A 56,215-nucleotide genomic window follows, 5' to 3' on the forward strand; every position below is an offset into this window, starting at 1 on the left:
CCGCGCCGCGCTCCGCCCAAGGGCAAGCTCGAGCCAAGGGCCGCGCCGATGCCGAAGGCGCCGCAAGCCGCTCCCGCAGCGCCAAGCCCGCCGCTCGCAAGCCAGCAGGTCGCGCCCTTGCCGCCGCCGATCGAGGTGAGGCCCGCGCCGGGCCCTGCGCCCGCAAAGCCCAAGCCGAAGCCGCCGCTGGTGCTGACGCCGTCGAACCCGTAAGGGCGCGCATTCGAACGGCCTGCGGGCAGTCTCCTCGCGGCGCATCCTTCGAGACGCCCGCTGTTGGCGGGCTCATCAGGATGAGGTCTTGTTTCGCGGTGAAATCCGAGACCTCATGGTGAGGAGCGCCGCCTTACGGCGCGTCTCGAACCATAAGGCGCGTGTGCTGCCGCAACCGCAGGCGTCGTGGCAGCCCTTGCCCGCCGGTAAACACATTCCCCCGCATTTGAATGAATTCTCATCGGCAAAACTGATCTGCCGACTTTACCGGATTCTCGCGTTTGTTCCCTAGTGTCGGTTGCCAGAGGAATTCGCCGTCGCGCCAACACAGGCGGGACGGCTCGACCAAGAACTGGGGTGATCGACATGAACGGGGCGAAATCGCTTCTACAGGATCTGGACGACGCGATCGCGCGCGGCACCGACGAAAGCCGGGCACGCGCGTTGTGGCATGCGACCGACATCCTGATCACCGGCCGCTACAGCGACGACGAGATCAGCATGTTCGGCGAGGTCATCGGCCGGCTCGCCGACGAGATCGAGGTTGCCGCGCGGACGCAGCTCTCCGAATTGATGTCCGCTTGCGATCACGCCCCGCTCAACGTCATCGAACAGCTCGCTCTCGACGACGAGATCGCGGTCGCCGGTCCCGTGCTGCGCGACTCCACCCGCATCGACGAGAAGATGCTGGTCGAGAGCGCCCTGACCAAGAGCCAGTCGCATCTGCTCGCGATTGCTCAGCGCAAGTCGATCGGCGAGGCCGTCACCGACGTGCTGGTCAAGCGCGGCGACCAGGAGGTCGTGACGTCGGTCGCCAAGAACGAGGGCGCGCGCTTCTCCGGCTCGGGCCTGCTGCACATGGTCCGCCGCGCCGAGGGCGACTCGATTCTTGCCGAGCAGCTTGGCCTGCGCAAGGACGTGCCGCGCCACATCTTCCAGCAGCTGATCTCGAAAGCGTCGGAAGACGTCCGCCGCCGGCTCGAGAGCGAGCGCCCCGAGATGATGGCGCAGATCCAGAGCTCGGTGACCGAGGTCACCGGCGATCTGCAATCCAAGTTCGGCCCGTCTTCGCGCAGCTACTTCGTCGCCAAGCGCGTGGTGACGACGCAGTACCGCCAGGGCAACCTCAACCAGGATTCGATCTCCAACTATGCGCGCCAGCACCGCTTCGACGAGGTGCAGATCGGCCTGTCGCTGCTGTCGGCGCTGCCGGTCGACGTGATCGAGCGCGCGCTCATGGACCGCAACCGCGAGATGATCCTGGTGCTGTGCAAGGCGCTGAACTTCTCCTGGGACACGACGATGTCGCTGCTGTTCCTCGGCGCCAAGGATCATCTGATCACCGCGCGCGAGCTCCAGGACAATGAGCGCGAGTTCAGCCGGCTCAAGAGCGAGACCTCGCGCAGCATCCTGAAGTTCTACCAGTCGCGCAAGACCGGCGCGGGTGCCGATGCGGGCCGTCAGCCCGAACTCCAAGTCCACTGAGAAAGTCCACTGAGCAAGTCCATTGAGCAAGTTCACTAAGCAGGTCCACTGAGCAGGCTCACCGAGTATCATCCCGGAATTGGCAGGGGAGTATTTGCAAATGTTGCCTCAATTCGGCACCGCCGTTCGCAAGAAGAACCTCAACAACGCCTTCGCCCCCGATGTCGGCGGCGGAGCTCCGGACAGGGCTTCGGTCGATGCCGCCTGGCTCGTGCTGGAAGCCGCCAACGATCTCGGCGATCACGCCGCGATCGAAGCCTGCCGCCGCGTCATCGACGCCGAGCTGAACGGCACCGTGGCGGGCAGCTCGGATATCGATCTCGTGCTGGGATATTTCAGGTAGGGTTCCGTAGCCCGGATGGAGCGCAGCGCAATCCGGGGCCGCTGTGTCTGCGCAAGAAGACCCGGATTGCGCTGCGCTCCATCCGGGCTACGCGACTATTTCCGAGCAGTCATTGCGAGCGCGACGAAGCAATCCAGACTGTCTCCGGGAAAGAGCCTGGATTGCTTCGCTACGCTCGCAATGACGGAGTGTGGGGCGCCGTCATTGTTTGTTCGGTCGGCACATGACGCGCTAAGAGCGACGTAGCTCGAAAATACTTTACGCGTTCGCACCGCCGTCAACGGTCAAGGTCGAGCCGGTGATGTATTTGGCCTTTGCGCTCGCCAGGAACGCAACCGCATTGGCGATGTCATCCGTCGCGCCGTACCGGCCGAGCGCCATGAACTGCTTCAACGTCTCCGCGGTCGGGCCGCTTGCGGGATTCATGTCGGTGTCGATCGAGCCCGGCTGGATGAGGTTGACGGTGACGTCCCTGGGGCCGACCTCGCGCGCCAGCGCCTTCGTGAACGCGGTCAGGGCCGACTTCGTCGCCGCGTAGACGCCGAGCACCGGCGAAGGCACGCGGTCGGCGAAATAGCTGCCGATGGTGATGATGCGGCCGCCCTTGCCAAGGTGGCGCAGCGCGGCCTTGCTCGCGACGATCGGCGAACGGACGTTGACGTTCAGCAGCGCATCGATGTCCCCAAGCGAAATGTCGTTGAGGCCACCCAAGCGCAGAATTCCGGCGTTGTTGACCAGAATATCGAGCCCGCCCAGCGCCGCGACGGTCTTGTCGACCGAGGCCTGGACGGCGGCAACATCCGCGCTGTCGGCCTGGATCGCCACGGCTTTGCGTCCGCCGGCCTTGATGGCGTCAACCACCTTCGCGGCGCTGTCTGCGGACTTCTCATAAGTGATTGCTACGTCCGCGCCTTCCGCGGCCAGCGCTTTCGCAATGGCCGCACCTATTCCTCTGCTTGCGCCCGTCACCAGGGCCCGTTTTCCTGCCAGCGTCATCTGATCTCTCCAATTCTGTAACGATCGACACAGAATATGTGGAGACTTGATCGACCGCGTCAAGCCAATTATGTGTTGATCATTACAGAAAGAGCTGCGATGGCGGGACGACCACGAGAATTTGACCGCGAAGCGGCACTCGAAGCCGCCATGTTCCTGTTCTGGCGCAAGGGGTTCGAGGCGGCCTCGATGCACGACCTCTGCGAGGCCATGGGGGTCCGCTCGCCGAGCCTCTATGCGGCCTTCGAGAGCAAGGAGGCGCTCTATCTTGCGGCGATCGAGCATTACGTGCTGACCCAGGGACCTCCCGTGTGGGACAAGCTCGCGGAGGGAAAAACCGCGCGTGCCGGCGTCGAGAACCTCTTGATCGGGGCGACCGAGACCCTGCCGAAATCGCGCACGGCGCCGGCCGGCTGCATGGCCGTGCTGGGCGCCGTCAGCGACGAATGGCCGGCGACAATCGCTCGCGCGATCAAAAAGGTCCGCCTCGACATGCTCGCCAATCTGCGCGCTCGGATCGAAGGGGCGGTCGCCAATGGCGAACTGCCCGCTGCGACGGACATCGATGCCCTGAGCCGGTTCTACCTCAGCGTCTTCCAGGGGATGGCCATCCAGGCCAAGGACGGCGCCACGCCTGAGGAATTGAGAGGCGCAGCCAAGGCGGCCATGGCCGCGTGGCCGGGCGACAGGAGTCCTGCGTCAGTCTCGGCGGCTTCTCGCCCATAGAGCGACGACGCAACGGGCCATCGCCCGTCCGATTTGCGCCAATGCCGACATCCGGGTCACGGCGTGTTGGGCCGAGAGTTTGATCTATCTCAAGACCGAATCCAGAACGCTGGCCAAGCTTACCTTCGGAAGGCGGCGATACGTCCAGACCGGCGGGAGGTGAAGCATGTACCGGCATATTCTCATTCCGACAGATGGGTCGGAGCTGGCGGAGCATGGAGTGGCGCATGGGTTGGCGCTGGCGAAATCCCTTGGTGCCAAAGTATCTCTCATCTTCGTTGTGGAGCCGTTTTCAGAAATGACAGGGCGGTTCCGTGAAGCAGTCGCAACATATGCCGAGCTGCGCAAGGAACAGGCCACGAGCGCGTTGGATCGCGCGGCAAATGCGGCCAGGGAGGCCGGCGTTTCCTGCGAACTGATTCAAGTGGAGAACGCGCAACCCCATCAAGCCATCATCGCAGCAGCCGAGAATAAAGGTTGCGATCTCATCGTTATGTCATCCCATGGGCGCAGCGGACTCTCCATGCTTCTCATCGGCAGTGTGACCAACAAGGTGCTGACGCATGCGAAAACCCCCGTACTGATTTGTCAGTGAACGTGCGGACCTGGTGAGAGAGTGCTCGCTCGCCACGGACATGCGCATTGCACGCAGCTGTGATGAGCGGAACCTCGCTCCGAATGTAACGACCGACGCTCCCCTCCGTACGGCCTGTAGCGAACGTTTCGTTCGCCAACAGATGCATGTGCAAGCCGGGGAGAAATCGTCGCATGAAGGGATTCAACGTCGCCGAGAATGGCGGCGGTTCTTATCGTCCACTCGCCATTCTCCGCTGGGTCATGGTGATCATATTCGTGTCGTTCGGAATGCAGAAGTTCACACTGCAATCCGCGCAGGGCATCGCCCAGTTCATCACCAACAGTCCGTTCATCTCCTGGCTGTCGATCTTCGGCCTGAGAGGAGAGGCCTATTTTCTCGGTGTTGCCGAATTCGTGATTGCGGCGTTGCTGGTGGCTGGCGCGTTCAGTCCGGTCTTGTCCGCTATCGGTTCATTCATGGGCATGGTGACCTTCGCGATCACATGGTCGTTCTTCTTCACGACGCCGGGCGTCGTCACATGGAGCCTTTCAACCGATCCCATGGCGTGGAATTTGGCCGGCGAGTTCCTGTTCAAGGACATTGTCCTGCTGTGTGTCTGCGCCGTGTTGTTTCTGGCGTCACTGCCGCGATCGGTCATTCGGCTGCGCATCGGCTGAGCGTTGGGGCGTCGCTCATAGCGCGACACATCGGCATCGAGATGTAGCGTGACGAGGTCGGCGAGATCATCGTCGCGCAGTTTCTCGGCGGTCAGTCTGTTGGTGTGGAAGTGATCCAATGAGGTTAGCCGCGTTCGAAGTGAGCATCGATTGTTGCGCCGACGATACCGTCCTGCCGACGTTTTACTCGACCTCCCGATCGCCGGTGTGACGCGCGGGGTTTGATCTGCATCAAATACGCGGATGACGATCGCGCCACAACCCGACTTCGAGGCTCACAGGTTGACAGGTGCGATGATCCCGACTTGGTACGTCAGCTTTGAAATTCAACAACGTGGCGTTTTGCCGAGGCAGCGCAGTCCGCGCGAGACGCGGACGTTCGCGACCGAGGACGAAGCCAAGTTGTTCGCGCGCGCAAAGCTCGATGAAGGCCTCTCTGTTTTTGCAGGTACGATCAATCCTCACGTTCCGAGGCGGCTCATTCCGGCGTCAGATATCCATGCGTGGCTCGGAGACGATGGGCGCCCTCTGCCGCCAGAAGCGTCGAGCATCGATTAAGCACGCTACGGTGCATAGAGATGGCGCTTGGGTGTTGCCATTTTGATACGGGTTTCGAGACTCCTGCCCGCGTAAAGTTTCTCACATTCGCGAACCTTATGCACCCTAGTCCCAGCATGGGTGCTCATTTTTGGACGAGACGGCGAATTCAAACGAAAGAGCAAAAAAGGGGACGAGACCATGAGGAAGTTTTCGACTGCTGCGATCGGCTTCGTGGCACTGAGTATGGCGGCTCCGGCCATGGCGGCCGACATGGCCGTCAAGGCGCCGCCGCCGGCACCAGTGATGGCGGTCTACAACTGGAGCGGATTCTACATCGGGGCCAACGGTGGCTGGGGGCAAAGCCATGGTTGTGTCGACTTCGTAACGCCCGCTGGGACGGTAGCAGGTGGCTGCGCCGATCGCTCCGGTGGTCTCGCCGGTGGACAGATCGGGTACCGCTGGCAAACCAATCAGTTTGTGCTTGGTCTGGAAGCTCAGGGCGATTGGGCCGAGATCAAGAACACGCGCGTCAGCCTGATCGATCCGTTGATCTCGACCACAGGCAAGACCGACGCCATTGGGCTGTTCACAGCCCAGCTCGGTTGGGCATGGAACGCTTCGCTGTTCTACGTGAAGGGCGGCGCCGCCGTGACCCGCAATCGATTCGATATATTCAACAACGTCACCGGCGTCGGACTGGCTTCGGCAGGTCACACGCGCTGGGGCGGCGCCCTGGGTGTCGGCTGGGAATATGGTTTTGCGCCGAACTGGTCGGCCGGTATCGAGTACGACCATCTCTGGATGGGACGCGACAATTTCGGCTTCGCAGGCGTGGTCACACCCGGCGGGGTCACGCTCACCGGCAGCGGGATCAGCCAGGATGTGGACATGGTTACGCTTCGGTTGAACTACCGCTTCGGTGGTTTCGGTGCTCCGGTCGCTGCTCGCTATTGAGTGTGTGTGTCTTCCCGGTGAACTCAGGCCCCGGCATCGACCGGGGCCTTTTCATGGGAAGCCGAAGAAAACGATGGAGGTCCGGCATCAATTCCTGCGATGTGGCAAGGCCAGGCGCGGGTGAACTGTGCGGACTTGTCGAGGATGCGGGCCGCGATCAATCGTTTGCGGACGCTTCCCGATGTTGCGATCATGCAGGTGTTTTGCCCGACGGGTCAAACGAATTCGGATAATTCGTAAGCCATTGATTTCACGCCCCCCGTCTACTGTGCATGGGGTTGTTTTCGCAGTTTTTAGTTTCGAGGGGGCTATCCCGCTCCCAGCGCCACCGCGACGTTGTAGGTCACGAGGCTCGCGGCATAGGCCAGCACCAGCATGTAGGTGAAGGTCACAGCCATCCATCGCCAGCTTCCGGTCTCGCGCCGGATCACGGCCAGCGTCGAGGCGCATTGCGGGGCGAAGATGTACCACGCCAGCATCGACAGCGCGGTGGCGAGCGACCATTTCGTCGCCAGCACCTGGCCGATCTGCTCGGCCGCTTCCTTGCCGCCCTCGATCGCATAGACGGTGCCGAGCGCTGCGACCGCGACCTCGCGCGCCGCCATGCCCGGGATCAGGGCGACCGCGATCTGCCAGTTGAAGCCGACCGGGGCAAGCAGCGGCTCGAGCGCCTTGCCGATAATCGCCGCCAGGCTGAAGTTGATGGCGGGTTCGGTAGCGCCTTCAGGCGGCTGCGGGAACGAGGCCAGGAACCAGATCAGCACCATCATCGAGAAGATCGTGGTGCCGGCGCGGTGCAAAAACATCTTCGCGCGCGTGTAGACGCCGATCGCGATCGATTTCAGGCGCGGCATCTTGTAGTCCGGCAGCTCCAGCATGAACGGCGCCGGCGCGTAGTCGCGCAGCATGAAGAATTTTATCAGGAACGAGACGAGAAGCGCGCTGGTGATGCCGGCGACGTAGAGGCCGAACATCACGAGGCCCTGGAGGTTGATGAAGCCCCAGACGTCCCTGGCCGGAATGAAGGCGGAGATAATCAGCGTGTAGACCGGAATGCGCGCCGAGCAGGTCATCAGCGGCGCAATCAGGATCGTGGTCAGCCGGTCGCGCTTGTTGTCGATCACGCGCGTCGCCATGATGCCGGGAATGGCGCAGGCAAAGCTCGACAGCAGCGGAATGAAGGCGCGGCCGTGCAGGCCGGCGCCGCCCATGATGCGGTCCATCAGGAAGGCGGCGCGCGCCATGTAGCCGAAATCTTCCAACAGCAGGATGAACAGGAAGATGAGGATGATCTGCGGCAGGAACACGATGACGCTGCCGACGCCGGAGATTACGCCGTTCTGCAGAAAACTCTGCAGCAGGCCGGCGGGCAGGGTGTCGTGTACGAGTTCACCGAGCACGTCGAAGCCTGATTTGAGCAGGTCCATCAGCGGCTGCGCCCAGGCGAACACCGCCTGGAACATCACGAACAGGATCAGCGCCAGCACGATCAGCCCGCCGACGGGATGCAGCACCACGGCGTCGATCCGCGCGGTCCAGGTGTCGGGTCTAGCAGGCAGGCTGACGCAATCGGCGATGATGCGGTCGGCCTCGCGCTGGGTGGAGCGCAATTCGGCCACGCTGAGTGCGCGCCAGTTGTTCTCGGCCGGCTCGGCGGCGAGCCGCGCCGAGATCTCGTCGGTCAGCGTCAACAGATCGGCCGTGCCGCCCTTGCGCACCGCGATCGAGGTGACCACGGGCACGCCGAGCTCCTTGGCGAGCCGCTCGACGTCGACGGTGATGCCGCGGCGCGTGGCGATGTCGAACATGTTGAGCACGAGGATCATCGGCCGGCCGGTGCGCTTGAGCTCCAGCAGCAGGCGGATGGTCAGGCGCAGATTGGTGGAATCGGCCACGCAAAGCACGAGGTCGGGCACCGTCTCGCCGGAGGCCTTGCCGAGCACGAAGTCGCGGGTGATCTCCTCGTCCGGGCTGCGGCCGCGCAGCGAATAGGTGCCGGGCAGGTCGACCACCGAGACCTGGCGTCCCTGGGGCGTGACGAAGAAGCCTTCCTTGCGCTCGACGGTGACGCCCGGATAGTTCGCAACCTTCTGCCGGCTGCCGGTCAGGGCATTGAACAGCGAGGTCTTGCCGCTGTTTGGCGTGCCGACCAGGGCGAGATGCAGCAGAGGTAATTCCATGGGATCACTGGTCCGGGATGCGGCGTCCGGTCGCTATCTAGGCGACGATGATGGCCATGGCTTCGCGCCGGCGGACCGCGATCGTGATGCTGTCGACCCGCACGGCGATGGGGTCGCGCCCGACCAGCCCCTCGTGCAGGACCTCGACCCGCGCCCCCTCGACGAAGCCGAGCTCGATCAGCCGGCTCTCGAGCTCGATGTCCGAGAGCGCCGAACCGGTGTCCCGGGCGGACAGGTGCTGGATGACGCCGGTGTAGCCGCGCAGGGCCAGACCCAGCGGCATGTGAGGGCGCGTATCATTGGTGTCGGTCATGCCCTGTATTTTCAACGCAGGGCATTGAGGTCAAGCGCGCCGGTCGGCGGAAGCTGCACCTTAGAGTGATTTTAAAGTGCGGCCGCCCTGGCGGGTCGAAAAGACGCCTCGCGGCTACTGGGCCGGGACCTTGTCCGGCTGGGCGGCCATGGCGCGGCTCTTGAAGTAGTCCAGCACGAACAGGCGGATCGCCGAGGACAGATTGCCCTGCTGGCGATTGCCGTCGATCTCGCCGACGAGCTCGGACAGCGTCATGTTGCGCAGGCCCGAAATCTCCTTCATGCCGTTCCAGAACGCCTCTTCCAGGCTGACGCTGGTCTTGTGACCGGCGACGACGATCGACCGTTTCACGACGGGCGATTTCATGGCTGCTCCTCGCGATCGATCTGATGCTGATCCAGGTGCTCCTTCGCCCTGTCCGCGCGCGTCTCCTCCGCCGACCGCTCCGCCTTCGTGCGGCCGAACTTCGCCCGATTGGCGTCCCCCTGCTTCGCCGAGGCTTCCCGCTCGGCGCGCTTCCGGAAACGATTCAGGTTGATGACGTTCCCCATGCCGCGTCTCCATCATCCGATCCTCTTCAGGCAGGATGAAACATTCCGAAACGAGGCGCCGCGTCGCGCCCCACAAGACTTGATTGTCATTTGCTCGTCCTCGTCAAATCGGCCCCTTGGGCCATCAAACGATGAATTTCGCCCCGCCAAGGGCAGAATGGCTGCGTAACACGCCGTCCTTCCGAAACATTGACGGTAATCAAATCCTGTCCTTTAAGCCTTACAATTATGAGCTTTTTGGCTCCGTATCATTACGGATGACTATCGGAATTCGGAATTACCCCGGTTTCGTCATCTTCTCCGGCTGCACCAAACGGTCGAACTCGTCCGCTGTGACGAAGCCGAGCCGCAGCGCCTCCTCTTTCAGCGTGGTGCCGTTGGCATGCGCCGTCTTGGCCACCTTGGCGGCGTTGTCGTAGCCGATTTTCGGGGCAAGCGCGGTCACCAGCATGAGCGAGCGCTGCATCAGCTCACTTATGCGTTTTTCGTCGGCGCGGATGCCGCTGACGCAATGTTCGGTGAAGGAGCGTGCGGCGTCGGCCATCAGGCGGATGGAGTGCAGCATGTTGTAGGCCAGCACGGGCTTGTAGACGTTGAGCTCGAAATGACCCTGGCTGCCGGCGACCGTGATCGCGGTGTGATTGCCGAACACCTGGCAGCACACCATGGTCATCGCCTCGCATTGCGTCGGATTGACCTTGCCCGGCATGATCGAGGAGCCCGGCTCGTTCTCCGGCAGGATCAGCTCGCCGAGGCCCGAGCGCGGGCCCGATCCGAGCAGGCGGATGTCGTTGGCGATCTTGAACAGCCCTGTCGCGACCGAATTGATGGCGCCGTGCGCCAGCACATAGGCGTCGTTCGAGGCCAGCGCCTCGAATTTGTTGGCGGCGCTGGTGAAGGGCAGTTTGGTGATCCCGGCGACGTGCCTTGCGAACAGTCTTGCAAAGCGCGGCTTCGAGTTGAGGCCGGTGCCGACGGCGGTGCCGCCCTGTGCCAGCGGATAGAGCTCCTTCACCGCGACCTTGAGCCGGGCGATGCCGCTTTCGACCTGCGCGGCATAGCCGGAAAATTCCTGGCCGAGCGTCAGGGGCGTCGCGTCCTGCGTATGAGTACGGCCGATCTTCACGATCCTGGAAAACTCCTTCTCCTTCTTGCGCAGCGCGCGGAGCAGCTCGCCGAGGGCAGGAACGAGATCGGCGGTGATGCGGCTTGCGGCCGCGATGTGCATTGCGGTGGGGAACGAGTCGTTCGACGACTGGCTCATGTTGACGTGATCGTTGGGATGCACCGGCTTCTTGGCGCCGAGCTCGCCGCCGAGCAGCTCATTGGCGCGGTTGGCGATCACCTCGTTGAGGTTCATGTTGGTCTGCGTGCCCGAGCCGGTCTGCCACACGACGAGCGGAAAATGATCGTCGAGGCTGCCGTCGATCACCTCGCGCGCGGCGCGGGTGATGGCATTGGCCCGGCGCTGGTCGAGCAGGCCGAGTTCGCGATTGGACTGCGCCGCGGCGAGCTTGACGATGCCGAGCGCATGCACGAGCGAGATCGGCATGCGATCCGTGCCGATGCGGAAATTCTGCCGCGAGCGCTCGGTCTGCGCCCCCCAATAGCGATCGGAGGGGACCTCGATGGGACCGAAACTGTCGGTCTCGATGCGGGTCGCAGGGCGGGCGGTCTTCGAGCGGGCAGCTTTGGCCATGAGCACATCCATTCCGCCGCACGAAATGCCGCGCGGCCTCTTCATGTGCTCTTCTATATAGGCAGTCTGGCCGGGCGCGAGGTCTCGCGCGGCAGCCTAGATCATTTCTTGCGGAAACGATCGAGCCGCACGACTTCGGCGCCGCCCTGGCTCGGCGGGGTCGGCTCTTCCGCGGTCTCCGCCTTTTCCAGAGCGGGCGCGGGCACCGACACGGCCGAAGGGGCAGGGGCCGCGGGCAACGTCTCCGGCACGACCTCGGCGACATCGGACGTGTCGAACTGGAGGCCGAATTTCACGGACGGATCGAGGAAGCTCTTGATGGCGCTGAACGGCACCACCAGCCGCTCCGGAATGCCGCCGAACGACAGGCCGACCTCGAAGCGGTCTTCGAGCACGGTCAGATCCCAGAACTGGTGCTGGAGGATGATCGTCATCTCTTCCGGATATTGCGCCAACAGGCGCGACGACAGCTTCACGCCCTCGGCCTTCGACACGAAGGTGATGAAGAAATGATGCTCGCCCGGCAGTCCATGGGACGCGGCGTCGGTCAGCACCTTCCGCAGCACGCCGCGCAGCGCGTCGCGGGCCAGCACATCGTATCGGATATGATCGGTCGCCATGGTGGTCCTGTTGCATTCCAGGAGTTGGGCCCTGCCGGCCCGACTCGCCAAGTCGCAATAGTACCGCGCCTGACGGGTCAGCAGGAGTCCCCGCCGGGGAGGAAATCAAAGGTAAGTGGAGGCTTCTGTTGCCAGGTGCCTCCGAACCCCGCCTAACGGAGCTTAACCCGTTAGGACTTTAAGATGGTCTTTCAAACTGCGTTACGCAGCCTGAGCAACCGGAGCAAAGTTGTCGTTGGCAACTATTGCAGTAGCCCGATAACGGCGGAACAATACCGGGAAAAAGCACGCCCTTTACGCCCTCGTCGATCCTATTTCGCCCCCGCCAAAACCCGCTTCTAGGGCTCGCCCGCTGGTGGGCTTTGGTGGAGGCGCCGGGTACCGCCCCCGGGTCCGAATGGTTTATTACGACGACCGTTTATTTCCATAGCCGGCGAACCAGCACCCCCAATATAGGGGGCAAAGGTTTAGAAAGACAGGGGTTTGGGGCGGGCATGGCGCGGTTCCCTTTGGATAGGTTCCGGACAGGCACAGGTCCGATCTTGGCCTCGCGGCGGCCCGCGTTCTAAGCTCCTGACATGTCCACGGATTCAGCACCGGCCGCCCAAGAGCCGGATCATGCCGCAACCTTCGGCCCTCCGCCCAGCCTGGCCGCGCTGTTCGTGGCCTTCGCCCGGATGTCCCTGGCCGGTTTCGGCGGGGTCCTGGTGTTTGCCCGGCGGGCGATCGTCGAGCAGCACCGCTGGATGACGGCGGACGAGTTCAACGAAACCTTCGCGCTCTGCCATTTCCTGCCCGGCCCCAACATCGTCAATCTGTCGATGGTCTTCGGCGCGCGGCTGCGCGGCATTGCCGGCGGCGTTGCCGCCTTTGCCGGGCTGCTGCTGCCGCCGACGCTGATCATGACCGTGCTTGCGATCGTCTACGCCCGGTTCGGCGATGTGGAGGTGCTGCGCCGCATCCTCGCGGGCATCTCCTGCGCGGCGGTCGGTCTCCTGATCGCGGTGGTCTTCCGCATGATGACGCCGCTGCTCAAGCGGATGGACGCGGTTGCGCTCATCCTGATGCTCGGCGTGTTCCTCGCCATCGGCGTGCTTCGCCTGCCGCTCCAGGCGGTGCTGCTGGTCGCGATCCCCGTGAGTGTCGGCGCCACCTTCCTCCTGCGGCGGAAGGTAGCAGCGTGAACGCCGAGAACCCGATCTGGGCGCTGATCTCCACCTTTGCCCTGATGTCGCTGTTCGCGGTCGGAGGCGCTGCGGCGGCGGTGCCCGAGATGCACCGTATCGCGGTCGATGTGCATCACTGGATGACCGACAAGCAGTTCACTGATGCCTATGCGATCGCGCAGCTCTCGCCAGGTCCGAACGTGCTTATCGTGACGTTAATCGGCTATGCGGTCGCCGGCATCCCCGGCGCGCTGGCAGCGACGCTGGCGATGTGCCTGCCGACCGCGCTGGTTGCCTATTATGTCAGCCGGCTCTTGAACCGGCCCAGCCAATCGCGCTGGCCCGGCCTGATCCAGGCTGCACTGGTTCCGCTCTCGATCGGATTGATGGCGGCGAGTGCCCTGATCCTGGCCCAGGCGACCGATCGCACTATTGCTGCGGTGCTTCTGACCGCGATGGTTGCGCTGCTCGCAGCGGTCTCGCGCATCAATCCACTATGGCTCCTGCTCGCCGGAGGCTTGATGGGTTTTGCTGGCATTGTGTAATGAAAATCGCTAGGCAGTGATCCGGGCGAGGGATCCATTTCCAGCCGATTAGAACAACACTGCGCGTGACTTACGGGTCGCGGAGGAGACATGCATGGCCGATACGATGGGCCACTCAGCGACGGCCACCCGAAACACCTCGGTGGCGCTCGGCTTTTGTCTGCTGGCGATTGCGCCGCAGATATTCGAATTCATCTGGTCGATCGGGACGATTTTTGGCTGGGGCGCGGGACGCGGTCCGGCCACCGTTCTGATCAGCCACGCCACCGCGCTGGTCGCGGGCGCTCCCGCGGCACTGATCGGATCGGTCGGCGGTGAGACCAAGAAGGCGTCATCCGACGTGCTGCTGGCGCTGATCTATTCCTATCCGATCCTTGCGGTGGCGATCCTCACGCTGTTCATGACGATCCGGTCGGCCCAGGATTATGTCGGCGGCGTCATTCTGATGGCGCTCGCGCTGTTCGCGCTGTGGGCCTCGAGCGATCTGCAGGGCATGCGCGGCTTCTCCTTCGGTGCGGGCACCGCGCCGCGCATGTTCGGCGGGTTGCTGGTCGCGCTGTCCGCGGGCATCGCCTTGACCGGCCTTCTGACCGATGGGCCGGCGATGGCCCATTATTCCTGGCGCGGGCCGCTGTTCGTGATGGCCTCGATCGTGTTTTTCGCCCTGGCGATCCGGCCGCTCGGTCTCGTGGTGTCCGCCTTCGTCAGCTTCATGATTGCGGCGATGGGCTCGCACGAGACGCGTTGGCTCGAGGCCGCCATCGTCGGCGCCTGCCTGACGCTCGGCTGCGCGCTGCTCTTCCCCTACGTGCTCGGGCTACCGATGCCGATGTTTCCGCGTTTCCTGATCCAGTGAGAGCGTGATGGATATTTTTGCCAACCTCGCCCACGGCTTCGCCGTCGCGCTTTCTCCGATCAACCTTCTGATGTGTCTGATCGGCGCCCTCGTCGGCACGCTGGTCGGCGTTCTCCCGGGTATCGGCACCATCGCAACCGTGGCGATGCTGCTGCCGATCACCTTCGGACTGCCGCCGGTCGGCGCGCTGATCATGCTCGCCGGCATCTATTACGGCGCGCAATATGGCGGCTCGACCACGTCGATCCTGGTCAATATTCCAGGTGAGGCGACATCGGTCGTCACCGCCATCGACGGTCACCAGATGGCCAAGCAGGGCCGTGCCGGCCCGGCGCTGGCGATCGCCGCGATCGGCTCGTTCTTCGCCGGCTGCGTCGCGACCGTGCTCATCGCCGTGCTCGGCGCACCGCTGACCAAGCTCGCGCTGGCGTTCGGCCCGGCCGAGTATTTCTCGCTGATGGTGCTCGGCCTGATCTTCGCGGTCGTGCTGGCCAAGGGCTCGGTGCTGAAGGCGATCGCGATGATCGTGCTCGGCCTGCTCATGTCGATGGTCGGCTCGGACATCGAAACCGGCGCCTCGCGCATGGCCTTCAACATTCCGGAGCTCGCCGACGGTCTCGGCTTTGCGACGGTGGCGATGGGCGTGTTCGGCTTTGCCGAGATCATCCGCAACCTCGACGCCGGCGCCGAGATGAACCGCGACCTCGTGCAGCAGAAGATCACCGGCCTGATGCCGACCAGGAAGGATCTGCGCGATTCCGCGCCTGCCATCCTGCGCGGTACCGTGCTCGGCTCGATCCTCGGCATCCTGCCGGGCGGCGGCGCCGTGATCGCGTCCTTTGCGGCCTATACGCTCGAGAAGAAGATCGCCAAGAACCCGTCGCGGTTCGGCCGCGGTGCGATCGAGGGCGTGGCGGCGCCGGAGAGCGCCAACAACGCGGCGGCGCAGACCTCCTTCATCCCGCTGCTCACCCTCGGCATTCCGCCGAACGCGGTGATGGCGCTGATGGTAGGCGCGATGACCATCCATGGCATCGTGCCGGGTCCGCAGGTGATGCAGAAGCAGCCGGATCTCGTCTGGGGCATGATCGCCTCGATGTGGATCGGCAACCTGATGCTGATCATCATCAACCTGCCGCTGGTCGGAATCTGGGTCCGCCTGCTGCGCGTGCCTTACCGGCTGATGTTCCCCTCGATCGTGATCTTCTGCGCGATCGGCATCTACTCGGTGAACAACGCACCGGTCGACGTCATCCTCGCCGGCGTGTTCGGTCTCGTCGGCTACTGGCTGATCAAGCACGATTTCGAGCCGGCACCGCTGCTGCTCGGCATGGTGCTCGGACCGCTGATGGAAGAGAACTTGCGCCGCGCACTGCTGATCTCGCGCGGTGACTGGAGCGTGTTCCTGACGCGTCCGCTGTCGGCAGTGTTGCTGGCGATCGCGGCGAGCCTGTTGATCCTCACGGTGCTGCCTGCGCTGCGCGCCAAGCGCGACGAGGTGTTCACCGAATCCGAGAACTGATCGCGTCGCGCCTGCGTCCGCGCGCCGCATTCGGAAGTCGAATCGACTTGTGTGATGACTTCGTGACATGAAAATGCCGGCCCTTGTGGCCGGCATTTTTGTTTGCGTCCCGGGGAAACGACATGACTTCTATTCGCGCGCTCGCTACGGGCGCATGTGCCGTCGCGCTTGCATCGCTGTGCGCGTTTGTCGCACCGTCTCAGGCGCAGACCTATCCGACGCGCGGCATCACCATGATCGTGCCGTTCGCAGCCGGCGGCCCGACCGACGTGATCTCGCGCATCGTCACCGCGCACATGGCGCAGACGCTCGGGCAGAGCATCATCATCGAGAATGTGGTCGGCGCCGGCGGCACCACCGCGACTGCGCGGGCCGCGCGCGCGGCCAATGACGGCTATACGCTGATCACCGGGCATATGGGCACCCATGCCGCATCCGTGCCGCTCTATCCGAAGCTTGCCTATCATCCGGAGAAAGACTTCGAGCCGATCGCGCTGCTCGCGGGCACGCCGATCCTGATCCTCGCGCGCAAGGATTTTCCGCCGAAGGACCTGAAGGAGTTCGTCACCTACGTGAAGGCCAATGCCGAGAAGGTGAACGCGGCGCATGCCGGCGTCGGCTCGGTCTCGCACGTGTCCTGCGAACTCTTGCACTCCATCCTCGACATCAAGCCGGTCGGCGTGCCCTTCAACGGCACCGGCCCCGCGATGAACGCGCTGGTGGCGGGGCAGGTCGACTACATGTGCGACCAGATCGTCAACGCCGTGCCGCAGATCAACGCCGGCACCATCAAGGCCTATGCGATCGCAACGGTCGAGCGCAATCCGTCGCTGCCGAACGTGCCGACGACGACGGAAGCCGGCCTGCCTGCGTTCCAGGCCCAGGCCTGGAACGCGATGTTCGCCCCGAAGGGAACTTCGCCGGCGATCGTGGCGAGCCTGAACGCCGCCGCCGTCAAGGCGCTCGACGACGGGACCGTGCGCAAGCGGCTGCTCGAGCTCGGCAGCGTCATCCCCGGTCCTGCGGACCGGACGCCGGAGGCGCTGGCCACTCTCGTCAAGAACGAGATCGCGAAGTGGACCCCGGTGCTCAAGCCGGCAAGTTAGGCAGCACTTTCAAGCCGATAGAGGAGGGGCGGGACGCGAGTTCCGCCCCTTGCCGTTTGCACCGGAAACGCTCACTTTTTCCGGGTATAATCGGTGCAGGCAGCGAATCGCCGCTGTCGCAGCGCGGGGGTGGCCGCTAAGTTCGCCGCCTCCCCAAAGGCTCTATGGCACATGCACCAGTATCAGGACCTGCTCGAGCGGATTCTTTCAGACGGCGCCGAGAAGACCGACCGGACGGGCACCGGCACGCTCTCGGTGTTCGGCCATCAGATGCGCTTCAATCTGTCGGCCGGCTTCCCGATGCTGACCACCAAGCGGCTGCCGCTGAAGGCGATCGTGCACGAGCTGTTGTGGTTCCTGAAGGGCGACACCAACATCAAATATCTGCGCGACAACGGCGTCACCATCTGGGACGAGTGGGCGGACGCCAATGGCGACCTCGGCCCGGTCTATGGTCATCAGTGGCGCTCGTGGCCGGCGCCGGACGGACGCAGCATCGACCAGATCGCCAATGTCGTCGACATGATCAAGCGCAATCCGGATTCACGCCGCCTGATCGTCTCGGCGTGGAATCCGGCCGAGGTGGACAAGATGGCGCTGCCGCCGTGCCACTGCCTGTTCCAGTTCTATGTCGCCAACGGCAAGCTGTCGTGCCAGCTCTATCAGCGCTCGGCCGACGTGTTCCTCGGCGTGCCCTTCAACATCGCCTCCTATGCGCTGCTGACCATGATGGTGGCGCAGGTCACCGGCCTCAAGCCCGGCGACTTCGTGCATTCGTTCGGCGACACCCATCTCTATTCCAACCATCTGGAGCAGGCGAAGCTCCAGCTCACGCGCGCGCCGCGTGCGCTGCCGGTGATGCGGATCAACCCCGACGTGAAGGACATCTTCTCCTTCCGCTTCGAGGATTTCGAGCTCGTCGGTTACGATCCGCATCCGCACATCAAGGCGGAAGTCGCGGTCTAGCGCAGATGTCGCTCAACATCCGCCGCGTGCGTCCGGGGGAAGCCGGGCTCGTTCTTTCCTTCATCCGCGAGCTCGCCGAATACGAAAAGCTCTCGCACGAGGTCGAGGCGACCGAGGCTGACATCGCGGACGCGCTGTTCGGCGACAGACCGCAGCTCTATTGCGCGATCGCCGAGTGGAACGGCGAGGCGGTCGGCTTTGCGGTCTGGTTCGCCAATTTCTCCACCTTCAGCGGCCGTCACGGCATCTATCTCGAAGATCTGTATGTGCGGCCGTCGCATCGGGGCAAAGGCCTCGGCAAGGCGCTGCTGGTCCATCTCGCAAAGGAGTGCGTCGAGAACGGCTGGTCGCGCCTGCAATGGGCGGTGCTCGACTGGAACGTGCCGTCGATCGCGTTCTACAAGTCGCTCGGCGCCGTCATGATGGACGACTGGACGCTGTGCCGAGTCACCGGTCCTGCGCTGACGCGGCTTGCCGGGAGCGAGACCTGATGGAGATCGTCTTCGTCGTCGCGATTGCGGAGAACGGCGTCATCGGCGCTGGCGGCGCGATTCCGTGGCGGCAGAAATCCGACATGGCGCGCTTCAAGGCGCTCACGATCGGCAAGCCCGTGATCATGGGCCGCAAGACGTTCGAATCCCTGCGCCGGCCGCTTCCGGGCCGCACCAACATCGTGATCACGCGCGATGCGGCCTATCGCGCCGCCGGGGCCGTCGTCACGATATCGGCCGCGGATGCGGAGGCGGTTGCGCGCGGCGATGCACTGCGGCGTTCGGTCACCGAGATCGCGGTGATCGGCGGCGCCGAGATCTATCGGCAATGGCTGGATCGTGCCGATCGCCTCGAAATCACCGAAGTGCATGCGCGCCCCGAAGGCGACACGCATTTCGCCATCGACACGGCAAAATGGGAGGAGACGGCGCGCATCCGTCATCCTGCCGGACCGGACGACAGCGCCGATTTCTCCTATGTGACATATCGTCGGCGGCCGCGCCATTAACCGCATTCGCCAATGTTAACATTGACTTTTCCGCCCCCGGGCTTAGCTGCAAAGACAGCCCGGGTTGCGTTGTAAGGGACCTGCCTGTCCCCTATAAAGCCGGACCGGACAAAGCGGGCAGGGGCAATTCCACCCTGCCGAGGAGAGCGTCGAATGCCGTGGAAGAATCAGGGCGGTGGCCCATGGGGCTCGGGTCCAAAGGGACCATGGGGCTCAGGCCCGCAACCGGTCGGGCCGAGGCCGCCGGATCTGGAAGACCTTCTGCGGCGTGGCCAGGACCGCCTCCAGCAGATCATGCCGGGTGGCTATTTCTCCGGCGTCGGCATCACGCTGATCATCCTGATCATCCTCGCGTTCTGGCTGCTGTCGGGCTTCTTCCGCGTGCAGTCCGAAGAGCGCGGCGTCGTGCTGCGCTTCGGCAAGCATGTCCGCACCGTGGATCCGGGCCTGAACTATCATCTGCCCTATCCGATCGAGACAGTGCTGCTGCCCAAGGCGCTGCGCGTCAACACCATCTCCATCGGCATGACGCTGATCGACGATCCGGCACGGCGCGGCCGCTCCATTCGCGACGTGCCCGAAGAGAGCCTGATGCTCACCGGTGACGAGAACATCGTCGACGTCGACTTCACCGTGCTATGGCGCATCAAGCCCGACACCGGCGGCGTCGGCGACTTCCTCTTCAACATCCAGAATCCCGAAGGCACCGTGAAGGCGGTCGCCGAGAGCGCGATGCGCGAGGTGATCGGCCGCTCGCAGATCCAGCCGATCCTCACCGGCGCGCGCAACGTCACTGAACAGGGCGTGCAGGAACTGATCCAGAAGACTCTGGACAGCTACGGCGCCGGCATTCAGATCAGCCAGGTGCAGATGCAGAAGGTCGATCCGCCGGCGCAGGTGATCGACGCCTTCCGCGACGTGCAGGCGGCGCGCGCCAATCTCGAGCAGTTGCAGAACGAAGCACAGACCTACGCCAACCAGGTGGTGCCGCAGGCACGCGGACGTGCGGCGCAGATCATGCAGGCCGCCGAAGGCTACAAGGAGCAGGCGGTTGCCGAGGCCAAGGGCCAGAGCTCGCGCTTCCTGAAGGTTTACGAGGAATACAAGAAGGCGCCCGAAGTGACGCGTGAACGGATCTACCTGGAGACGATGGAGCGCGTGCTCGGCGGCGCGGACAAGCTCGTCTATGACGGCGGCCCCTCGGGCCAGGGCGTCGTGCCCTATCTGCCGCTCGGCGAATTGACGACGAAGCGGCCTCCTGCCGCCGGTCAGCAAACGGGCGGAGGCAGCCGATGAGGTCTCCGGTCACAGGTATCGTCACCCTCCTCGGGCTCCTGCTCGTCGTGATCGTCGGCTACATGTCGTTGTTCACGGTGCAGCAGACCGAGCAGACCATCGTGCTTCAGTTCGGCAAGCCCGTCGACGTCGTCACTGATCCCGGCCTGCACTTCAAGGCGCCGTGGAACTCGGTGATCAACATCGACAAGCGGATCCTCGATCTGGAGAACCCGTCGCAGGAAGCGATCGCATCCGACCAGAAGCGGCTCGTGGTGGACGCCTTCGCGCGCTATCGCATCAAGGATGCGCTGCGCTTCTATCAGAGCGTCGGTTCAATCCAGGCCGCCAACATCCAGCTCACCACGCTTCTGAACGCGGCGCTGCGCCGCGTGCTCGGCGAGGTCACCTTCATCAACGTGGTGCGGGACGACCGCGAGAAGCTGATGCTGCGCATCCGCGACCAGCTCGATCGCGAGGCCGACGGTTACGGTATCCAGGTCGTCGACGTCCGGATCCGGCGCGCCGACCTGCCGGAGCAGAACAGCCAGGCGGTCTACCAGCGCATGAAGACGGAACGCGAGCGGGAAGCCGCCGAGTTCCGGGCGCAGGGCGGCCAGAAGGCACAGGAGATCCGCTCCAAGGCCGACCGCGAGGCGACCGTGATCGAGGCGGAAGCCAGGTCGCTGGCCGAGCAGACCCGCGGCGTCGGCGACGCCGAGCGCAACCGTCTGTTCGCGGAAGCCTACGGCAAGGATGCCGACTTCTTCGCCTTCTACCGGTCGATGACGGCCTACGAGAACGGGCTGAAGTCGAATGACACCCGCTTCCTGCTGCGGCCGGACTCGGATTTCTTCCGGTTCTTTGGTAACCCGTCCGGCAAGGCGGCGACCGCGACGGCAAAGCCGTAAGCCTGACAAGGGCGGCAGATCTGGCCGCCCTTCGTCCAGAAGAACAGTACAACGGGAGGTTCCAATCCGATGAGGTCCATTGCGTTCGCCGACTTCCTCATCGGCTTAGGCATCTTGTTCGTGCTGGAAGGCTTGATGTTTGCGGCAAGTCCGAACTGGATGCGCAAGGCCATGAAGAGCGCCATCGCCACGCCGGACAACATCCTGCGGGTGGTCGGGATCGGTTCGGCCGTGGCCGGCCTGATCCTGATCTGGGTGATGCGGCGTCCGATCTAGACCTCGCGCCAACGCCAAAGTGAAGGCAAGGAACCGGTTTTCGCCGTATTATGCGGGTCTTGAGGCCCGTGAAGCTCCGCGCTTGCGCCGGGCCCCCGTTCGAGCGCAGTCTTGACGCCGAATCCCTTTCTCTGGAGATCACTATGACCGCTGCCATCATTGCCCCGTCCCGCTTGCGCCATCGTGCGCGACTTGGCGTGAGAATTGGGCTGGCCGCGCTCGCCGTCAGTGCTTTCGGCGCGTTCGGCACGCCGGCTCATGCGCGCGGGCCGGAGGGCATCGCCGACGTCGCCGAGAAGGTGATCGACGCGGTCGTCAATATCTCGACCTCGCAGACCGTCGAAGCCAAGGGCGGCGGCAGCAACACCATGCCGCAACTGCCGCCCGGCTCGCCCTTCGAGGAGTTCTTCGACGACTTCTTCAAGAACCGCAGGGGTCCCGGTGGTCCCGGCGGCGGCGGCAAGGGCGGCGACAACGGCCCGCCCCGCAAGACCAATTCGCTGGGCTCCGGCTTCATCATCGACACATCAGGCGTCGTCGTCACCAACAACCACGTCATTGCGGACGCCGACGAGATCAACGTCATTCTCAACGACGGCACCAAGATCAAGGCCGAGCTGGTCGGCGTCGACAAGAAGACCGACCTCGCCGTATTGAAGTTCAAGCCGACGAAGCCGCTGGTCGCGGTGAAGTTCGGCGACTCCGACAAGCTGCGCCTCGGCGACTGGGTGGTCGCGATCGGTAACCCGTTCAGCTTGGGCGGCACGGTGACGGCCGGCATCGTTTCGGCCAAGAACCGCGACATCTCCTCGGGTCCCTATGACAGCTACATCCAGACCGACGCGGCCATCAACCGCGGTAATTCCGGCGGTCCGCTGTTCAATCTCGATGGCGACGTCATCGGCGTCAACACGCTGATCATCTCGCCCTCCGGCGGCTCGATCGGCATCGGCTTTGCCGTGCCGTCGAAGACGGTCGTGGGTGTGGTCGACCAGCTCCGCCAGTTCGGCGAACTGCGCCGCGGCTGGCTGGGGGTGCGCATCCAGAGCGTCACCGACGAGATCGCCGAGAGCCTCAACATCAAGCCGCCGCGCGGCGCGCTGGTTGCGGGCGTCGACGACAAGGGCCCGGCCAAGCCCGCCGGCATCGAGCCCGGCGACGTCGTCGTCAAGTTCGACGGCAAGGACGTCAAGGATCCGAAGGATCTCTCCCGCGTCGTCGCCGACACGGCGGTCGGCAAGGAAGTTGACGTCATCATCATCCGCAAGGGCGAGGAGCAGACCAAGAAGGTCACGCTCGGACGCCTTCAGGATCCCGACAAGGTGCAGGCCGCGGTGAAGACCGACGAGCCCCCGCCCGAGAAGCTGGTGACGCAGAAGGCGCTCGGCCTCGATCTTGCCACGCTGAACAAGGACCTGCGCACGCGCTACAAGATCAAGGACAGCGTCAAGGGCGTGGTCGTCACCAATGTCGACGCCAATTCCGATGCTGCCGAGAAGCGCCTGTCCGCCGGCGACGTCATCGTCGAGGTGGCGCAGGAGGCCGTCTCCAGCGGCGCCGACATCCAGAAGCGGGTCGACCAGCTCAAGAAGGACGGCAAGAAGTCGGTGCTGCTGCTGGTCTCCAACGCCGACGGCGAGCTGCGGTTTGTTGCGCTGAGCGTGCAGTAAGGCACGCTCTCGACCGCGCGCTAAACTGTCATGCCCCGCGAAAGCGGGGCATGCAGTATGCCGCGGCCTCTCCGTATACGTCGCCGTCTCTGGAATACTGGATCACCCGCTCCAGTGCGCAATTGCGCACAAGGCGGGTGATGACGGCGGAGCGGAGGCTAAGCCTCCACAAACTCCTCGCGCCGATACCCCTGCGCATACAGCAGCGCGGTGAGATCGCCATGGTCGATCCGTGCCGCGGCGGCGGCCGCCACCGCCGGCTTGGCGTGATAGGCCACACCCAGTCCCGCCGCCTGGATCATCGCCAGATCGTTGGCGCCGTCGCCGACCACGACCGAGTCGATGTCGTCGAGATCGAACGACTCCATCAGATCCACCAGCGTCGCGAGCTTGGCCGCGCGGCCCAAAATCGGCTCCTTGACCTCGCCGGTGAACTTGCCGTCGCGCACGATCAGTTCGTTGGCGCGGTTCTCCTGGAAGCCAATCCTGGCGGCGACCGCGCTCGCGAACAGCGTGAAGCCGCCGGAGACGAGGCAGGTATAGGCGCCGTGCGCCCGCATGGTCGCGACCAGCGCGCGGCCGCCCGGGGTCAGCGTGATGCGCTTGGCCAGCACCTCGTCGACGACACTGGCGGGAAGGTCCTTCAAGAGTGCAACGCGCTCGCGCAGCGCCGGCTCGAACTCGATCTCGCCGCGCATCGCGCGCTCGGTGATGGCGGCGACATGGGCCTTCATCCCGACGAGATCGGCGAGCTCGTCGATGCATTCCTGGCCGATCATGGTGGAATCCATGTCGGCGAGAAAAAGCTTCTTGCGCCGGGCACCGGCAGGCTGCACGACGATGTCGATCGGCAGGTCGCCGCGAAGCTCGCGCAACCGCTGTTCGATGGCGTGACGGTCGCCTTCGAGGTTACTGTCGGCGCTGAAGGGAATGTCGACCGCAACCCCGTCGAACAGCCAGTGCGCAGGCGCCGCCTGAGGCAGCACGGCGCGGGCGCCGTCGACGATGGTAGAGTCGAGCGCGGGACTATCGGGATTGCAGATCAGCGTGGCGACGAGGGACATTTGAGGTTTTCGTGAGCGAGAGGCAAGTCAGCAGAAGCCATGTCGGCAAGGCCGTGCTTATCGCAGGCCCGACCGCCAGCGGCAAGTCGGCGCTGGCGCTCGAGCTGGCACTCGCCACCGGCGGCGTCGTCATCAATGCCGATTCCATGCAGGTCTACCGCGACCTGCGCATCATTACGGCGCGCCCGACACGGGCAGACGAGGCGCTCGTGCCGCATCACCTCTACGGCCACGTCGATGCCGCCGTGAATTTCTCGGCCGGCGCCTGGGTGAACGATGCGGCGACGGCGCTCGAAGAGGCGAGAACCCAAGGCCGCCTGCCGATCTTCATCGGCGGCACCGGGCTCTATTTCAAGGCGCTGACCGCGGGCCTCTCCGTGGTGCCGCCGATCCCCGCCGAGGTGCGCGAAGACGTGCGCGCGCGGCTGGAGCGGAACGGTGTCGAGGCGTTGCATGCGGAACTCGCGGCCCGCGATCCGCGTGCGGCCGAGCGATTGAACCTGCGCGACCGCACCCGGATCGCACGCGCACTCGAAGTGGTCGAGGCGACCGGGCGCTCGCTGCTCGACTGGCACCAGGAGGGGCAGCCGCCGCTGTTGCCGCAGGACAGTTTTCGCGCGGTGTTCCTCGCCCCCGAGCGCGAGGAGCTCTATGCCCGCATCGATGCCCGCTTCGACGCCATGCTCGGCGCCGGCGCCTTGAGGGAGGTCGAGCGCCTCGCCGCCCGAAAGCTCGATCCCTTGCTACCGGCGATGAAGGCCCACGGCGTGCCGGCCCTGATCCGGCATTTGCGCGGTGAGCTCAGCCTGGACGAGGCGGCCACGGTCGGCCGCACCGATACCCGCCACTACGCCAAGCGCCAGTACACCTGGTTCCGGCACCAATTGCCGGAGTTCGAATGGGTGAAGCTGGAGGAGGCGAGGGGCTGGCTGGCGGCGACCGTGAACGCGGCGCAGGACCCCGACTGACGTGCTTTTGTGCCGGGTTCGCAAATTTACCTCTCGCCGAACCCCGGGAACACCGCTACACTGCCAAAATCGCGCGGGAACGGCCGCATTGCCTTGACATCCAGGCTTTGGCCGCTATGTTTCGCGCAACCTTTGGGAAGCCGAGCGCCTGCCATGCGTAACATTATTACCAAGCTCCTTATCGCCGTCGTACCCAGGCACACCGCCGGGGATGGCTAGCTGCCATCCACATGACAGGCGGTGTGCATGGGCCCTCTTCGGGGCCTTTTTTATTTCCTGAACCCGACACGAACGAAGCCGCTGGCAACAGCGCATCCGGAGCAAGCCAATGACCGACAAGAGCCACGATCCGAACCAGATGACCGGCGCCGCGATGATCGTCCGCGCGCTCATCGATCACGGCGTGACCGACATTTTCGGCTATCCCGGCGGCGCGGTGCTTCCGATCTATGACGAGATCTTCCAGCAGAGCGAGGTCCAGCACATCCTGGTCCGGCACGAGCAGGGCGCGGGCCACGCCGCCGAGGGCTATGCGCGCTCGACCGGCAAGCCGGGCGTTGCGCTGGTGACCTCCGGTCCCGGCGCCACCAACATGGTGACGCCGCTGACCGACGCGCTGATGGACTCGATCCCGCTGGTCTGCATCTCCGGCCAGGTGCCGACGCATCTGATCGGCAACGACGCGTTCCAGGAATGCGACACGGTCGGCATCACGCGTCCCTGCACCAAGCACAACTGGCTGGTGCGCGACGTCAACGATCTCGCAAAGGTCCTGCACGAGGCGTTCTACGTTGCGACCACGGGCCGTCCGGGCCCGGTGCTGGTCGACGTGCCCAAGGACGTGCAGTTCGCGACCGGCACCTATCATCCGCCGCGCAAGTCCGACGTGCACCGCTCCTACGCGCCGCGCGTGAAGGGCGATGCGACGCAGATCCGCAAGGCCGTCTCGCTGCTCGCGAACGCCAAGCGTCCCGTGATCTACAGCGGCGGCGGCGTGATCAATTCCGGCCCTGAAGCCACCAAGCTGCTGCGCGAGCTGGTCGAGGTCACCGGTTTTCCGATCACCTCCACGCTGATGGGCCTCGGCGCGTACCCGGCGTCGGGCAAGAACTGGCTCGGCATGCTCGGCATGCACGGCACCTATGAGGCCAACATGACGATGCATGATTGCGACGTCATGCTGTGCGTCGGCGCGCGCTTCGACGACCGCATCACCGGCCGCGTCGATGCGTTCTCGCCGGGCTCGAAGAAGATCCACATCGACATCGATCCGTCTTCGATCAACAAGAACATCCGGGTCGACGTGCCGATCATCGGCGATTGCGGCAACATCCTCGGCGACATCCTCCAGGTGTTCAAGGCGGAGGCGAAGAAGCCCGACATCAAGGCGTGGTGGCAGCAGATCGCGCAGTGGCGCGCCCGCAACTCGCTCTACTTCAAGAAGAGCAACGACGTCATCCTGCCGCAGCACGCGATCCAGAGCCTGTTCGAGGCGACGCGGGGCCGGGATACCTACATCACGACCGAGGTCGGCCAGCACCAGATGTGGGCGGCGCAGTTCTACGGCTTCGAGGAGCCGCATCGCTGGATGACGTCAGGTGGGCTCGGCACCATGGGCTACGGCCTGCCCGCCGCGGTCGGCGTGCAGGTGGCGCACCCGGACAGCCTCGTCATCGACATCGCCGGCGATGCCTCGGTGCAGATGACGATCCAGGAGATGTCGACCGCAGTCCAGTACGAATTGCCGATCAAGATCTTCATTCTGAACAACCAGTACATGGGCATGGTGCGGCAGTGGCAGCAGCTGCTGCACGGCAACCGCCTGTCGCATTCCTACTCGGAGGCGCTGCCGGATTTCGTCAAGCTCGCGGAAGCCTATGGCGGCGTCGGCATCCAGGTGCACAAGCCTTCAGATCTCGACGGCGCCATCCAGGAGATGATCTCGGTCAAGCGTCCGGTGCTGTTCGACTGCCGCGTCGCGGCGCTCGAAAACTGCTTCCCGATGATCCCCTCCGGCAAGGCGCACAACGAGATGCTGTTGCCGGAGCAGGCGAACGACGAGGCGACGGCCAAGGCGTTCGCAGGCGGCAAGGCGCTGGTGTGAGCGGGATGGCCACAAACTCCGCTGTCATCGCCCGGCTTGACCGGGCGATCCAGTACGCCGCGGCCTCTCGATCAATCTCAGGGGCCTCTGGAATACTGGATCCCCGCTTTCGCGGGGATGACAGCTGCATGGGTTGGTTGATGGAAGGGCTGCAATGTTCGACCTGAACGAGCTCGAGCACGCACACGAGATCGTGCGGCAGGCGGTGCCGGCCACGCCGGCGCATGCCTGGCCGCTGCTGAGCCAGCGGCTCGGCACGCAGGTCGTGGTCAAGCACGAGAACCACACACCGACTGGCGCCTTCAAGGTGCGCGGCGGGCTCACCTACGTCCACCATCTCAAGCGCGAGCAGCCTGCAACACGTGGCCTGATCTCGGCAACGCGCGGCAATCACGGCCAGAGCATCGCCTTTGCCGGGCGTCGTCACGGCCTGCCGGTGACGATCTACGTGCCCCGCGGCAATTCGATCGAGAAGAACCGCGCGATGATCGCCTTCGGTGGCGACCTCGTCGAGCATGGCGACGACTTCCAAGAGGCCCGCGAAGAAGCCTATCGTCGGGCCGAGCGCGACGGCCTGCACATGGTGCCGGCTTTCCACCCCAACGTCGTGCTTGGCGTGGCGACCTATGCGCTCGAACTGTTCCGGGCCGCACCGGATCTCGACATTCTCTATGTGCCGATCGGGCAGGGCTCCGGCATCTGCGGCTGCATCATGGCCCGTGACCTGCTCGGCCTGAAGACCGAGATCGTTGGCGTGCAGTCGACCGAGGCGCCGTCCTACGCTCTGTCCTTTGCCGCGCGCGCCGTGGTGAACACCAACAGCAGCAACACGCTCGCTGACGGCATGGCGACCCGTGCTCCCGATGCGGATGCGCTCGCGCTCATCGTTAATGGTGCCTCGCGTATCGTCCAGGTGACGGACGATGAGATAGCGCTCGCGATCCGTGCGCTCTGGACCGATGCACATAATCTCGCCGAAGGCGCCGGAGCAGCCCCGCTCGCCGCGGCACTTCAGGAAAAGACAAAATTGTCAGGCAAGCGCGTCGGTCTCGTGCTGTCCGGCGGCAATATCGATTTCGATCTGTTCAAGCGATGGGTGGTCGCATGATTGCGCGAGCGATCGCCAATTGCACGACTGTCATCGTCCGGCTTGACCGGGCGATCCAGTACGCCGCGGCAGATGTGAGACTCACTATGCCGGTGACTACTGGATGCCCCGCCTTCGCGGGGCATGACAAGAAAGAATAGAGGGGACGATCATGAACCAGCCCGCATCCGCCTATTTCATCGAAGACCGTCACGATCCCAACGAGACGCATACGCTTTCGGTGCTCGTGCAGAACGAGCCCGGCGTGCTCGCGCGCGTCATCGGCCTGTTCTCCGGGCGCGGCTACAACATCGAGAGCCTCACGGTCTCGGAGACCGAGGCGCAGAAGCATCTGTCGCGCATCACCATCGTCACCACCGGCACGCCGATGGTGATCGAGCAGATCAAGCACCAGCTCGACCGCATGATCCCGGTCTACCGCGTCGTCGACATGACCCAGACCAAGCGCTCGATCGAGCGCGAGCTCGCGATGGTGAAGGTGCGTGGGCAGGGCGAGCACCGGGTCGAGGCGCTCAGGCTGGCGGATGCGTTCCGCGCCCGCGTGATCGACGCCACCACCGAGAGCTTTGTGTTCGAGATCACAGGCAATACGGACAAGATCAATCAATATATCGATCTGATGCGCCCGCTCGGCCTTGTCGAGGTGTCGCGCACGGGCGTTGCCGCGATCGGCCGCGGGCCTGAAGGGATGTGAGCCATGCTGGCGCGCGACTGGTACTATAACGAGCGGAACCGGATGGGCATCGAGCCCGCGGTGGCGTCGATCTACGACAGCCACGACGATGCCGATCTGCGGGCGCGCGCCGCCCTGAAAATGCTCGGTGTCCAGCGCGGCTGGCGCATCGCCGACATCGGCTGCGGCAACGGCGTGCTCGCCACCGAAGCTGCGCTGATGGGCGCCGAGGTCGACGCCATCGACATCTCGCCGGCGATGCTGGCGCTCGCCGAGATCTATGCGCGGGACCGCAAGGCGCCCGTGCGCACGCAATCGGCCGGCCTGCTCAGCTTCGCCTACCGGCCGGAATCCTACGATCTGATCGTCAGCGAGTTCACGCTGCATCATCTGCCTGATTTCTGGAAAGTGGTGGCGATGTCGCGGATCTTTCGCGCGCTGAAGCCGGGGGCGAGCTTCTATCTGCGCGACATCGTCTATGCCTCGATGCCCGACGCGGTCGAGCGCGACGTCGAGCAGTGGGCAGAATTCCAGATCAAGAACCACGATTTCTCGCGCGAGGGCGTGGTCACGCATATGCGCGACGAATATTCCACCTTCGGCTGGGTGATGGAGCGGATGCTGACCGACGTCGGCTTCACGCTGGTCTCGGCCGACTATCACGCGCCGATGCACGGCACTTATCTGCTGCGGAAACCGAAAGCCGGCGAGCAAGGCTAGACCAGAACAAGAAACAGGGCTGCACGACAGGGCAGAACCGGAAACAACAATGAAGCCGGCCGACATCCTCATCGCCCTCCTGGTGGCGATCATCTGGGGGCTTGCCTTCGTGGCGAGCCGGATCGCGCTCGACGAGTTTTCGCCGGAGCTGATGACCGCGATGCGCTTCATTATTGCCGCGGTGCCGTGCCTGTTCATTCCCAAGCCGAAGGTCGCCTGGTCGCTGCTGATCGCGATCAGCTTCACGCTGTTTCTCGGCCAGTTCCTGAGCCAGGCCTATGGCATCGCCCATGGCGTGCCAGTGGGGCTGACCTCCGTCGTCGTGCAGAGCCAGGCGCTGTTTACGATCGGCTTTGCCGCGATCGCCTTCGGCGAGCGGCCGACGCCGATGCAGACCCTCGGCATCGTCATCGCCGCAGCTGGCCTGCTGATGATCTGCGGCACCGTCGGCTACGATTTCAGCGTCGGTGCCTTCGCGGTGCTGATGATCGCGCCGGTCAGCTTCGCCGCCGGCAACATTCTGCTGCGCGGCGCGCGCGGCGTTCCGATGTTCGACCTGTTTGCCTGGCTTTGCCTTGCCACTGCGGTCCCGTTGTTCGCCCTCTCGCTCGTCGTCAACGGGCCGGCGCCGACCTTCCAGTCCCTGATCCACATGTCGCTGACCGGTCTCGTCTGCCTGCTGATGATCGGCGCCATCTCCACCAGCATCGCCTATTGGCTGTGGGGCCGGCTGCTGCGCGACTATCCAGCTGCCCAAGTGGTGCCGTTCGCTCTGCTGGTGCCGTTCGTCGGCTCGGCCGCCTCCAGCATCGTGTTCGGCGAACGCTTCGGACCCCTGAGGCTCGCCGGCATGCTGACCGTGATCGGCGGTATCGCGGTGATGGTGCTGGCGAAGCGCCCGCAAGTCCTGCCGAAGATCGCGTGAGGTGAATATGGCTTACTCGCTCTTCTATGCCTTCCTCGCCTTCATGGTGGTGATGTACTTCACCCCCGGGCCGAACAACATCATGCTGCTGGCGTCGGGCCTGACCTATGGCTTCCGGCGCACCATCCCCCACATCGCCGGCATCGTCATCGGCTTTGCCTTCATGGTCGCCGCAGTGGGCCTCGGGCTAGGGACCGTGTTCCTGGCCTATCCGATCCTCCAGACCATCCTGAAATATGCCGGTGCGGTCTACCTGATCTATCTTGCTGCCGTGATCGCCATGTCCGGCCCGACCACGCCGGACGGCGAGAGCGGCCGCGGCCCGATGACCTTTTGGGGCGCGGCCATGTTCCAGTGGATCAACGCCAAGGGCTGGGTGATCGTGATCGGCACCATCACCGCCTATGCGGCGATTGCCCAGTTTCCGGTCAACATCGCGATCCAGACCCTGATCAGCCTGCTCGTCGGCACGGTCTCGACCGTGGTCTGGGCCCTGTTCGGCACTGCGCTGCGGCCGGTCCTGACCTCCGAGCGGCTGGTCCGCGCCTTCAACGTCGTGATGGCACTCCTGCTGCTCGCCTCCCTCTACCCCGTTTTCATGGATGCATGATGTCGCGGATTTCCATGCAGAAACGGGTTTCCCTAGGGGCTGAAAATGCTCTAGACAGCCCCCGAAATCCGCAAATTTCACCCTTCGGACACTGAGCTTTGGCCGATTCTGGCCCTGAATGAGGAAACGACTATGCGTGTTTATTACGATCGCGACGCCGACCTGAACCTGATCAAGGGCAAGAAGGTCGTCATCGTCGGCTATGGCAGCCAGGGCCACGCCCACGCGCTGAACCTGAAGGATTCCGGCGTCAAGGAAGTCGCCATTGCGCTGCGCAAGGGCTCGGCCTCGGCCAAGAAGGCGGAAGCCGCCGGCTTCAAGGTGATGGAAGTCGCCGAAGCCGCGAAATGGGCCGACCTCGTCATGATGCTGACCCCGGACGAACTCCAGGGCGACATCTACCGCGAGCACCTGCACGACAACATGAAGAAGGGCGCCGCCCTCGTCTTCGCGCACGGCCTCAACGTCCACTTCAACCTGCTCGACCCGCGCGCCGACCTCGACGTGCTGATGATCGCGCCGAAGGGCCCCGGCCACACCGTGCGCTCGGAGTATCAGCGCGGCGGCGGCGTGCCCTGCTTGATCGCGATTGCCAAGGACGTCTCGGGCAACGCCCATGACCTCGGCCTGTCCTACGCCTCCGCCATCGGCGGCGGCCGCGCCGGCATCATCGAGACCACCTTCAAGGAAGAGTGCGAGACCGACCTGTTCGGCGAGCAGGTCGTGCTCTGCGGCGGCCTGGTCGAGCTGATCAAGGGTGGCTACGAGACGCTGGTCGAAGCCGGCTACGCCCCGGAGATGGCCTATTTCGAGTGCCTGCACGAAGTGAAGCTGATCGTCGACCTGATCTACGAAGGCGGCATCGCCAACATGAACTACTCGATCTCCAACACCGCCGAGTATGGCGAATACGTCACCGGTCCGCGCATCGTCACCGCGGAGACCAAGGCCGAGATGAAGCGCGTTCTCGCCGACATCCAGGGCGGCAAGTTCGCCCGCGACTGGATGCTCGAGAACAAGGTCAACCAGACCTCGTTCAAGGCGACCCGCGCCAAGCTCGCCCAGCACCCGATCGAGGAAGTCGGCGCGAAGCTGCGCGACATGATGCCCTGGATCAAGAAGGGCGCGCTGGTCGACAAGAGCAAGAACTAAGCACCGTCATTCCGGGGGCGCGACGACCTCGCGCCCCCGGACCTCGATCCATGTTCATGAGTTTCCCGGATTTGCGCGGACGCCAGCCCTGGGAATGACGCGGGGAGGCGATGTCCGCCTCGCGCCGGTGTGAGCTCGCTGATTGTGCGCGCCGCTCCCCCGTGTCGCGCGAGGCTCCGGCCCAAACCGGCTTCGGTTTTGCAGCCGCATCGGCTGTTTTTCAGCGCCCCCAAGTATTAGGACACCATTGCTGACCTGATTTCCGTACGACTACGGGATCGAATTGCGATGGGCAGATCAACCAAATCTTAGCGCGGCCGGGCGAGGGTGAGCCATTGCTCGTACCGCAGATGGACAATGCTGAACGCTTGGCGAAGGCTGGCCGGATCGCCTGGATCGTCCGTCACGATCCTGGGCGTCGTGTTTTCGCTCGTTGTCTTCGCCTTGTTCCTCGTTGATCTGGGCATCCGTTATCGAGAAGCAGTCGCATCTGCGAAAACCGACGCGCTCAATCTCTCGGCCATTCTGGCCGAGCATGCCGCGGTGACGTTCGAAGATATCGATCGCGTGCTGCTTGAGGCGCAGGCGATCCGCAAGGACGCTTTGTCCGGAAAATACGCCGATCCCGGTGCGGCCAATATCGCGCTGCGTCAATTGGTCAGGAGCTCGTCGATTCTCGTCGCGGTCGGCTGGACCGATGCATCCGGCGCCGTCGTTGCGCATTCCTATGATCACCCGCTGCCGCGCAGCAACATCTCCGACATGTCGCACTTCATCGCGCAACGCGACGGCGCCGGCACCGGACTGTTCGTTGCGCCGCCCTATCGCTCGGCGGGCGGCGACAAATGGTTCAGTGCGGCGTCACGCCGGTTGAACAACCCGGATGGGAGCTTTGCGGGCATCGTTACTGCGCCGCTGGATCAATCCTTTCTGCTGAAGATCTATCGCAAGATCGACCTGGGCCCGGACGGCTCGGTGGTCCTGCTCCATCGCACCGGACGGGTCCTGGCGCGCGTACCGGAACAGAAGGATGTCCTGGGCAAGTCGGTCGCCGGCGGCCCGCTGTTTACCAAGTATCTGCCGGTCTCCGAGGTGGGCTCATACGAGCTCACGAGCCCCATCGATGGCGTCGCGCGCATTGCAGGCTACAAGGCCGTGCCCGGCCTGCCGCTGGTCATGGTCGTGACCTATACGCGCAGTTACGCGTTGCAGCCATGGTACCGCCATCTCTACACCTTCGGCCCGCTGGCCGCCGCGATCGTCACCATTATTCTGATCGGCACATTCCTGCTGCGGCGGCAAACGAATGCGCTTGCGGCTGCGAGTGCCCGGTTCGATGCTGCGTTGAGCAACATGCCGGATGGGCTCAGCATGTTTGACGCCGACGAGAGGCTATTGGTCGCCAACAGCCGTTACCGCGAGATGTACGATCTCACGGAGTCGCAGGTCGAACCTGGAACGCCGCTCAGCAGCATCGTCGGCCACTACAAGGCGACGGGAGCCGAACTGGACGCGGAGGAATTCCTCGAGGGCGCGAAGCACCGGGCGCCGCGGATCCTCACGCTTGCCGACGGCCGGATGATCTCGATCCTGCGCACGCCCATGGCCGACGGTGGCTGGGTCGCGACCCATCAGGACATCACCGAGAGGCGGCGAGACGAGATCCTGCTGGCCGAAAATGCCGCCGAGCTGAAGCTCATCAACACGCGGTTCGATGTCGCAATCAGCAACATGCATCAGGGTCTGTGCCTGTTTGATGCCGACAAGAACCTGGTCGTCTCCAACAGCCGCTATCAGCAGATGTACGATCTGCCGGACGAGCTGGTGCGGCCAGGCACGCCGCTGCAACGGATATTGCAATACTATGCGGATCGCGGCGAAACGAGCTCCCTGACGGTCGACCAGCATGTCCAGCTCATGCCGACCCAGCGGCAGCAGGACTACGCGTTGAAAGACCACCGCCAGATCCTGATCCAGCGCAAGCCGCTGCCGGATGGCGGCTGGGTCGCGACGCACGAAGACGTCACCGAGCAAAAACGCGGCGAGCAGATGCTGGCCCAGAAGGCAGCGGAGCTGGAGGCGATCAATACGCGCTTCGATGCGGCCCTCAACAACATGTCCCAGGGGCTCTGCATGTTCGATGCAGACCAGAGGATCGTGGTCTCAAACGCACGCTATGCCGAAATTTATCATCTGAGCGGCGATCAGATCGGGCCAGGTACTTCGCTGGCGCAGATTCTCGAATATCGCCGCGAAAAAGGGACGTGTTTTGCCGACGTGGCGCCGGACGTCTACCTCAGCCAGAACGTGAAGCAGCTGAGCGAGATCCGGGAACTTGCCGACGGCAGGGTGGTCGCGATTGCGCGCCACATGATGCAGGATGGCGGTTGGCTCACGACCCACGAGGATATTACCGATCGGGCGAGAAATGAGAAGCGTATCGCCTATCTGGCGCAGCATGATCTGCTCACGGGTCTTGCGAACCGCGCCGTGTTCTCCGAAAAGCTCGACGATGCTGCAAAGCGGTCGCAGCGTCATGGCACGACGTTCACCGTGCTGATGCTGGATCTCGACAGGTTCAAGGCCGTCAACGATACGCTCGGTCACGCCGCGGGCGACCAGCTGCTGGTCGAGGTGGCGCGGCGGCTGAGTTCATCGTTGCGGGATACCGATGTGCTGGCGCGGCTCGGCGGCGACGAATTCGCGATCATCCAGGAGAACGAAAAAAATCAGAGCGAGGGCGCGATTGCTCTCGCTCTCAGGATCATCGGCCTGATCGAGCAACCCTTCGATCTTGGCGGCCATCGCGTCAGCGTCGGCACCAGCGTCGGCATCGCCTTCGCGCCGGAGCACGGCGCCAACGCCGAGACGTTGCTGCAGAAGGCGGATGTCGCGCTCTACGTGACGAAATCTGCGGGCCGAAACGATTTCCGTATCTTCCAGCCCGAAATGACGCAGGCTGCCGACACACAGAAGTCGATGGAAGGCGAACTGCGGGAAGCGATGGCCCGCAACGAGTTCGAGCTGCACTACCAGCCGGTGATCGACGCCAGGACGCGCACGATGACGGGGCTGGAATGTTTCGTGCGCTGGCATCACCCGTCGAAGGGCGTGCTGGCGCCGTTGCAGTTCCTTGATGTCGCCGAGCAGGCCGGACTGATGGTGCCGCTCGGTGAATGGATATTGCGACAGGCCTGCCTGGACGCGGCTGCCTGGCCAGCGCACATCAGGGTCGCCGTCAACGTGAGCGCCGCCCAGTTCCACAGGAGCAACGTGCTCGACGTCGTCCTGTGCGCGCTGGTCGAGTCGGGGTTGTCGCCGGAGCGCCTTGAGCTCGAAATTCCGGACGTTGCGCTCCTGGAAGGGAATCTGTCGGCTCACTTGCTCACGGTCCGGCAACTGAAGAACCTCGGCGTCGGCGTCGTCCTCGACAATTGCGGCGTGGGTTATTCCGCGGGGAGCTACCTCCAGAGCTTCCCGTTCGACAAGCTCAAGATCGACCGGACGATCGCGCAGGGCTGCGCAACGCGAAAGGACTGCGCGGCGGTCGTCGCCTCTGCCGTCGCGTTGGCGCGCGGTCTCGATGTCGCCACGGTCGCCAAGGGGGTCGAGACCCCTGCGCAATTCGAGGCCCTTCGAGCGGCGGGAGTGGACTTGGTCCAGGGATATCTGTTCGGGCGACCCGTGCCGAACTCTGAAGTCAGTTTCGATATGCCGTTGCCGGCACAAAACGTCGCGTGATCTCATGACCTCCGTCGGAACACAAGCAACTCAACCCCCAGGGCACGCGAAATGAATTTGGCGACCGGCCTGATCGATCAACTCGAGATCGCGCTGGCGAGCCCGGAGCTGTCGAAGCGCGCCGAACTCCTGCGCCAGGTCGCCGATCTCTTCGTGCTGGGTTCGGGCAAGTTCACCGACGAGCAGATCGATCTGTTCGACGGGGTGATGAGCACGCTCCTGAAGAATATCGAATGCGCCGCCCGGGCGACCTTCGGGAGCCGGCTTTCCAGATTGCCTGACGCGCCGCGCCGGACGATCCGCTTGCTGGCGTTTGACGACGCGCCGGAGGTGGCGGCGCCGGTCCTGGAGCACTCTCCACAGCTCGACGAGGCGAGCTTGGCGGAGAACGCTCGGACCAAGAGCCAGGATCACCTGCTGGCCATCGCCGGCCGCAGCCGGTTGACGGAACCCGTCACCGACGTCCTGGTCGAGCGCGGCAACAGCGACGTTGCGATGCGGACAGCCGGTAACGGTGGGGCCAGGTTCTCGGTCCAGGGTATGTCCAGGCTCACCAGCCGGGCCCGGGATAATGGCGCGCTCGCCATGTGCATCTGGGCTCGCCCCGATATCCCGCGCGAGAGCTTGCTGAAATTGTTCGCCCATGCGTCCGAGATGGTGAGGCGCAAGCTGGAGGCGGCCGATCCGCGCCAGGCGGCGCTGATCCGGAGTGCCGTTGCGGAGAGCTCCGATGAGCTTCAGACGGTGGCCCGGGCAGGCTCGAGCGAGCATGCCCGGGCGTTGGCCGAGGTGAGCTCCCTGCATTCGAGCGGGCAACTGGACGAGGCGCGCGTGCTCGGCTTCATCGGCGAGCGAAGCTTCGACAAGACCGCGGTCGCGCTGTCGCTCATGAGCAGTCTGCCGATCGGAGCGATCGAGTGCGCGCTGGTTCGCTCTGAGCCCGAGCAGATTCTCATTCTCGCAAAGGCCATCGGTCTGTCCTGGGACACGACGAAGGCGATCTTGACGTTTCAGCCTGGTTCGACCCATGAGGCGAAGGAGCGATTGGACGAGTGCTTTGCGAGCTTCCTCCGGTTGAAGCCAAATACCGCGAAGGCTGCGCTCCAATTCTACCGGCTCCGCGAGCGGGCCGGCCAGGGTCCTGTCCACTAGCGCAAGCAAACCAATCATTAAGCGCTCATCCGGTATATTCGAACCGCGATGAGGTGGACGTCTCGCCGTTTGCATCTCCTTCAAGTTTTGTTGCTTCATTCAAATTCTTCGATGTTTGAAGCCTGCGCTCAAGACGAAGAATTGACGCTTAAAGCACATTCTTGGTCTCGCATCGTTTCTCCAGCTTTTCTTCCAGCGTCCGAACCACAGAACCCCAGCATCTTCAGAGCCAAAGATTCGGCTCTTCATCCGCATTCTGATCGCGCAATGATCCTTGCCGCGTGACATTCGCGTGCCGCGTCATCCCAAGAAGCGACATCAGCTGCACCTTCTTGCGATGCGTCGCTCGCGTAAAAACCGTCACCGGGGGGCGCGCCCTGAAAACCCGGCAGCATTTCGCTACACCGCCTTCCTCCTCCATGATCGCGGGAAATCGAGGGCGCAGGGCTGACGCCCCGCTTCAGCGTGCCGCGACGGTCCGTCCGCGCGGATGGGCGGCCATCGCGATCAGCCGCAGCGCCATCACGGCGAGCAAGGGGACGAGGAACGCGGCATAGAGCGGCATCGCCGGCACGCGCTTGCCGAACGACACCATGAACTGGAACCAGAGGTAATAGCCGCCTGTGAGGTGCAGCGCGCGCCAGGCACGCGGCCCGATCAGCACGGCGGTGCGGTCGAAAGAGGTCGCGCTCATCGCGATGATGAAGGCATAGCCGATGCCGCCGAAGATGTAGGAGGCGGCGGAAGTCGCTTCCGCAAAGCCGGCCGGATCCATGATGGCAAACGCGACGATCGCGACCGCGTGGATCGCGTGGGAGGCCGCGAAGCTCAAGCCCAGATAACGGCGGTTGCGACGCTGCCAGCGCGTCCAGGCATTGGGCCGGAGCCGGGCGAGAGCCGCGGCGCTGAAGGCGAGGCAGAACAGCGTGAGCGAGCTGCGCGCCGTGAAGCGGATCACCATCCGCACGCCCTCGGCCTCGAATTGCCGCATCGAGGCGATCCACAGGCTGAGGACGACCAGGCTGAGGGTGAGGGCAGCCAGCAGCCGCCAGCCTTCGAGCCAGCCTTGACGTTGTGACATGGTGGTCTCCTCCATTATGTAATCATCGATTACATTTACAGCCGGCATATCCGTCAATGGTGTAATCGCTGCTTACATTCACGTTCGGGTGATGCTAGAAGGCCGAATGCCTGCCCGTCAGACCTCCAGGCCGCGCGCCCGCCAAACACCCAAAGCCCGGTCGTACCACCACGGCGACCTCCGCCGCGTGCTGATCGATGCCGCATTGCAACTGGCGGCTGAAGGGGCCGAGGTCTCCGTGCGCGAGGCCGCGCGCCGGGCCGCGGTATCGCCGGGGGCGCCGTTCCGGCACTTCCCCAACCGCGATGCCCTGATGGCGGCGGTGGCCGCGGAGGCGCAGCGGCGCTTTCGTGCCGAGATCGAACTGGCGCTGGCCGAGGCTCCGGTCGCCGATCCGCTCGGCCGCTTCCGCGCCTTCGGCCTCGCCTATCTGCGCTGGGCGATGCGCAATCCCGCGCATTTCGAGATCATCTCGACGGGGCGCTATTTCGCCCATGGCAGCTCCGCGGAGTTGACGCGCGACAATGCCGAGCTGATCGCCCTGACGGAGCGAATACTGGCCGAGGCGGCGGAGCAGGGCCTGCTGCGGCCGGCCGACCTCAAGCGGATCCAGATCGCCGGCCGCGCCCTGGTCTACGGCTTTGCCCGGATGAATCTCGATGGCCATTTTCCGCGCTGGGGCGTGGAGGAGGGTGAGATCGAGCGGATGGCGGAAGGGGTCATCGACCTGTTCATCGCCGGGATCGCCAAGCCCTAGGGTTGCTTGCCGCGCGGCACATTCGCCCGCCGCTAAGATTAAGAAGGTTGGATCGCGCGCGCGCGTTGCCTGTCCTTGACTGTTCCGTTACAGTTTTATGACACGGTGCAGGCTTCCGGCTGCGCCGGATGCCCTAGCCGCCTTCGGGCCGGCCAGACGGCTAGGATCATCGCGCCGGACCAGCAGTTGCGTGTGTCGATGGCGTCCGCGCCCAATCCAGGTCCTTCTGCCACCACTGCCGTGCTGGCGAGCGTCGCCGCGCTCGGCATCTGGCGGCTGCTCGCGGTCGCCGCGCCGCATCTGGCGGCGCTCGCGCTGATGTACGAGACCGAGACCGATTTCGGCTCGCGCCTCTCCTTCGCGCTCGCCTGGGGCATCCTCAATTTCTTCTGGATCACGCTGCTGCGCCGGCCGGCGCTGTCAGGCGCGCTGTCGCTGACCATGGTCGTCGTGCTGGTGCTGCTGTCGCGGCTGAAGCACGACGTGGTGCAGATGACGGTGAACTTCATCGACCTGATGATGATCGACCGCGACACCGTCGCGTTCCTGTTCACGATTTTTCCGAACCTGCGCTGGTCGGTGATCCTGGCCGGTCTCGTCACGTTGCCGCTGATGTACGCGCTGTGGTGGCTCGATCCGTTTCGCATCCGCCGCCTGCCGGCGCTCGCCTGCAAGCTCGCTTGTCTAGCCGCGCTGGTCGGCTATTCGCTCTATCATCCGGATGAGGCCTGGCGCGGCTATTACGACGACGGCTATCTGTCGAAGTTCTTCCGCTCCGGCGTCAGCGCGGTGTCCGACTTCGCGCAGTACGGCTTCATGGAATCGGCCGCCTCGACCAATGAGCGGCTCAACATGCCGCTGGTTGACGCCTGCCATCCCGCAGGCCGCCGGCCGAACATCATCATGATCCATGATGAATCGAGCTTCGACATCCGCGCCGCCCAGGGCATCAAGGTGCCACAGGGTTATGGCAACCACTTCAAGTCGTGGGACGGCAAGCAGCGCACGTTTATGGCCGAGAGCAATGGCGGGCCGAGCTGGTTCACCGAATACAACGTGCTCGCCGGCCTCTCCTCGCGCTCGTTCGGGCGCTTCGCGTATTTCGTGACGCGCATCGCAACAGGCCGCGTCGAGCGCGGCCTGCCGTTGGCGCTGCGCCGCTGCGGCTACGACACCCTGTCGCTCTATCCCGCCTATGGCGGCTTCATGGGCGCGCGCAGCTTCCAGATGACGACCGGCGTCGAGCGCTTCCTCGATTCGAAGGATCTCGGCGCCAAGGACGTCGAGCCGGATTCGTTCTTCTACGATAAGGCGCTCCGGCTGATGGGCGAGCGGACGCCGAACAAGCCGCTGTTCACCTTCGTCTATCTCGGCGCCAATCATTTCCCCTGGGAGACGCGCTTCCGTCCCGATTTGCTGCCGAACTGGCGCGCGCCGGGCAATGTGGCTTCCATCGACGAATATCTGCGCCGGCAGGCGATGAGCGCCGAGCAGTACAAGGCTTTCGTCGCCGGCCTCAAGAAGACCTTTCCCGGCGAGCCCTTCCTGATCGTGCGCTATGGCGATCACCAGCCTGAGTTTGCGCCAAACCTGCTCGAGCCCGGGCTCGACGAGGGCGCTCTCGGCAAAAAGCTCGACGCCTATGATCCGCGCCTCTACGCGACCTACTACGCGATCGACGCCGTCAATTTCGAGCCGGTGAAGAGCGAGGCCGTGATGGACACGATCGACGGCGCGTATCTGCCGCTGGTGATCCAGGAAGCCGCCGGCATCCCGCTCGACCCGTCCTTCGCCGAGCAGAAAGACATCATGCTCCGCTGCAAGGGCATCTTCTACGGCTGCAAGGACGGCGCCGAAGCGCGGCGCCTGAACCGGCTGCTGATCAATGCGGGGATGATCCGGGGGCTGTAGCGCTGATCGCTACGCCAGACCCAGATCGTAGGGTGGGCAAAGCGAAGCGTGCCCACCATCCCGTTGCGCGTGTCGAGAGACGGTGGGCACGGCGCTTACGCGCCTTTGCCCACCCTACGACATCCGGGTCTACGGTTTGCCCACCTTCTCCCACAGCCACTTCGCCACCACATCCGGCGACGAGGCCGCGTCGTTGCCGGCGGCGCGCAAATTCGCTTCCTGCATCGTGGCGATGTCGATCTTGCCGAGCAGCGGGTTCAGCGCCGTCTTGAGCCGCTCGTCGCCTGCGCGCTTGGGTGCGAGCAGCAGGATCGCATCGTAGGGCGGGATCGCCTGCCTGGGATCATCGAGCGCAACGAGCTCGTATTTCGCGATCAGCCCGTCGCTGGTGTAGCCGGCGATGACATCAACCTCGCCGCTGGCGACCGCTGCATACATGAAGTCCGGCTGCATCTGGCGCTGGGCGCGGAATTGAAGGCCGTAGGCCTTTTGCAGCGCCGCCCATTCGGGCCGCGAGAAGAACTCGTAGTCGGCGGCAATCGACAGCGTCGATGCGTGCGCGGCGAGATCGGTGATGGTGCGGATGCCAAGCGCCTCGGCGCGCTTTTTCGGGATCACCAGCGCATAGGCATTCTCGAAGCCGAGCTCGCCGAGCAGGGTGATATTCTCCTTCGCGAGTGCTGTCTTCAGCTCCGCGATCAGCTCGGCGCGCGGCTTGATGTCGGTGCGATGCAGCTGGTTGGCCCAGAGCGTGCCGGAATAGTCGATGTAGAGATCGATGTCGCCGGCCTTCAGCGCCCCGAAGATCACGCTCGAGCCGAGGCCCGAGCGCGCCGTGGCCGAGAGGCCAGCCGCCTGGAGGCGATCCCTGAGCAGGGCCGACAGCACATATTGCTCGGCGAAGGTCTTGGCGCCGACGACATAGCCCTGCGACGAGCGGCCCATCGTCGGCACCAGCGTCGCGGCGACCAGTGCCGCGATCCCGACTGCGCCGAGCCCGGTGCGCAAGCGGCTGCGGCGCCGCAGGCCGCCCTCGATCAGGCCGAGCAGCTGATCGACCGCGAGCGCCAGCAGGGCGGAGGCAAGGCAGCCGAACAGCACGAACACCCAGTTCTGGGTCTGGAGCCCGGCAAAGATGTAGTTGCCGAGGCTGGTCTGCCCGATCGGAGTCGAGAGCGTCGCGGTGCCGATCACCCAGACCGCGGCGGTGCGGATGCCCGCCATCATCACCGGCAGCGCGAGCGGCAGCTCGACCAGGACCAGCGACTGCCGCGCGGTCATGCCGACGCCCTCAGCGGCTTCGATCAGCGCCGGGTCGATGCCGTTCAGCCCGGTGATGCCGTTGCGCAGCACCGGCAGCATCGAATACAGCGCCAGCGCCAGCATCGCCGGCAGGAAGCCGAACGCCGAGAAGGAGATTCCGAACCAGGCGAGCGTCAGGGCCGCCGCCGCCAGCAACAACGGATAGAACAGCGCGAGCAGCGCCAGTCCGGGCACGGTCTGCACGATGCTGGCGAGCGCGAGCAGGATGCCGCGCGGCGCCGGGCGGTTGCGTGTCAGGATCGCCAGCGGCAGGCTGACGGCGAGGCCGAGCGCCAGCGCGGCCAGGCTCACCCGCACGTGGTTGCCGAGATAGTCGGGAAGATGCGACAGCGCGTCGCTCCAGCGCGGATCGGATAAGAAGCTCATGCCGCACCGCTCTGTGACAGCAGCGCGTTCAGCCGTTCGACCTGACGGCGCGGTGTGCGCAGCAGCTCCAGCACATAGGCGTCGGTGCTGTTCGAGAGCTCCGCGGGCGTGCCCTGCGCGAGCAGCTTGCCGCTGTGCATCACCGCGATGCGGTCGGCGAGCAGGATCGCTTCCGTCATGTCATGCGTGATCATGACCGTGGTCAGGCCGAGCTTGCGATGCAGCGAACGATAGTCGTCACCGAGCGCATCGCGGGTGAGGGGATCGAGCGCGCCGAACGGCTCGTCCATCAGCACGATGCGGGGTTTTGCCGCGAGCGCCCGCGCCACGCCGACGCGCTGGCGCTGGCCGCCTGAGAGTGCCTCGGGCAACCGGTCGCGATGCGCGACGCGGTCGAGCTGCACGAGCTCCAGCAGCTCGTCGACGCGTGCTGCGATTGCCGCTCCCGGCTCGCCCAGCAGCTTCGGTGTGATCCCGACATTGTCGGCGACGCTCAAGTGCGGGAATAGCCCGCCGCTCTGGAAGACGTAGCCGATCCGGCGCCGCAGCGCGACCGGATCGACGTTTTGCACCTCCTCGCCCTCGACCGTGATGGTGCCGCCATCCGCCTCGATCAGCCGGTTGGCGAGCCGCAGCAGCGTGGTCTTGCCCGAGCCCGAGCCGCCGACGATGGCCACAAACTCGCCCTCGGCGATGTCGAGCGACACATCGTCCACGGCCCTGAGGGAGCCGAAGCTTTTGGTGACGTGTGCATAGCCAATCATCGGCCGGGACGGCATCGGGCGGGCTCACTTCGCTGACCCGCCCATGGAGGGAGGGGATGACAAGACCTATGCGTAGCACGCTTGGCGGGTTGATTGAACTTGGCTGCGCGAGCGGTTAAGGCATCGGACCAAATTCGGAGGGAACACATGACAACGCCCACGGCAGTGGCGCTGGAAGATGCCAAGGTCGCGTTCCGGCTGGGGGACGGACGGGTCTATACGGCGGTGGAGAAGGCGCATCTTGCGGTCGCGCAGGGCGAGTTCGTCGCCATCGTCGGCCCGACCGGGTGCGGGAAATCGACGCTGCTCAACGTCGCAGCCGGCCTGCTGAGGCCTGCCGCCGGAAGCGTCAAGATCTTCGACCGGCCGCTCGCGGGGCTGAACCGGGATGCCGGCTATCTGTTCCAGGCCGACGCGCTGTTCCCCTGGAAGACCGCGCTCGACAACGTCGCGATCGGGCTCGAGATCAAGGGCACGCCGCGGGCCGAGGCGCTGCCGCGGGCGCAGAAATGGCTGACCTCGGTCGGCCTCGGCGCCTTCGCAAATCGCTATCCGCACATGCTCTCGGGCGGCCAGCGCAAGCGCGTGGCGCTGGCGCAGGTCCTGATCCGCGATCCCAAGATCCTGCTGATGGACGAGCCGTTCGGGCCGCTCGATGCCCAGACCCGCCAGGTGATGGGCAATCTGCTGCTCGAGCTCTGGAACGCCGACCGCAAGGCGGTGCTGTTCGTGACCCATGATCTCGAAGAGGCGATCGCGCTCGCCGACCGCGTCGTGATCATGTCGGCGGGGCCGTCCTCGCGCATCATCGGTGACTGGCGCGTTTCGCTGCCGCGCCCGCGCGACATCTTCGAGGTGCGGCTGGACAAGGAGTTCCATGCGCTCCACCGCGAGATCTGGAGCGTGCTCAAGGACGAGGTGATGAAGGGCTACGCGCAGTCCACCCAAGCGGCGGAGGCGGTCTGATGTCGCGCCCGACGCTGCTTGCGCTGCAAGTCCTGGTCGCAGTCGTCTGCATTGTGCTGTGGCAAGTGCTGTCGACCGTCCCCGTGTTCGGCAAGATCCTGCTGCCGCCGTTCTTCTTCTCCAACCCGTTCGACGTGTTCAGCCAGATCGTGAAGTGGTTTGCCTCCGGCGTGATCTGGAAGCACCTCGGCATCACGCTCGCGGAATCGATCCTCGCCTTCGTGATCGGATCGCTCGGCGGCGTCCTGGTCGGCTTCTGGTTCGCCCGCCAGCCGCTGGTCGCCGCGGTGTTCGACCCTTACGTGAAAATGGTCAACGCCCTGCCGCGCGTGGTGCTGGCGCCGATCTTCGCGCTGTGGCTCGGCCTCGGCATCTGGTCCAAGGTCGCGCTCGGCGTGACGCTGGTGTTCTTCATCGTGTTCTTCAACGTCTATCAGGGCGTCAAGGAGGTCAGCCGCACCGTGCTCGACAATGGCCGCATGCTCGGCATGAGCGAGCGGCAATTGATGCAGCACGTCTATTGGCCGTCGGCACTGTCCTGGATGTTCTCCTCGCTGCACACCTCGGTCGGCTTTGCCGTGGTCGGCGCCGTCGTCGGTGAATATCTGGGATCGGCGGCCGGGCTCGGCTATCTGATCCAGCAGGCCGAAGGCGTGTTCGACGTCGCCGGCGTGTTCGCCGGCATGTTCGTGCTGTCGGCCTTCGTCATCCTGATCGACTACGGCGTGACGCTGGTCGAGCGGCGCCTCTTGGTGTGGCGGCCGACGGTGGACGGGCGCGGTTAACCGCAAGAGGGGCCCGCGCAACGGCGCGAGCCCCGATCGCGAAGGCTCAATCCAGCAGCTTGGTGTCATCAGGCGCCTGCGGCGGCGTCTTGATCGCGATCGCCTTGACCTGGCCGCTGATCGGCTTGGTGCCGCCATGCGGCGTGCCCTTGGGGATGATGACGAGGTCGCCCGGCTTCACCGTGACCTCCTTGTCGCCGAGCCAGATCGTCCCGGTCCCGTCCAGGATGTACTGGATCTCGTTGGTGTTGGGATGCAGGTGCTTGGGCACATTGCCGACCTGGATCGAGATGGTGGCACCGTCGGCGCTTGCGAACATTTTTGAGCGAAAGCCGACATTGTTGGCGGGCCCGAGGGCGTCGCCTTCCATCTCGCCGGTGTGGATGATCTGCGCGGTGATGTTCTCGGCGGCCAGTGCCGGCCGGAGCAACTGGTTTGCGCCGCATCCGGCGGCAAAGGCGGCGGCGATCGACAGTCCGGCAGCAAGGCGATTCATGGATGATCCTCCCCATCAGGCATTGTTCTTGTTTGGGCATGCTATTGCGCCGAAAGGCCGATGGCGAGTCGCACTTAGGCAGTGCTTCTCAAGCCAGTCCCGCTGCTCTATGGTGCCGCCAGCCGAACGGAGGAAACCAATGAAGAACACGATTGCCAGGCTCGCCGGCGCGCTGCTCGCGCTGACGCTCACCACCTCGCTTGCCGCGGCGCAAAGCAAGGTGACCATCGCGGTCGGCGGCGGCTCCTGCCTGTGCTATCTGCCGACGGTGCTGGCCAAGCAGCTCGGCGAATACGACAAGGCCGGCCTCAATGTCGAGCTGGTCGACCTCAAGGGCGGCTCGGACGCGCTCAAGGCCGTGCTCGGCGGCAGCGCCGACGTGGTCTCCGGCTATTTCGACCATTGCGTCAACCTGGCGGCCAAGAAGCAGGAGCTCCAGTCCTTCGTCGTCTATGACCGCTATCCCGGCCTCGTGCTGGTGGTTTCGCCCGCGCACACGAACGAAATCAAGTCGATCAAGGATCTCGCCGGCAAGAAGGTCGGTGTCAGCGCACCCGGCTCCTCCACCGACTTCTTCCTCAAATACATGCTCAAGAAGAATGGCCTCGATCCCGCCGGCACTGCCGTGATCGGCGTCGGCCTCGGCGCGACCGCCGTCGCCGCGATGGAGCAGGGGCAGATCGATGCGGCCGTGATGCTCGATCCCTCCGTCACCGTGCTCCAGGGCAGCCACAAGGATCTGCGCATTCTCAGCGACACCCGCACCCAGAAGGACACGCTCGAGACATTCGGCGGCGAGTATCCGGGCGGCGCGCTGTATTCGACCGCGGCCTGGGTCAACGGCCACCAGAAGGAGACGCAGGCGCTCACCAATGCGATCCTCGCCACGCTGGCCTGGATTCACTCGCACTCGCCCGAGGAAATCATGGCGAAGATGCCGGAAGAGACGGTCGGCAAGAACAGGGACCTCTATCTCGCCGCGCTGAAGAACACGATCCCGATGTTCTCCGAGACCGGCAAGATGGACCCGAAGGGCGCGGACGCCGTGCTCGCCGTGTTCGGCGTCGGCTCGCCGGAGGTCGCCAACGCCAAGATCGACGTCGGCAAGACCTTTACCAACAAGTATGTCGAGCAGGCCAAGAAGACCACGGGGAGCGCCAAATAACTGACGCGAAGGCGTGGTAACCGACCCGTCATGACATCCCCGGTCATTCATCGCGTCACGACGCTTGATCTCGCCGTGCGGCCGATTATCTGGCCGTTCGCCGAGGAACGGCGCGCCGAGATCGCGGCGCACTTTGCCGAGATGCAGCGCGAGCGGCCGAAGATCTGGAACGGCCGCGTCCTGCTCGGACGTGATGCCGTGTTCACGGACGGCCATCTCGCCGCGACCTATTTCGAGACCGATTTTGCAAGCTTCCTCGCCTGGCGCGACTGGGGCTTCCCTGACGCCGCCGTGTTCAACGGCTTCGGCATGGGCGCGCTGCGCGCCTCCGACGGTGCCTTCGTGATGGGCGAAATGGCGCAGCATACCGCCAATGCCGGCCGCATCTATTTCCCCTCCGGCACGCCCGACCTCGACGATGTCAGGGACGGTGTGCTCGACATTCCCGGCAGCGTTGTCCGCGAACTCGCCGAGGAGACTGGCCTGACCGCGGCCGACTACGCTGCGGAAACGGACTGGCACTGCGTGGTCAGCGGCCATTCGATTGCAATGATTCAGGTCCTCAACCTGGATGTGCCGGGCGAGGCGATCCGTGCCCGGATCGAAGCCAATCTCGCGCGCGAGAGTGAACCTGAATTGTCGGCCATTCATCTCGTGCGCGGGATGAATGACCTCACGCCGACCATGCCGCGATTTGTCACGGCCTTCGTCGCCCAGCAGTTCGCCTCGCGCTGACGCGCGAGGCTTGACATCGCTGCGCGCAGCCCATGTGATGGGCAAAAAAGCAAAAGCAAGAAGAATGCGATGCACAAAAGTCCAGGGAGGTTTTGATGCGCCTGCGCATGGCTGCCCGCTTGGTACGGGGGCTGTTGGTCGCGATATCAGCGACGGGCTTGGCAGTCTCCGCCCAGGCTCAGGACAAGAAGATCAAGATCGGCGTCGTTTTTGACCTGACCGGGCCCCTTGCGGGCGGCGGCTCCGAGCTCAACTATGTCGGCGCAAAGATCGTCCTCGACCATTTCGCCAAGACCGGCGTCGAAGGCTACAAGATCGAAGCGGTCTACGCCGACGCGCAGAGCAAGCCCGACATCGCCATCAACGAATCCGTCCGCCTGCTCGAGCAGGAGAAGGTCGACATGGTGCTCGGCTTCTTCTCATCGGCGCAATGCGTGCCCGTGGCCGCGCGCGTCGAGCAGCTCAAGAAGTTCATGTGGATGACGACCTGCATCTCGTCGGCCGTGTTCAACGAGAAGGGCTACAAATACGTGTTCCGTCCGCAGGCGAGCGGCGACCAGTTCGGCATGATGACGATGGATTTCATCGCCCAGAATGCCAAGGCCAAGTTCGACAAGGAGCCGAAGGATCTGCGCGTCGCCATCATCCATGAGGACGGCGCCTATGGCGTCGACGTTTCCAGGGGTAACGAGGCGGGCGCCAAGAAGGCCGGCTTCAACGTCGTGATGAAGGAAGGCTATTCGGCGACCGCGCCGGATCTCTCCGCGCTGGTGACCAAGCTGAAGCGCGCCAAGCCGGACGTGATCTTCCACACCGGCTACAACCCCGACATCACGCTGTTGCTGCGGCAGGCCCGCGAGCAGGGGCTGAAGTTCGGCGCGCTGATGGGGCATGGCGCCGGCTACGGCGTCTATGAGAAGCTGAAGGAGGGCATGGGCGCGGACGCCGCCTACATCTTCAACGCCGACCCGATCTCGATCTGGCTCGCCAACCAGAAGACCATGGATCCGAAGCTTGCGCCCGTGATCAAGATGGTCGGTGAGGAGTTTGACAGGATCAGGCCCGGCGTCGCCATCCGCTCCGCCCATGTGGGCATCGGCGCGTCCAACACTTATGTGTTCATGAGCGACGTGCTGCCGCGCGCGATCAAAAAGTATGGCGGGGTCGATCCCGACGCGCTGCGCAAGGCGGCGCTCGACACCGACATCCTCGAAGGCGGCACCATGCTCGGCTTCGGCGTCAAGTTCTACGGCGAGGGCACGCCCATGGCCGGGCAGAACGAGCGCTCGTTCCCCGTCGTGATCCAGTACATCGATGACAAGTCCTCTGTGGTGTGGCCGAAGAGCCAGGCGCAGCGCGAGGCCGTTCTGCCACTGCCGAAGGGCACCACCTACAGCAACCAGTAGCGCAACATTCGAGGAAACGGAGAGCTTTGGTGTTGGAAGTCAGCGGGCTGGTGAAGCGGTTTGGCGGCTTCACCGCCGTGAACAACGTGTCGTTTAAAGTCGATCAGGGCGAGATCCTTGGCCTGATCGGCCCCAACGGCTCGGGCAAGAGCACGATCTTCAACATGCTCTCCGGCACGCTGGCGCCGACCTCCGGATCGATCCTGTTCGCCGGGCACGAGATCGCGGGCCTCGCGCCGCACCGGATCATCAACCGCGGTATCGGCCGCACCTTCCAGATTCCGCGCCCCTTCCGCCGCCTGTCCATGTTCGAGAACGTCGCGCTCGCCGGCTTCTACGGCCAGGGCCGCCACAGCCGCATCAAGGCGGAGGAAGCGGCCGAGCGGTCGCTGGCCATGGTCGGCCTGCCGACCGACCGCCATGCCAGCGTCGATGGCCTCGGCGCTGCCGGGTTGAAGAAGCTCGAACTCGCCAAGGCACTCGCCACCGCGCCGAAACTGCTGCTCGCCGACGAAAGCCTCGGCGGCCTTGACGAGACCGAGATGGACCAGGCCGCCGACATGCTGCGCAACATCCGCGACGAGCTCGGCATCACCATCATCTGGGTCGAGCACATCATGGGCGTGCTGATGCGGGTGGTCGATCGCGTCATGGTGCTCGATCACGGCGAGAAGATCTCGGAAGGGTTGCCGAGCGCGGTCGCAGGCGATCCCCGCGTCATCGAGGTCTATCTCGGCACCGATGCCGAGACCACGCAGGCCGCGGCCGCCGAAGCGCGTCGCCGCGCGGGAGGCTAGCCGATGCTGGAGCTGCGGTCCGTCAACGCCGGCTACGGCACGTTCCAGGCGCTGTTCGACGTCGATCTCGACGTGAAGGCGGGCGAGGCCGTCGGCGTCATCGGCCCGAACGGCGCCGGCAAGACCACCCTGATGCGCGTCATCTCCGGCCTGATCCGTCCCTCGCGCGGGTCGATCAGGATGGAGGGCGTCGACGTCGTGGCGACGCCGCCGCACAAGATCGTCAGCCTCGGCATTGCCCATGTGCCGGAGAACCGGCGGCTGTTTCCGCAGCTCACGGTGGACGACAATCTGAAGATGGGCGCCTTCATGAAGGAGGCGCGCGGCCACTATGGCGAGCGGCTGGAGGTGGTGTTCGACCTGTTTCCGCGTCTGAAGGAGCGCCGCAACCAGATGGCCGGTACCATGTCCGGCGGCGAGCAGCAGATGTGCGCGATCGGGCGCGCGCTGATGTCCAATCCGAAACTGCTGCTGCTCGATGAACCCTCCGCGGGACTTGCGCCGGTCGTGGTGCAGCAGGTGTTCGAGCTGGTGAAGCGGATCCGCGCCCGCGGGCTGACGGTGCTGATCGTCGAGCAGAACGTGCAGCAGGTGCTGCGGGTGGTCGACCGGGCCTATCTGATCGAGGCCGGCACGATCCGGGCGTCCGGCACGTCGGCCGAGATGCTCGCGAGCGACACGGTCAAGGAAGCATATCTCGGGGTGTGAGGGGCGGGCAGGGGCATGCAGGCATTCCTGGACATTTTCGACATCTACCTGCTGGAGGCCGTGATCAACGGCATCCTGCTCGGCGGCGTGCTGGCGCTGCTCGCGCTCGGGCTCAATCTGATCTTCGGCGTCATCGACGTGACCTGGATCTGCTACGCCGAGCTCGTGATGATCGGCATGTACGCCATGTATTTCATCGTGCAGTATTACGGCCTCAGCTACTTCATCGCGGCGCCGTTCACCATTTTGCTCGTCGCGATCCTCGGCGCCGCGCTGCACTACCTCGTGATCGCACCGCTGCTCACCGCGCCGCCGATCAATCAGCTGCTGGCGACAGGCGGGGTGCTGTTCGTGCTTCAGAGCTTTGCCACCGTCGCCTTCGGCATCGACTTCCGCAATCTCGGCATCCGCCTGCCGGTGCTCGCCTTCGGCGACATGAACTTCAGTTACGCACGACTTCTGTCATTTCTCGCTGCGCTGGTCGGCATGGTCGCCGTCTATTTGTTCATGACGCGCACCTTCACCGGCACGGCGATCCGCGCCATCTCGCAAGACCGGCAGATCATGGCGCTGATGGGCGTCGACACGAAGAGAATGTATCTCATCACCTCGGCGCTCGGCGGCGCACTCGCAGGCCTCGCCGCCTGCCTGCTGGTGCTGCAATACGACGTGCATCCCTTCGTCGGCCTGTCATTCGGGCCGATCACCTTCCTGATCTGCGTGCTCGGGGGCCTGGGCAATTTCATCGGAGGCTTCATCGCCGCCTTCGTGTTCGCCGAGATCATCTCGCTCGGCGGGCTGTTCTCCGACCTTGAATGGGGCTATGTGCTCGCCTTCGCCTTCTTCATCGTCATGATGTTCATCCGGCCCGCGGGCCTGCTTGCGAGGCGCCGATGACGGGGCAGGGGCGGCTTGCAGCGTGGGCGGTGGGACTGGCGGCGCTGGTCGCGCTGCCCTTCGTCTATCGCGATCCCTATCATCTGCACATCCTGGTGCTGATCCTGATCTGGTCGTTCGCCTACACGTCCTGGTCGATGATGGGACGGTTCGGCCTGGTCTCGCTCGGCCATGGCGGCTTCATGGGTATCGGCGCCTATGTCACCGCGCTGCTGTGGAATCATCTGGGCTGGTCGCCCTGGATCGGCATCCCCATCAGCATGGTTGCGGCGGGTGCGCTGGCGCTGATCGTCGGCTATCCCTGCTTCCGCTTCCGCATCACCGGCCACTATTTCGTGCTGGTGACGCTGGCGCTGTCAGGCATCGTGCTCCAGGTCATCACCGCGACACGTGACTATACCGGCGGCTCGCTCGGCTATACGCCGAACCGGGCCTCGGGCAACAAGCTGCTGGCGCTGCAATTCGACGACAAGACGACCTGGTACCTGATCGCGCTCGGGGTCTGGCTTTTTGGCATCGTGGTGTGGCACTGGGTCGACCGCAGCATGAGCCGCTACGCACCGGAGGCGATCTCGGAGGACGAGGACGCCGCGGCCGCCGCCGGCGTCGACGTCACCGCTGAGAAGCTGAAGATCACCCTGCTCAGCGCGCTGATGACGGCGCTCGCGGGCGCCATCTACTGCCAGTACCAGATGTTCATCACGCCGGACACGGTCAGCGGCATCGCGGTGTCGCTGCAAATGGTGTTTGCCGCCATCGTCGGTGGCCTGTTCGTCTCGCTCGGTCCGACCTTTGGTGCCGTCATCACGATCCTGCTGGCGGAAACCTTGCGCATCGGCTTCGGCACCAAGGCGGTCGGCTGGGACAATCTCGTCTACGGCGTGCTGCTGGTGCTCTTCATCATATTCCTTCCCAAGGGCATCCTTGGTAGCGTGCTCGACCGACTGAAGCCGCAACGCAAGGGGCCCCGCGCTCATGAACAAGAAGCCGTCCAGATCGCTCGCCCAGGAACTTGACCGCTACATCACGCCATTCCGCTACGATGGCTCGGGCAAGTTTCACCTCAAGGCGCACAAGACCAACGAGAAGGGCGATCTCGACAAGGAGAGGGCGCAGGAAATTCTCGACGCCAACAAGAAGCGGCTGGTCGAGTTCCAGGAGAAGCTCTACGCGCAGGACCGCTGGTCCCTGCTGATCGTGTTCCAGGCCATGGACGCGGCCGGCAAGGATTCCGCGATCAAGGCGATCTTCGAGGGCATCAATCCGCAGGGCTGCAATGTCCAAGCCTTCAAGGCGCCGAGCAGCAAGGAGCTCGACCACGATTTCCTCTGGCGCCACGTCATCGCGCTGCCCGAGCGCGGCCATATCGGCATCTTCAACCGCTCGCATTACGAGGAGTGCCTGGTGACGCGCGTGCATCCGGAGATCCTCGCCAAGGAGAAGCTGCCGCAGAAGCTCGTCACCAAGAACATCTGGAAGGAGCGGTTCGAGGACATTTCCGCCTTCGAGCGCTACCTCTCCCGCAACGGCACGGTGGTGCTGAAGTTCTTTCTCAACCTGTCCAAGGACGAGCAGCGCCAGCGCTTTCTCGACCGGCTGGAGGAGCCCGCCAAGCAATGGAAATTCTCGATGGACGACATCAAGGAGCGCGCGCTGTGGCCGCGCTACCAGGCCGTCTATCAGGACATCGTCCGCCACACGGCGACCTCCCATGCGCCGTGGTATGTGGTGCCCGCCGATCACAAATGGTTCGCCCGCGTCGTGATCGGCTCGGTGATCAATGCTGCGCTCGAAAAGCTCGACTTGCGCTTCCCCCGTGCCGACAAGGCCTCGCTGGAAGAGTTCAAGGAAGTACGCAAGGCGCTGGAGAAGGAGGGGACGGGAGGCAAGAAGCAAGCAAAGTGACAGCCAACCGGACCGCGGACCGCAAGACCGTCAACTTCGCGCTCCAGGGCGGCGGTGCGCACGGCGCCTTCGTCTGGGGCGTGCTCGACCAGGTGCTCGAGGACGGCAGGCTCGCGATCGAGGCGATCAGCGCTACGAGTGCCGGCGCCATGAATGCGGTCGCGATGGCCTCCGGCATGGCGCACGGAGGCGCGGAGGCGGCGCGGGAGAGCCTGCATGCATTCTGGTACGAAGTGTCGCGCATGGACATGGCGTACGACCTGCTCTCGCCGCTCAACCAGTGGATCCAGGCCCTGCGGCTGCCGCCGGAATATCATCCGGTCCACGCCGTCATCCACACACTGACGCACACGCTGCCGCCGGGCCTGCTCAATCCCTTTCATTTCAATCCGCTTCGCGCGCTGCTTGAGCGCGTGGTCGATTTCGACCGGCTCAATTCCTCGCCCGAGGCGCCGCAGCTGTTTCTCAACGCCACCAACGTCCGCACCGGCAAGATCAAGGTGTTCCAGAGCCCGCTTCTCACGGCGGAAACCGTGCTCGCCTCGGCCTGCCTGCCGCCCTATTTCCAGGCCGTCGAGATCGACGGCGAGCATTACTGGGATGGTGGCTATCTCGGCAATCCCGCGATCTATCCGCTGATCTACCGCAAGGGCAGCCACGACGTCATCATCGTGCAGGTCACGGCGATCCGGCGCGACGAACTGCCGACCAGTGCAGCCGATGTCCTCCACCGCATCAACGAGATCAGCTTCAATTCGTCGCTGATGCGCGAGATGCGCGCGATCGCGTTCGCCACGCGGCTGATCGACGACGGCGAGCTCGACAGCGACAGGCATAGCCGCATGTACATGCATTGGATCGGCAACGACCAGTTGATGTCGCAGCTCGGCACGGCCACGCAGTTCCACCCCGAATGGAGCCTGTTGTGTCGCCTGCGCGACGAGGGCCGCGAGGCGGCGCGAAGCTGGCTGGCGCGAAACTTCGACCAGATCGGAAAGTCCTCGACGGTCGACCTGGCAGGCATGTTTCTCTAGGCCCTGAGCCGGCCATCGACAAAAAGCCCGAAAACAACCCCATGCACAGTAGCCGGTGCCAGCGGAATCAAGGGCTTGGCGATGGGTCCCGCACGTTGCGGATTTTACGAAACGCGTTTGACTCGCCGGGCAAGACAGGGGCATGATGCCACCATCGCCGTGGACCGAGCCGGGTGGGCACAAGCGAGGTGTCTGCCGTAGTTCGTAGCCGCGATCTCTGATCTCGCAGGCTGGGCAAAGCGAAGCGTGCCCACCGATCTTCGCCTGGATAGAGGTGGTGGGCACGGCGCTGACGCGCCTTGCCCGCCCTGCGATCGCAGCGCGAGCGAAGCTCGTCGCGTCCGTGTACGCCGTCCCTTAGTACCCGCGTCCCCACCAGTAGCAGAAGCGCTCGACATTGGCGGGCAGGGCGGTCTCGTAATTCGCCCACTTCTCGTATTTCGGCAGCTTCACCTCCTTCATGGCGATGTCGAAGCATTTGCCGGCGTCAGCCGCCTTCTTCACCTCGGCGGAGAGGTCCTCCATGTAGGCGATGTCGTCCTCGATGTCCTTCTTGGCGCCGAGGCGTCCGCCGGCATTGGGATGGCCGGGGATCATCCGCTCCCAGTCGAGTGACGCCAGCTTCTTCAGCGAGGCGATATATTCCAGCGGCGAGGCATTGTCGGGGATGTTGCGGAACTGGACGGACTCGATCGGCGCGAAATCGACCACGAACACGATCTTCTCCTTCGGCAGCCGCATCACCAGCGAATTGTCGGAATGGTTGCGGCCGACATAGTTCAGCTCCAGCGTGGTGCCGCCGAACGTGATGCTCTTCTTGTCGTCCACCACCTGGTCCGGCATCACGACGTCGGCGAGCAGCGCATTCTGCTTCTTCAGCTCGAGCAGACGCTCCTTGGTCCGCCGATGTGCGATGAAGGTGGCGCCGAGCTCCTTGAATGGCTGGCCGCCGGCGATGTGGTCGTAGTGATGATGGCTGTAGACGTGACCGCCTTGATCGCGTCGATATAGGGCTTCGCGGGTCGCAAGTAGGAGATCGGGTCGGTCGCGATCACGCCCTTCGGCGTCACCACGAACATTGACTGATGGCCGCCATAGCGGAAGATGTAGACGTTGTCGGTGCCGTCCACCTTCCTGGTGGAGGTCTGCGGCGGGGTTTGCGCGAACGCTGATCCGGTCGCGAGGGCCGCAAGAACGGCGATGCAAATGAATGCTTTCATCTCTGGCTTTCTGGAAAAGAACGAGGGGAGACGCGGATATTCTCTTCGACACAAACGCTGCTATAAGGGATTTATTCCGCCGCCGTATGCAGCCAATCTGTCGCGGGAACTACCTGGAACGCTGCCTCAAATGTGATTTCAAAGCCCGCGATCCCGCTTGACAGTTCTATGTCACGGGAGGAGCATGATGGTGGTCGCGAATACGCGACGCGCAACGTCCACATCATGAGCAAGGGGAGGTCTATGACACCACCTCCGCAGATCCAGCCGCGTTAAGTGCGATGGAGCTCGTTCGGACTATCGCATAGCGGCAAAAACCGCGAACGGCACGCCGGGTCAAGGTTTAGCGGGCTCCATCAGTGAGGCAAGGCCCCTACCTGCCCGGCGCTGTGCTTTGCACGCTCTCGCATTCAGCCTGTCGAGGCCGCGCGGGGCGAACAGCATCACAATTGATTTCTCCTCCTCCTCCTCCTCCTCGCCGTCGTTCCGGAGCCGTTCCGGAACGACGGGAGAGT

Annotated in this window: 56 protein-coding genes, 1 other RNA gene and 1 pseudogene; 43 read left to right on the forward strand and 15 right to left on the reverse strand. The window is 64.3% G+C overall.

The features are described from left to right. The 3 genes and pseudogenes from XI08_RS33020 to XI08_RS33030 form a co-directional block, all read left to right on the forward strand. A pseudogene (locus XI08_RS33020) lies at positions 1–213 on the forward strand (hypothetical protein); the annotation flags it as partial. Between the two features lie 366 nt (positions 214–579). After that, positions 580–1,698 (forward strand): DUF2336 domain-containing protein, encoded by a 1,119-nt coding sequence (locus tag XI08_RS33025; protein ID WP_271577614.1) that lies wholly within the window; start codon positions 580–582, stop codon positions 1,696–1,698. Between the two features lie 100 nt (positions 1,699–1,798). Then, the gene (locus tag XI08_RS33030) at positions 1,799–2,041 is read left to right on the forward strand and encodes a hypothetical protein (protein WP_271577615.1); all 243 of its coding nucleotides are present in this window, start codon (positions 1,799–1,801) and stop codon (positions 2,039–2,041) included. Positions 2,042–2,299: 258 nt separating this feature from the next. Here XI08_RS33030 and XI08_RS33035 read toward each other — a convergent pair whose 3' ends face one another. After that, entirely contained in the window at positions 2,300–3,037 is a 738-nt protein-coding gene (locus tag XI08_RS33035) for an SDR family oxidoreductase (RefSeq protein WP_271577616.1), read from the reverse strand. A gap of 99 nt (positions 3,038–3,136) precedes the next feature. Here XI08_RS33035 and XI08_RS33040 point away from each other — a divergent pair, with 99 nt between their 5' ends. The 5 genes from XI08_RS33040 (at position 3,137) to XI08_RS33060 (ending at position 6,511) form a co-directional block, all read left to right on the forward strand. Beyond that, positions 3,137–3,763: a TetR/AcrR family transcriptional regulator gene (locus XI08_RS33040; protein ID WP_271577617.1), complete on the forward strand. Its 627-nt coding sequence runs from the start codon at positions 3,137–3,139 to the stop codon at positions 3,761–3,763. Between the two features lie 166 nt (positions 3,764–3,929). After that, a complete protein-coding gene (locus XI08_RS33045; protein WP_271577618.1) occupies positions 3,930–4,358 on the forward strand; it encodes a universal stress protein in 429 nt (142 codons plus the stop codon). Between the two features lie 173 nt (positions 4,359–4,531). Beyond that, positions 4,532–5,017, forward strand: coding sequence for a YkgB family protein (locus XI08_RS33050; protein WP_271577619.1), 486 nt, complete (start codon positions 4,532–4,534; stop codon positions 5,015–5,017). Between the two features lie 294 nt (positions 5,018–5,311). Continuing rightward, complete coding sequence (locus XI08_RS33055; protein WP_271577777.1) at positions 5,312–5,575, forward strand: hypothetical protein; 264 nt, start codon at positions 5,312–5,314, stop codon at positions 5,573–5,575. Between the two features lie 180 nt (positions 5,576–5,755). Then, positions 5,756–6,511 carry an outer membrane protein gene (locus XI08_RS33060; RefSeq protein ID WP_271577778.1) on the forward strand — a complete coding sequence of 252 codons (756 nt, stop codon included), beginning with the start codon at positions 5,756–5,758 and terminating at the stop codon, positions 6,509–6,511. 308 nt (positions 6,512–6,819) lie between these two features. On the opposite strand, the gene feoB is transcribed toward XI08_RS33060, so the two are convergent. From feoB to ssrA, 7 genes are all read right to left on the reverse strand, one after another. Then, the gene (gene feoB / locus XI08_RS33065) at positions 6,820–8,691 is read right to left on the reverse strand and encodes a ferrous iron transporter B (protein WP_271577620.1); all 1,872 of its coding nucleotides are present in this window, start codon (positions 8,689–8,691) and stop codon (positions 6,820–6,822) included. Positions 8,692–8,728: 37 nt separating this feature from the next. Beyond that, on the reverse strand, positions 8,729–9,004 hold the full coding sequence (locus XI08_RS33070; protein ID WP_011089262.1) for a FeoA family protein: 276 nt from the start codon (positions 9,002–9,004) through the stop codon (positions 8,729–8,731). Between the two features lie 114 nt (positions 9,005–9,118). Beyond that, positions 9,119–9,370 carry a ribbon-helix-helix domain-containing protein gene (locus tag XI08_RS33075; protein ID WP_018640860.1) on the reverse strand — a complete coding sequence of 84 codons (252 nt, stop codon included), beginning with the start codon at positions 9,368–9,370 and terminating at the stop codon, positions 9,119–9,121. Beyond that, positions 9,367–9,555: a DUF4169 family protein gene (locus XI08_RS33080; protein ID WP_271577621.1), complete on the reverse strand. Its 189-nt coding sequence runs from the start codon at positions 9,553–9,555 to the stop codon at positions 9,367–9,369. Before XI08_RS33080 ends, XI08_RS33075 begins: the two co-directional genes overlap by 4 nt. Before the next feature lie 277 nt (positions 9,556–9,832). Continuing rightward, positions 9,833–11,266, reverse strand: coding sequence for a class II fumarate hydratase (gene fumC, locus XI08_RS33085; RefSeq protein ID WP_271577779.1), 1,434 nt, complete (start codon positions 11,264–11,266; stop codon positions 9,833–9,835). Positions 11,267–11,355: 89 nt separating this feature from the next. Beyond that, positions 11,356–11,874 (reverse strand): SspB family protein, encoded by a 519-nt coding sequence (locus XI08_RS33090; RefSeq protein WP_271577622.1) that lies wholly within the window; start codon positions 11,872–11,874, stop codon positions 11,356–11,358. A gap of 114 nt (positions 11,875–11,988) precedes the next feature. Continuing rightward, positions 11,989–12,356: a transfer-messenger RNA gene (ssrA, locus tag XI08_RS33095) on the reverse strand. Positions 12,357–12,452: 96 nt separating this feature from the next. Between ssrA and XI08_RS33100 the strand changes: the two genes are divergently transcribed. From XI08_RS33100 to XI08_RS33155, 12 genes are all read left to right on the forward strand, one after another. Continuing rightward, complete coding sequence (locus tag XI08_RS33100; RefSeq protein ID WP_271577623.1) at positions 12,453–13,058, forward strand: chromate transporter; 606 nt, start codon at positions 12,453–12,455, stop codon at positions 13,056–13,058. Then, positions 13,055–13,585, forward strand: coding sequence for a chromate transporter (locus XI08_RS33105; protein WP_271577624.1), 531 nt, complete (start codon positions 13,055–13,057; stop codon positions 13,583–13,585). The genes XI08_RS33100 and XI08_RS33105 overlap by 4 nt, the downstream gene beginning before the upstream one ends. Positions 13,586–13,679: 94 nt before the next feature. Beyond that, on the forward strand, positions 13,680–14,441 hold the full coding sequence (locus XI08_RS33110) for a tripartite tricarboxylate transporter TctB family protein (protein ID WP_271577625.1): 762 nt from the start codon (positions 13,680–13,682) through the stop codon (positions 14,439–14,441). A 7-nt stretch (positions 14,442–14,448) separates the two neighbouring features. Continuing rightward, entirely contained in the window at positions 14,449–15,963 is a 1,515-nt protein-coding gene (locus XI08_RS33115; protein WP_027544749.1) for a tripartite tricarboxylate transporter permease, read from the forward strand. A 122-nt stretch (positions 15,964–16,085) separates the two neighbouring features. Beyond that, on the forward strand, positions 16,086–17,069 hold the full coding sequence (locus XI08_RS33120) for a tripartite tricarboxylate transporter substrate binding protein BugD (protein ID WP_027544750.1): 984 nt from the start codon (positions 16,086–16,088) through the stop codon (positions 17,067–17,069). A gap of 171 nt (positions 17,070–17,240) precedes the next feature. Then, on the forward strand, positions 17,241–18,035 hold the full coding sequence (locus XI08_RS33125) for a thymidylate synthase (protein ID WP_011089252.1): 795 nt from the start codon (positions 17,241–17,243) through the stop codon (positions 18,033–18,035). Positions 18,036–18,040: 5 nt separating this feature from the next. Continuing rightward, a complete protein-coding gene (locus XI08_RS33130) occupies positions 18,041–18,526 on the forward strand; it encodes a GNAT family N-acetyltransferase (protein WP_271577626.1) in 486 nt (161 codons plus the stop codon). Beyond that, on the forward strand, positions 18,526–19,035 hold the full coding sequence (locus XI08_RS33135; RefSeq protein ID WP_027544752.1) for a dihydrofolate reductase: 510 nt from the start codon (positions 18,526–18,528) through the stop codon (positions 19,033–19,035). Before XI08_RS33130 ends, XI08_RS33135 begins: the two co-directional genes overlap by 1 nt. Before the next feature lie 153 nt (positions 19,036–19,188). Next, entirely contained in the window at positions 19,189–20,331 is a 1,143-nt protein-coding gene (gene hflK / locus XI08_RS33140) for an FtsH protease activity modulator HflK (RefSeq protein WP_027544753.1), read from the forward strand. Further along, positions 20,328–21,221, forward strand: coding sequence for a protease modulator HflC (hflC, locus tag XI08_RS33145; protein ID WP_135175922.1), 894 nt, complete (start codon positions 20,328–20,330; stop codon positions 21,219–21,221). The genes hflK and hflC overlap by 4 nt, the downstream gene beginning before the upstream one ends. Positions 21,222–21,290: 69 nt before the next feature. After that, the gene (locus tag XI08_RS33150; RefSeq protein ID WP_027529575.1) at positions 21,291–21,497 is read left to right on the forward strand and encodes a DUF2065 domain-containing protein; all 207 of its coding nucleotides are present in this window, start codon (positions 21,291–21,293) and stop codon (positions 21,495–21,497) included. 143 nt (positions 21,498–21,640) lie between these two features. After that, entirely contained in the window at positions 21,641–23,167 is a 1,527-nt protein-coding gene (locus XI08_RS33155; protein ID WP_135175923.1) for a Do family serine endopeptidase, read from the forward strand. Positions 23,168–23,325: 158 nt separating this feature from the next. Here the strand turns inward: XI08_RS33155 and serB are convergent, their stop codons facing one another. Continuing rightward, complete coding sequence (gene serB, locus XI08_RS33160; RefSeq protein ID WP_271577627.1) at positions 23,326–24,231, reverse strand: phosphoserine phosphatase SerB; 906 nt, start codon at positions 24,229–24,231, stop codon at positions 23,326–23,328. 11 nt (positions 24,232–24,242) lie between these two features. Between serB and miaA the strand changes: the two genes are divergently transcribed. The 10 genes from miaA (at position 24,243) to XI08_RS33210 (ending at position 37,384) form a co-directional block, all read left to right on the forward strand. After that, the gene (gene miaA / locus XI08_RS33165; RefSeq protein ID WP_271577628.1) at positions 24,243–25,199 is read left to right on the forward strand and encodes a tRNA (adenosine(37)-N6)-dimethylallyltransferase MiaA; all 957 of its coding nucleotides are present in this window, start codon (positions 24,243–24,245) and stop codon (positions 25,197–25,199) included. A 328-nt stretch (positions 25,200–25,527) separates the two neighbouring features. After that, a complete protein-coding gene (locus XI08_RS33170) occupies positions 25,528–27,303 on the forward strand; it encodes an acetolactate synthase 3 large subunit (RefSeq protein ID WP_271577629.1) in 1,776 nt (591 codons plus the stop codon). 154 nt (positions 27,304–27,457) lie between these two features. Further along, positions 27,458–28,411, forward strand: a complete 954-nt coding sequence (locus tag XI08_RS33175; RefSeq protein ID WP_271577630.1) for a threonine dehydratase — start codon at positions 27,458–27,460, stop codon at positions 28,409–28,411. Positions 28,412–28,562: 151 nt separating this feature from the next. Next, entirely contained in the window at positions 28,563–29,105 is a 543-nt protein-coding gene (gene ilvN / locus XI08_RS33180; protein ID WP_011089241.1) for an acetolactate synthase small subunit, read from the forward strand. Between the two features lie 3 nt (positions 29,106–29,108). Then, the gene (locus XI08_RS33185; RefSeq protein ID WP_027544760.1) at positions 29,109–29,804 is read left to right on the forward strand and encodes a class I SAM-dependent methyltransferase; all 696 of its coding nucleotides are present in this window, start codon (positions 29,109–29,111) and stop codon (positions 29,802–29,804) included. Between the two features lie 49 nt (positions 29,805–29,853). Continuing rightward, entirely contained in the window at positions 29,854–30,729 is an 876-nt protein-coding gene (locus tag XI08_RS33190) for an EamA family transporter (protein WP_271577631.1), read from the forward strand. 7 nt (positions 30,730–30,736) lie between these two features. Further along, on the forward strand, positions 30,737–31,339 hold the full coding sequence (locus XI08_RS33195) for a LysE family translocator (RefSeq protein WP_027544762.1): 603 nt from the start codon (positions 30,737–30,739) through the stop codon (positions 31,337–31,339). 132 nt (positions 31,340–31,471) lie between these two features. Further along, a complete protein-coding gene (ilvC, locus tag XI08_RS33200) occupies positions 31,472–32,491 on the forward strand; it encodes a ketol-acid reductoisomerase (RefSeq protein ID WP_027544763.1) in 1,020 nt (339 codons plus the stop codon). Between the two features lie 357 nt (positions 32,492–32,848). Next, a complete protein-coding gene (locus tag XI08_RS33205; RefSeq protein WP_271577632.1) occupies positions 32,849–36,232 on the forward strand; it encodes a bifunctional diguanylate cyclase/phosphodiesterase in 3,384 nt (1,127 codons plus the stop codon). Positions 36,233–36,283: 51 nt separating this feature from the next. Continuing rightward, the gene (locus XI08_RS33210) at positions 36,284–37,384 is read left to right on the forward strand and encodes a DUF2336 domain-containing protein (RefSeq protein WP_271577633.1); all 1,101 of its coding nucleotides are present in this window, start codon (positions 36,284–36,286) and stop codon (positions 37,382–37,384) included. Between the two features lie 460 nt (positions 37,385–37,844). Here XI08_RS33210 and XI08_RS33215 read toward each other — a convergent pair whose 3' ends face one another. Continuing rightward, on the reverse strand, positions 37,845–38,465 hold the full coding sequence (locus tag XI08_RS33215) for a hypothetical protein (RefSeq protein ID WP_271577634.1): 621 nt from the start codon (positions 38,463–38,465) through the stop codon (positions 37,845–37,847). A 187-nt stretch (positions 38,466–38,652) separates the two neighbouring features. On the opposite strand from XI08_RS33215, the gene XI08_RS33220 reads away from it, so the two are divergent. Together XI08_RS33220 and XI08_RS33225 are read left to right on the forward strand one after the other, a co-directional pair. Further along, positions 38,653–39,222 carry a TetR/AcrR family transcriptional regulator gene (locus XI08_RS33220; RefSeq protein ID WP_271577635.1) on the forward strand — a complete coding sequence of 190 codons (570 nt, stop codon included), beginning with the start codon at positions 38,653–38,655 and terminating at the stop codon, positions 39,220–39,222. A gap of 198 nt (positions 39,223–39,420) precedes the next feature. After that, on the forward strand, positions 39,421–41,133 hold the full coding sequence (locus XI08_RS33225) for a sulfatase-like hydrolase/transferase (protein ID WP_135175935.1): 1,713 nt from the start codon (positions 39,421–39,423) through the stop codon (positions 41,131–41,133). 129 nt (positions 41,134–41,262) lie between these two features. Here XI08_RS33225 and XI08_RS33230 read toward each other — a convergent pair whose 3' ends face one another. Both XI08_RS33230 and XI08_RS33235 read right to left on the reverse strand, forming a co-directional pair. Next, positions 41,263–42,822, reverse strand: a complete 1,560-nt coding sequence (locus XI08_RS33230) for an ABC transporter permease/substrate-binding protein (protein ID WP_271577636.1) — start codon at positions 42,820–42,822, stop codon at positions 41,263–41,265. After that, positions 42,819–43,601 (reverse strand): ATP-binding cassette domain-containing protein, encoded by a 783-nt coding sequence (locus tag XI08_RS33235; RefSeq protein ID WP_271577637.1) that lies wholly within the window; start codon positions 43,599–43,601, stop codon positions 42,819–42,821. The genes XI08_RS33230 and XI08_RS33235 overlap by 4 nt, the downstream gene beginning before the upstream one ends. 132 nt (positions 43,602–43,733) lie before the next feature. Between XI08_RS33235 and XI08_RS33240 the strand changes: the two genes are divergently transcribed. After that, entirely contained in the window at positions 43,734–44,552 is an 819-nt protein-coding gene (locus tag XI08_RS33240; RefSeq protein WP_271577638.1) for an ABC transporter ATP-binding protein, read from the forward strand. Then, on the forward strand, positions 44,552–45,337 hold the full coding sequence (locus XI08_RS33245) for an ABC transporter permease (RefSeq protein ID WP_135175939.1): 786 nt from the start codon (positions 44,552–44,554) through the stop codon (positions 45,335–45,337). Before XI08_RS33240 ends, XI08_RS33245 begins: the two co-directional genes overlap by 1 nt. 46 nt (positions 45,338–45,383) lie before the next feature. Here XI08_RS33245 and XI08_RS33250 read toward each other — a convergent pair whose 3' ends face one another. Then, positions 45,384–45,833 (reverse strand): cupin domain-containing protein, encoded by a 450-nt coding sequence (locus XI08_RS33250; protein ID WP_027547900.1) that lies wholly within the window; start codon positions 45,831–45,833, stop codon positions 45,384–45,386. 139 nt (positions 45,834–45,972) lie between these two features. Between XI08_RS33250 and XI08_RS33255 the strand changes: the two genes are divergently transcribed. The 9 genes from XI08_RS33255 (at position 45,973) to XI08_RS33295 (ending at position 54,480) form a co-directional block, all read left to right on the forward strand. Further along, on the forward strand, positions 45,973–46,998 hold the full coding sequence (locus XI08_RS33255; RefSeq protein ID WP_271577639.1) for an ABC transporter substrate-binding protein: 1,026 nt from the start codon (positions 45,973–45,975) through the stop codon (positions 46,996–46,998). Positions 46,999–47,028: 30 nt separating this feature from the next. Next, positions 47,029–47,733 (forward strand): NUDIX hydrolase, encoded by a 705-nt coding sequence (locus XI08_RS33260; RefSeq protein WP_271577640.1) that lies wholly within the window; start codon positions 47,029–47,031, stop codon positions 47,731–47,733. A 95-nt stretch (positions 47,734–47,828) separates the two neighbouring features. Continuing rightward, the gene (locus XI08_RS33265) at positions 47,829–49,139 is read left to right on the forward strand and encodes an ABC transporter substrate-binding protein (RefSeq protein WP_271577641.1); all 1,311 of its coding nucleotides are present in this window, start codon (positions 47,829–47,831) and stop codon (positions 49,137–49,139) included. A 29-nt stretch (positions 49,140–49,168) separates the two neighbouring features. Beyond that, positions 49,169–49,936: an ABC transporter ATP-binding protein gene (locus tag XI08_RS33270; protein ID WP_027547896.1), complete on the forward strand. Its 768-nt coding sequence runs from the start codon at positions 49,169–49,171 to the stop codon at positions 49,934–49,936. Between the two features lie 3 nt (positions 49,937–49,939). Next, a complete protein-coding gene (locus XI08_RS33275; protein WP_135175944.1) occupies positions 49,940–50,644 on the forward strand; it encodes an ABC transporter ATP-binding protein in 705 nt (234 codons plus the stop codon). A gap of 15 nt (positions 50,645–50,659) precedes the next feature. Next, complete coding sequence (locus XI08_RS33280; protein WP_027547894.1) at positions 50,660–51,541, forward strand: branched-chain amino acid ABC transporter permease; 882 nt, start codon at positions 50,660–50,662, stop codon at positions 51,539–51,541. After that, the gene (locus XI08_RS33285; RefSeq protein ID WP_271577642.1) at positions 51,538–52,557 is read left to right on the forward strand and encodes a branched-chain amino acid ABC transporter permease; all 1,020 of its coding nucleotides are present in this window, start codon (positions 51,538–51,540) and stop codon (positions 52,555–52,557) included. The genes XI08_RS33280 and XI08_RS33285 overlap by 4 nt, the downstream gene beginning before the upstream one ends. Further along, on the forward strand, positions 52,517–53,446 hold the full coding sequence (locus XI08_RS33290) for a polyphosphate kinase 2 family protein (RefSeq protein ID WP_271577643.1): 930 nt from the start codon (positions 52,517–52,519) through the stop codon (positions 53,444–53,446). The genes XI08_RS33285 and XI08_RS33290 overlap by 41 nt, the downstream gene beginning before the upstream one ends. After that, entirely contained in the window at positions 53,443–54,480 is a 1,038-nt protein-coding gene (locus tag XI08_RS33295; protein WP_271577644.1) for a patatin-like phospholipase family protein, read from the forward strand. Before XI08_RS33290 ends, XI08_RS33295 begins: the two co-directional genes overlap by 4 nt. 357 nt (positions 54,481–54,837) lie before the next feature. On the opposite strand, the gene XI08_RS33300 is transcribed toward XI08_RS33295, so the two are convergent. Both XI08_RS33300 and XI08_RS33305 read right to left on the reverse strand, forming a co-directional pair. Beyond that, a complete protein-coding gene (locus tag XI08_RS33300; protein ID WP_271577780.1) occupies positions 54,838–55,437 on the reverse strand; it encodes an MBL fold metallo-hydrolase in 600 nt (199 codons plus the stop codon). Continuing rightward, the gene (locus tag XI08_RS33305; protein ID WP_271577790.1) at positions 55,356–55,700 is read right to left on the reverse strand and encodes a hypothetical protein; all 345 of its coding nucleotides are present in this window, start codon (positions 55,698–55,700) and stop codon (positions 55,356–55,358) included. The genes XI08_RS33300 and XI08_RS33305 overlap by 82 nt, the downstream gene beginning before the upstream one ends. Between the last annotated feature and the right edge of the window lie 515 nt (positions 55,701–56,215).

This window comes from Bradyrhizobium sp. CCBAU 11361 (assembly GCF_028128935.1).
Lineage (GTDB): Bacteria > Pseudomonadota > Alphaproteobacteria > Rhizobiales > Xanthobacteraceae > Bradyrhizobium > Bradyrhizobium niftali.

Excerpts from the sequence above, each read along its gene's own strand:
- XI08_RS33025 (WP_271577614.1), top strand. The coding sequence starts at position 580 with ATGAACGGGGCGAAATCGCTTCTACAGGATCTGGACGACGCGATCGCG.
- XI08_RS33030 (WP_271577615.1), top strand. The coding sequence starts at position 1,799 with ATGTTGCCTCAATTCGGCACCGCCGTTCGCAAGAAGAACCTCAACAAC.
- XI08_RS33035 (WP_271577616.1), bottom strand. The coding sequence starts at position 3,037 with ATGACGCTGGCAGGAAAACGGGCCCTGGTGACGGGCGCAAGCAGAGGA.
- XI08_RS33040 (WP_271577617.1), top strand. The coding sequence starts at position 3,137 with ATGGCGGGACGACCACGAGAATTTGACCGCGAAGCGGCACTCGAAGCC.
- XI08_RS33045 (WP_271577618.1), top strand. The coding sequence starts at position 3,930 with ATGTACCGGCATATTCTCATTCCGACAGATGGGTCGGAGCTGGCGGAG.
- XI08_RS33050 (WP_271577619.1), top strand. The coding sequence starts at position 4,532 with ATGAAGGGATTCAACGTCGCCGAGAATGGCGGCGGTTCTTATCGTCCA.
- XI08_RS33055 (WP_271577777.1), top strand. The coding sequence starts at position 5,312 with ATGATCCCGACTTGGTACGTCAGCTTTGAAATTCAACAACGTGGCGTT.
- XI08_RS33060 (WP_271577778.1), top strand. The coding sequence starts at position 5,756 with ATGAGGAAGTTTTCGACTGCTGCGATCGGCTTCGTGGCACTGAGTATG.
- feoB (WP_271577620.1), bottom strand. The coding sequence starts at position 8,691 with ATGGAATTACCTCTGCTGCATCTCGCCCTGGTCGGCACGCCAAACAGC.
- XI08_RS33070 (WP_011089262.1), bottom strand. The coding sequence starts at position 9,004 with ATGACCGACACCAATGATACGCGCCCTCACATGCCGCTGGGTCTGGCC.
- XI08_RS33075 (WP_018640860.1), bottom strand. The coding sequence starts at position 9,370 with ATGAAATCGCCCGTCGTGAAACGGTCGATCGTCGTCGCCGGTCACAAG.
- XI08_RS33080 (WP_271577621.1), bottom strand. The coding sequence starts at position 9,555 with ATGGGGAACGTCATCAACCTGAATCGTTTCCGGAAGCGCGCCGAGCGG.
- fumC (WP_271577779.1), bottom strand. The coding sequence starts at position 11,266 with ATGGATGTGCTCATGGCCAAAGCTGCCCGCTCGAAGACCGCCCGCCCT.
- XI08_RS33090 (WP_271577622.1), bottom strand. The coding sequence starts at position 11,874 with ATGGCGACCGATCATATCCGATACGATGTGCTGGCCCGCGACGCGCTG.
- XI08_RS33100 (WP_271577623.1), top strand. The coding sequence starts at position 12,453 with ATGTCCACGGATTCAGCACCGGCCGCCCAAGAGCCGGATCATGCCGCA.
- XI08_RS33110 (WP_271577625.1), top strand. The coding sequence starts at position 13,680 with ATGGCCGATACGATGGGCCACTCAGCGACGGCCACCCGAAACACCTCG.
- XI08_RS33115 (WP_027544749.1), top strand. The coding sequence starts at position 14,449 with ATGGATATTTTTGCCAACCTCGCCCACGGCTTCGCCGTCGCGCTTTCT.
- XI08_RS33120 (WP_027544750.1), top strand. The coding sequence starts at position 16,086 with ATGACTTCTATTCGCGCGCTCGCTACGGGCGCATGTGCCGTCGCGCTT.
- XI08_RS33125 (WP_011089252.1), top strand. The coding sequence starts at position 17,241 with ATGCACCAGTATCAGGACCTGCTCGAGCGGATTCTTTCAGACGGCGCC.
- XI08_RS33130 (WP_271577626.1), top strand. The coding sequence starts at position 18,041 with ATGTCGCTCAACATCCGCCGCGTGCGTCCGGGGGAAGCCGGGCTCGTT.
- XI08_RS33135 (WP_027544752.1), top strand. The coding sequence starts at position 18,526 with ATGGAGATCGTCTTCGTCGTCGCGATTGCGGAGAACGGCGTCATCGGC.
- hflK (WP_027544753.1), top strand. The coding sequence starts at position 19,189 with ATGCCGTGGAAGAATCAGGGCGGTGGCCCATGGGGCTCGGGTCCAAAG.
- hflC (WP_135175922.1), top strand. The coding sequence starts at position 20,328 with ATGAGGTCTCCGGTCACAGGTATCGTCACCCTCCTCGGGCTCCTGCTC.
- XI08_RS33150 (WP_027529575.1), top strand. The coding sequence starts at position 21,291 with ATGAGGTCCATTGCGTTCGCCGACTTCCTCATCGGCTTAGGCATCTTG.
- XI08_RS33155 (WP_135175923.1), top strand. The coding sequence starts at position 21,641 with ATGACCGCTGCCATCATTGCCCCGTCCCGCTTGCGCCATCGTGCGCGA.
- serB (WP_271577627.1), bottom strand. The coding sequence starts at position 24,231 with ATGTCCCTCGTCGCCACGCTGATCTGCAATCCCGATAGTCCCGCGCTC.
- XI08_RS33170 (WP_271577629.1), top strand. The coding sequence starts at position 25,528 with ATGACCGACAAGAGCCACGATCCGAACCAGATGACCGGCGCCGCGATG.
- XI08_RS33175 (WP_271577630.1), top strand. The coding sequence starts at position 27,458 with ATGTTCGACCTGAACGAGCTCGAGCACGCACACGAGATCGTGCGGCAG.
- ilvN (WP_011089241.1), top strand. The coding sequence starts at position 28,563 with ATGAACCAGCCCGCATCCGCCTATTTCATCGAAGACCGTCACGATCCC.
- XI08_RS33185 (WP_027544760.1), top strand. The coding sequence starts at position 29,109 with ATGCTGGCGCGCGACTGGTACTATAACGAGCGGAACCGGATGGGCATC.
- XI08_RS33190 (WP_271577631.1), top strand. The coding sequence starts at position 29,854 with ATGAAGCCGGCCGACATCCTCATCGCCCTCCTGGTGGCGATCATCTGG.
- XI08_RS33195 (WP_027544762.1), top strand. The coding sequence starts at position 30,737 with ATGGCTTACTCGCTCTTCTATGCCTTCCTCGCCTTCATGGTGGTGATG.
- ilvC (WP_027544763.1), top strand. The coding sequence starts at position 31,472 with ATGCGTGTTTATTACGATCGCGACGCCGACCTGAACCTGATCAAGGGC.
- XI08_RS33205 (WP_271577632.1), top strand. The coding sequence starts at position 32,849 with ATGCTGAACGCTTGGCGAAGGCTGGCCGGATCGCCTGGATCGTCCGTC.
- XI08_RS33210 (WP_271577633.1), top strand. The coding sequence starts at position 36,284 with ATGAATTTGGCGACCGGCCTGATCGATCAACTCGAGATCGCGCTGGCG.
- XI08_RS33215 (WP_271577634.1), bottom strand. The coding sequence starts at position 38,465 with ATGTCACAACGTCAAGGCTGGCTCGAAGGCTGGCGGCTGCTGGCTGCC.
- XI08_RS33225 (WP_135175935.1), top strand. The coding sequence starts at position 39,421 with ATGGCGTCCGCGCCCAATCCAGGTCCTTCTGCCACCACTGCCGTGCTG.
- XI08_RS33230 (WP_271577636.1), bottom strand. The coding sequence starts at position 42,822 with ATGAGCTTCTTATCCGATCCGCGCTGGAGCGACGCGCTGTCGCATCTT.
- XI08_RS33235 (WP_271577637.1), bottom strand. The coding sequence starts at position 43,601 with ATGCCGTCCCGGCCGATGATTGGCTATGCACACGTCACCAAAAGCTTC.
- XI08_RS33240 (WP_271577638.1), top strand. The coding sequence starts at position 43,734 with ATGACAACGCCCACGGCAGTGGCGCTGGAAGATGCCAAGGTCGCGTTC.
- XI08_RS33245 (WP_135175939.1), top strand. The coding sequence starts at position 44,552 with ATGTCGCGCCCGACGCTGCTTGCGCTGCAAGTCCTGGTCGCAGTCGTC.
- XI08_RS33250 (WP_027547900.1), bottom strand. The coding sequence starts at position 45,833 with ATGAATCGCCTTGCTGCCGGACTGTCGATCGCCGCCGCCTTTGCCGCC.
- XI08_RS33255 (WP_271577639.1), top strand. The coding sequence starts at position 45,973 with ATGAAGAACACGATTGCCAGGCTCGCCGGCGCGCTGCTCGCGCTGACG.
- XI08_RS33260 (WP_271577640.1), top strand. The coding sequence starts at position 47,029 with ATGACATCCCCGGTCATTCATCGCGTCACGACGCTTGATCTCGCCGTG.
- XI08_RS33265 (WP_271577641.1), top strand. The coding sequence starts at position 47,829 with ATGCGCCTGCGCATGGCTGCCCGCTTGGTACGGGGGCTGTTGGTCGCG.
- XI08_RS33275 (WP_135175944.1), top strand. The coding sequence starts at position 49,940 with ATGCTGGAGCTGCGGTCCGTCAACGCCGGCTACGGCACGTTCCAGGCG.
- XI08_RS33280 (WP_027547894.1), top strand. The coding sequence starts at position 50,660 with ATGCAGGCATTCCTGGACATTTTCGACATCTACCTGCTGGAGGCCGTG.
- XI08_RS33285 (WP_271577642.1), top strand. The coding sequence starts at position 51,538 with ATGACGGGGCAGGGGCGGCTTGCAGCGTGGGCGGTGGGACTGGCGGCG.
- XI08_RS33290 (WP_271577643.1), top strand. The coding sequence starts at position 52,517 with ATGAACAAGAAGCCGTCCAGATCGCTCGCCCAGGAACTTGACCGCTAC.
- XI08_RS33305 (WP_271577790.1), bottom strand. The coding sequence starts at position 55,700 with ATGAAAGCATTCATTTGCATCGCCGTTCTTGCGGCCCTCGCGACCGGA.